Source organism: Burkholderia territorii, from assembly GCF_902833055.1.
Lineage (GTDB): Bacteria > Pseudomonadota > Gammaproteobacteria > Burkholderiales > Burkholderiaceae > Burkholderia > Burkholderia territorii.
On record NZ_CADFEJ010000019.1, the window covers coordinates 57672 to 107548 of the forward strand.

Consider the following 49877-nt stretch of genomic DNA (forward strand, 5'->3'; position numbering starts at 1 on the left):
TTTCGACGAGAGCGGCGACGGCGCTCGCCGAGGACGCAGCGCGAACGCTGGCCAATCTCAAGGCAGTAACGGGATATCTCAGTGGAGTGTCTTCGTTGATCGGTGCGGTGTTGGATGTGCGATCGGGCAACAAAGAGGCGGATAACTGCCTTTAGATCGTTGGCTTTGTCAGGTAATTTTGACGGATGGTACAAGGGCTTGATGAGTGCTTGGATCACGATGTTCCTCATGGCCACATTTTGTTAGCGGCAACGTCCGTTGCTTACGACACTCAACTAGGTAAGCACGATCATCCTTTATATGCTTCCCGAGGCTGGGGCGCTTACTATACCGACGAGGTTTAAAGTGAAGTGGTATGTTTCGTATCTATTATGTGCACTCTGCGCATCCGTAATGTTAAGCGCGCATGAATCTGAGGGAAAGGAAGTGTATCCACCAACCAGGCCTCGTATTATTTCGCCTGAAACCGAATCGATCGATATAGCTAGGCATCTCCCTCTAGTTAGTCAGTCGAACGCATTAAAAGAGAGCCTTCTTGGACTTCAACAAGGATCAATTCAAGAACGAATTGAGAAACTGAAGCGCAAAGTATTAGAGGATCTTGTGTTTGTTCGTGGTGGAACCTATATGATGGGAGACTTCGGATCCTTGATGACAAAGGAACAGCTCCCGTTTACCCCATGGGAGAACAACAAGCCGCTTCACAAGGTAACGCTATCATCTTTTAGTATCGGTAGATTTAAAACAACATTTTCAGAATTTGATGTGTTCCTCGACGCGAACGGTCAACCCCATCTTGATGATGACGCGTTGCCATATCGAAATGCGCTCGTTCCTGCAGGCGCATTGTGGAAACAGGCAAGAGATTATTGCCAATGGCTTGGAGAATTCACTGGGGTTCCGTTTGATCTCCCTACCGAGGCTCAGTGGGAGTATGCAGCACGAAGTCGTGGGCAAAATTTTCTTTTTTCAACAAATGACGGCAATTTGGACTTTGGCCGAAATATTGACGATTCCAATCAAAGGGCGCTGATTACGCCACTTTCGGAAAATCGAAACAAGGGAGGGGTGCGAAAAATGGTCGAAAATTATCCGGTTGGCCTATTCCCCTCCAATCCGTTGGGGCTATATGACATGAGTTCTGACGGGTACGAGTGGGTGGGTGACTGGTATCAAAGCAATTATTATGAAGCTAGTCCAGAGAAAAATCCCAGGGGACCGGGAAGTGGAAAATGGAAGGTTGCACGCAGCGCCTCAAATGACGAGCCCAAGGGTCATTTTAATAACAGTGTGACTCGACGTGCGTGGGATCCAAGCCTTGCAATAGATCCTGCGGACGGAGAGCCATATACAGATTTGTTGATGGGAAAGCCTCGACCGCTCCCTAGAGGAGGTTTTTCGTGGCGGTGTGTTGTTAATTCTGAAGAGCCGGTTAATCTAGTCAAGTAAATTATTCTCGGACCACCCTCTTTCCTAAGATTCCAAAGGAGTGGTTAATTGCATAGTCTAAATCTGGAATGGGGTCGTGCTGTAATTGGTAAATCGATCTGCGTGAAGGATAGCGAACTGGTTTATGGCGGTCTTCTAGTCTATCGGCTCAACGTCGTGCGGATCGAGATACCGCCGCTGCGGGAGCGGTCGGAGCGCATCGCGTCGATCGTCGATCACTTCATCGCCGAACACAACCAGCGGCGTGCGATGCATGTAGGCCGGCCCGATTCGGCGCTCCTCGAACGCCTGGTGCTGCTCGCCCAGCAGGTGCTGGCCCGCACCAGCAGTTGCTCGCGACGATGGTACAGATGGGCCTGCAGCGCATTATCATCGAGAGCGGGCGGCTCAACGCCGTGATAAATTTTCATATCGGTGCGAGCAGTGCTGCCGCCAACGACCGTAGTGCGGGGGCGCCCGCTTCGGGCCCCGGGGAGCGGAGGCCAATGTGCAGAGCACGATCGGTTACGTGTCGAGCAACCGAACGCAGACCACCGGGGGCTCACAAGCGGACGTCAACCTGAGCAGCGGCGTCGAACTGGCATTTCGTACGAACTACGTGCCGTTGAACCGGCTCGCGGGCGTGGGCGGCATCGAACGCATCCGCGTCAACACGATCAATCCGGATCCCGAAGCGACGCGCCTGTCCTCCGAGCGCACTGCCCAGCGCAGCGCAGAGCAGGCCGACTTGGCCGCTCGCCGAGCTTCGCGGGACGACAGGCCGCGCGCGAGCCAGCCGGGCTCGTCGGCACCTTCATCTTCTTCAGCTTCGTCGCCGAATCCGGCGCCAGGTCGCGCAGCCTCGCCGGCGCCCGCGCACCCCGCGGCGACAGCACCTCGTTCCCCTGCTGTTGCAACGGCGCCGGGACTCCGCGCCGCGACATGAACGTGCGCACCGTATCCGTTGGCGAAACCCCGTACCGCACCGCATCTCGCCAATGACGACGTTCAGCCGCGCGAGCGCGGGGGCGCCTCCAGGATGGCGTGGCGTTTCCGACTGGCAGCACCGACCGGGCGCGACCGCATCGTAAGGATGGCTGACGCTTGCGCCGATCACGCACACGGCGCGACCGACGCGCCGACGATTCCATGCCGCCGCAGCGAATCCGCGACGAAACCCGACGCCTTCATCTCCTCGACGAACGCGCCGAGCAACGCGGCGGCCGCTTCGCCGCGGCTCTTCGGCACACCCATTGCCTGGCGGATCACCATGAAGCGCTCGTCGAGCAGGCGCAGGCCCGTCGTCTTCGCCGCATCGGCCTCGAGTTGCTGCTTCACGCCCGCCGCGACTTCGAGCTGCTGCTCGACGAACGTCTGCACGACGGCCTGCGATGTCGGTGCGCGCACGATCTGCGCGGCCTTCAGTTCGCGCGTGAGGAACAGGTCGTATGCGCTGCCCTTGCCGACGGTCACGCGGTTGTGCGGCTGGTCGACGTCCGCGTTGTCGCGGATCGGCGAATCGTCGCGCACGAGATAGAAGCCTTCGATCAGCACGTAAGGTTCGGTGAACGCGACCGTTTCGCCGCGCAGCGGATCGATCGCGAAGAAACCGAAATCGGCGCGCTCGTCGGTCAGCGCCTGCACCGACTTGCCGGCCGTGTCGAACACGACGAGTTCGAGTTCGGCCGACAGCCGCTCGGCAAACGCGCGCGCGAGGTCGATCGATACGCCGAACGGCTCGCCGGTGGCCGGGTCGCGGTTCGCGAGGATCGGATTGCCGAGATTGATCGATGCGCGCAGCTTGCCGGCCGGCGTGAATGCGGAGAGAACGGAAGGATCGATGGTCATGAGAGGGCTCGTATGGAATCGGATGGGCCGGAACGGCGAACGGTCAGCGCGCCGAGGCAGCGTCGTGTGCGACGGATCGGTTTGCGCGTTGCGGCGATCGCTTCGCTTCGATTACTTCGCCGCGACTTCCGTATGCACGACTTGCGGCGGGCTCTTGAAGAACGGCCCGGCCAGTTGCCGCCACGCCTGGAAGTCGTCCGATTGCCGGAAATGCACCATGTGATCGTCGACGGTGTCCCATTTGACGACGAGCAGGTAGCCGCCGTCGCGCTCGATCACGCGGTGCAGCTCGGCGCCGCCACAGCCGCGCGCGCGGGCGAACAGCGGGAGTGCCTGGCGAACCGCCGATTCGAATTGCTCGGCCTGCGACGGATCGATTTCGAGCGATGCCATTTCCAGAATCATGAATGAATGCTCCATGCGGGGTGAATGATGCGACGGGGCGCGCCATGCTCGACGCGTTCCGCAACGATACCGGAAGTCCGCATCGCGCGTTCCGGATGCCGTCTCGCGCGCGATCCACCGTGCGCCCGATGCCGCCGATCGGCTCATACGAATCAGCGTTTTCCCCAATATGGAATGCGCGTCAGGCGCCGATGTCACAGAGGTAGTGAAGATAAATACTCCGAGGCCAGCCATGACGACATCCGCGATGAACGGAACGAATGATGCACCACCCGAAACGATCGCCGAAGCCGCGTCCGGCAACGCCGTGGCCCCTGCGTCGATCCTGCTGGTCGACGACGAACCGAGCGTGCTGTCCGCGCTCAAGCGCGTGTTGCGGCCCGCGCGCTACGAGATCCTGACCGCCGAAAGCGGGGAGGCCGCGCTGGACATCCTGGCGTCGACCGAGGTCGACCTGATCGTGTCGGACATGCGCATGCCGAACCTGAGCGGCGCGGCATTTCTGGCCCGTGCCCGCTCGCTGTACCCGGACACGATGCGTATCCTGCTCACCGGCTATTCCGACATCGCGTCGATTGTGGAGGCCGTCAACGAAGGCGGCGTGTATCGCTACCTGAACAAGCCGTGGGACGACCACGACCTGCTGATGACCATCGAGCAGGCGCTCGAACAGCGGCGCCTGCGCGGCGAGGCCGCGCGGCTGGCGGCGCTGACCGAAGCGCAGAACGAAACGCTGCGCCGCTTCAACACGGAACTCGAAACGCAGGTTCGCGCGCGCACCGAGGAGCTCGGGCAGACCGTGATGTTTCTCGAAGCGGCGCAGCACGACCTGAAAAGCAGTTTCACCGCGATGGTGCAGGTCTGCGCGAGCATGATCGAGATGCGCTGCGGGTCGGCGAGCGGGCATGCGATGCGCGTCGGCGAAATCGCGCGCCGTCTCGCGCTGTCGGCGGGGATGAGCAGCCTGCACGCGCAGGACGTGTATTTCGCGGGGCTGCTGCACGGCATCGGCAAGCTGTCGCTGCCCGACGAGCTGTTGCACAAGCCGATCGTGAAGATGACGACGGACGAACACAGCCTGTTCCAGCAGCATCCGCTGCGCGCGCAGATGGTCCTCACACCGGTCGCGCAATTGCACAAGGTCGCGTTGATCGTGCTGCACCAGTACGAGCGATTCAATGGACGCGGCACGCCGGACGGACTCGTGGGCGACGCGATTCCGCTCGGCTCGCGGATCGTCGCGATCGCGCGCGATTTCGAAGGGCTGCGCAACGGCGAGATCGGTTCGCCGCATTCGATCGAGCAGGCGATCGACGTGCTGCACTCTCAGGCCGGCGTGCGTTACGACCCGTTGCTGGTCGCGCGCTTCATCGAACTGGTGCGGGATCCGGCGAGCCTGCGCATCGCGGCGTCCGTCGCGGAAATCCGGTCCGAGCAGCTGCGCGAGGGCATGCAGCTCGCCGATGATCTGCGCACCCATCGCGGCGTGCTGCTGATGACGAAGGGCAGCGTGATGTCGGCGCACCAGATCGAGCTCGTGCGCCGTTTCGAGGCGCGCGAAGGCACGGCGTTCGACATCCTCGTGCTGACCGGCACCGCAGCATCGGAGTCGGCGCCAGCGCCGGCCGGCACGCCGCCTGCGTGACGTTGCGCGGACTGCTCGGCCGCTGCGCGCGAGCGGTCGCACGTCGCGGCAACGCGTTCATTTCGACGGGGGCGCTCGATCATGCATGGCACCTACAACCTGCTGCTAGTCCTGCTGTCGCTCGTCATCGCGACGCTGGCCTCCTATACGGCGCTCGATCTGGCCGCATTCATTTCGCTGCTTGAGAATCCGGCGCTCAAGCGCGCGTGGCTGGCGGGCGGCGCGGCCGCGATGGGCACCGGAATCTGGTCGATGCATTTCGTCGGCATGCTGGCGCTGTCGCTGCCGATTCCGCTGGGCTACGCGTTACCGGATACCGGCGCGTCGCTGGCGATCGCCGTGCTCGTGTCGTATTTCGCGCTGAACGTCGTCACGCGCGCGCGGTTGAGCCGCCGGCGCTTGCTGGCGGGCGGTGTGCTGATGGGCGCCGGAATCGTCGGAATGCACTACACGGGTATGGCCGCGATGCACATGGCCCCCGGCATTCGCTACGATCCCGCGTTGTTCGCGGCGTCGATCGGCGTCGCGGTGATCGCATCGACCGTCGCGCTCTGGATGGCGCAGACGTTGCGCGCGCAACAGGCGCGCCATGCGACGGCGCAGCGCATCGGCGCCGCGCTGATCATGGGCATCGCGATCACGGGCATGCACTACACGGCGATGGCGGCCGCGCATTTCGCGCCGGACGCGCGCTGCGGCGCCGCGAACGGCATCGACGCGCCGTGGCTCGCGACGACCATCGCGCTGTTCACGATGGCGACGCTGATCGTCACGCTGCTCGTCTGCCGCTTCGATGCGCGCACGACCTTCCTGCGCGGGATGACGGACACGCTCGAACGGCTGGTTCGACTGCGCACCGCGGAGCTCGAAACGGCGTTGCGGCGCTACGAACAGACGACGGCGATGCTGCAGCGCACGCGCGAGAACATGGCGACCGAGATCGACGAACGGCGGGCGGCCCAGAGTCGGCTCGAACAGGAGAAGGACGAACAGCGGCGCCTGCTGCGCGCACTCGAGGAAACCCACGTGCAGTTGCTGCAATCGGAAAAACTCGCGTCGATCGGCCAGCTCGCGGCCGGCGTTGCGCACGAGATCAACAATCCGATCGGCTTCATCAGCGCGAACCTCAATACGCTGAGAACGTGGGTGCGAAGCCTGCTGGACGTGATCGCCGCGCATGACGCCGCGCTGACGCAGCTGGAACCGGCGACGCGCGATGCGCTGACGGCGATGCGCGGCGCGGCCGATCTGGACTACGTGCGCGACGAGATCGTGACGCTGATCGACGAATCGATCGACGGCGCGTTGCGGGTTCGCCGTATCGTGCAGGACCTGCGCGATTTCTCGCGACCGGGTAGCGGCGAGTGGAGCGTGGTGGACATTCACGCGGGCTTGGAGAGCACGCTCAACGTCGTCCACAACGAGCTCAAGTACAAGGCCGACATCGTCCGCGAATACGGCGACGTGCCGCAGGTCGAATGCCTTCCGTCGCAGTTGAACCAGGTATTCATGAACCTGCTGGTCAACGCGGCGCACGCGATTCCGGTGCGCGGCGTGATCACGATTCGCACGTCGAGCGACGGCGAACAGGTGTCGATCGCGATCAGCGATACCGGAACCGGCATGACGCCTGACGTCGTTCGGCGGATCTTCGATCCGTTCTTCACGACGAAGCCGGTCGGGCAGGGTACGGGGCTGGGGCTGTCGGTGTCGCACGGCATCGTCGAGCGTCATCGCGGCGTAATCGATGTGACGAGCGAGCCGGGGCGCGGCACGACGTTCTGTGTCCGTCTGCCGATCCGACGCGCGGCCGGCAGCGCGGATGCGGCAGCGGAGATCGGGCAGCAGGCATGACCGCGCAATGACGCGCCGTCATCGCGCCCGCCTGCGCCGCCTGCGAAAGAAATTCCAGAACATCGCGGTCGCGTCCGGCCCTGTCGCGGAGTGGAACGCCTCGCGCGGATCGCCGCCGCTCCACGCATGCGCCAGGCGGCGGACGATGCAGACCCGCACGATCAGCCGGCCGCCGCGCAGATAGTCGGTGTAATCGACATCGTCTTGCGTGTAGGTATGTTGCTCGCCGACGCGCAGTTCGCGCTGTTCGTCGACGAGCCGATTGATGCGCGCGAACGCGATGCCGAGCTGCCGCGCGTTTTGCTCGGCGACGACCGAGTCGAGTCCGCCATGCACGACGAGCGCGGGCATGCCCGGATAAGCGCGCACGTCGACGCAGGTGTCGACGACGCCGATCGGATCGTCGCGCAGGCCGCGGCGCATCAGGCTCATCGCCGCCATCGTCGACAACGGCGGTGCGATGGCCGGACCCGAGTGCAGGCCGACGGCCGCGAACAGGCCCGGGGATTCGATCGCGAGCCGTGCCGCGAGCCCCGCGCCGGCCGACATGCCGGCCAGATAGATCCGGTCGCGGTCGAATCCGCGCGCCTGCACGAGCTCGTCGATCAGCGACGCAACGGCCGGCGCCTCCGACTGCGACGCATCGCCATGCCAGTTCCAGCAACGATGCGAGTGGGCGGTTTTAGCCTGTTCGGGAAACAGCACGGCAAACCCCGCGCGTTCGGCGATGCGGCAGATGCGCGTGCCCGCGGCGAACGATTCGGCCGTCTGCTTGCAACCGTGCAGCATCACGACGACGGGCATGCCCTGGCTCGACGCGGAAGCGGCGGGCAGGTATAGCGCGTAGGCGAGATGGTTGACGAGGCGGCCTGCGGCGGGGCGCGCGGAATGAAACGACCGCAGCCACGTGCCGGGTGCGTGGTGCGGCGAGGTTCGCGCGGCCGGCACCGACTCCGTGCGGCGCGGTGGCCGCATGTTGGCGGAGCGCTTGGCCGCTACCGCCGGTTTGGTCGTCTTCCTTTTGGGTCGCGTACTTGCCGCGGCGGAAAACAGATCGAACGGTCGTAGCCAGAGGCTGGATTTTTTCCTGGGCATGGACGAATCTCGTGGCGGCGGCTCGCGCGACTGCATGTGGCGAAGCCCGCCGCTGGATGGAGGACGGAGGGGGTGGCAGCGCACGATGCGTGCCTCGGGCAGCGTTCGCGTCGAAGTGCGGCGGCAACGCCGACACGGGACGCGGATGACCGGCAGAACTCCGCGTCACGTGACGGCGATCCAATAGCGTCCCGATTCGGCCCGGTCACGCACCATGCTAGCAGGCGTTGCGCGTGCCGGGTGCGATGGTTCCGTGACCGATGGATGAGTAATCCGACCCCGGCGCCGACGGAAAACGATTACATGCGATCGGATGCCGACGCTTCAGCGATACGTCCACAACCGGTGCACCACGAACATCGTCGGCGGGATCAGCAGCGCGATCGCGACGATTGCCCAGCCGCGCGGCACGTCGAGCAGCTCGGCGGTGTGCGCGAGCAGCATCGTTTCGGCGAAGCCGGCCAGCGCGGCGGTCAGATAGCGGAGCAGGTTGCGCGAATGCACGGTCGACGAGAAGCTCCACAGCGTATTCGCGAGATACGAGAACGCGGTGGCGCAGACGAACGCGACGGCGTTGGCGATCACCTGAGTCGCGTCGAACAGCGCGTACATCGCGGATGCGACCAGCATGTGCAGCGCGGTCGAGCCGAGCCCGGACAGGCCGAAGCGCGCGAGCCGCACGCGCTCGGCATAAAGCAGTTCGAACATTGCCGGCTCCGCTGCTCAGCGTGCGCCCACGCGCACGCGCGCCGGCTGTGCGCGGCGGCGGGCGTTCGGGCGCCGCGCATCGCGCGCGATCGGCAGCTCGATCACCTTGGCGTGCGTCTGGTAGCGGCGGCGAATCAGATAGACGGGGCGTTGCTTCGACTCGTCGTAGATGCGTCCGATGTACTCGCCGACCACGCCGATGCCGATCAGCTCGATCCCGCCGATGAACAGCGTCACCGACAGCAGCGACGGATAACCGAGCACCGGGTTGCCGAACAGCAGCGTGCGGCCCACGATGAACGCGCCATACAGGAATGCGAGCGCGGCGATGCCGAGGCCGATGTAGGTCCAGCTGCGCAGCGGCACGGTGCTGAAGCTCGTGATCCCCTCGAGCGCGAAGTTCCACAGCTTCCAGCCGGAGAATTTCGAGTGCCCGGCGCTGCGCGCGTCGCGTTGATACTCGATGATCACGGTCTGGTAGCCGACCCACGCGAACAGGCCCTTCATGAAGCGATGGCGCTCGGGCAGGCTGCGCAGCGCGTTGACGACCTTGCGGTCCATCAGCCGGAAGTCGCCGACGTTCTCCGGCAGCTTCACGTCGGACAGCATGTTGTGCACGCGGTAGTAGATCGCGGCGGCGGTGCGCTTCGCGAACGAATCGCACGCGCGGTTGCTGCGCTTCGCGGCGACGACTTCGGCGCCGTCGCGCCAGTGCTCGAGCATGACCGGAATCAGGCTCGGCGGGTCCTGCAGGTCGGCGTCGAGCGGAATCACCGCGTCGCCGGCCGCTTCGTCGAGGCCGGCCGTCAGCGCCGCTTCCTTGCCGAAGTTGCGGGTGAGATCGATGACGCGCACGCGGCGATCGGTCATGCTGACGCGGATCAGGCGCTCGAGTGTGTCGTCGCGGCTGCCGTCGTTCACGCAGACGATCTCGAAGCGTATTGCATCGAGACCGGCCATCAGCGGAATCACGACGTCGAAGAAGCGTTCGACGGCCTCGCCTTCGTTGTAGAACGGTACGACCAGCGAGACGAGCGGTGTGTAGAGTGGTTCGCGCATGATGGGTTCCCCTGTAATGACGTGCGTGTCAGCGGCCGGTGCCGAAGGTCGGGCGGCCGGTGCGGCGCAGTCCGTGCGCCGGGCGGTGGTGTGAGCGGACCGGATGCGGGAATCCGGTCTCGGTCGAGTTGTCGCGTGCGTCGGGCATCGACGGCACGTCGTGCCTTTCTCGTGCGATCCGGCTGACGAGTATCGCCAGCGACGCCAGCGTGACGAGCGGCATGAACTGGAACGGCAGGTGCGTGACGATTGCGAGGCCGGCCAGCGGCGTTACCCACATCAGCAGCAGCCATTCGCGATCCAGGCGTCGCCAGCCGTGCGTCCACGCATAGCGCGCATACCAAGCGATCACGAGCCCGTACCAGGTCAGGTCGTAGTCGTACAGGTACGGGCTGACCATCAGGCATGCGCACGCGAGCGTGGCGGCACGCAGCGCGTACGAACACGCGCCACGCCATGCGTACACGACGGCGATCGCGGCGGCGGCGGCCGACAGCAGCTGCAGGCCGCGCGCGACATGAGCTGGCCACCCCGCGAGGGTGGCCAGCGCGAACGCGGTCGGCATGCGCGCGAGCTTGACGTGCCCCGCGTTGACCGTCTGATACGCATCGTTGATGCCGTGCACGAAGGCGATCCACGATCCGATGCCGAACGAGAGCGTCGTCAGTAGAACGCCCACGGCGATCGTCGCGGCCCACGCGGCCAGTGCGCGCCATTGCCCGGCGCACAGCAGCGCGAGCGGGAACAGCACTGCCATCTGCGGCTTCATCGTCAGCAAACCGAAGCAGATACCGGCGATGACGGGCCGGCGATTGAGCGTCAGCAGCCCGAAGCCGGCGAGCGTCGCGGTAAGCAGGCTCGTCTGCCCGACGATCACCGTGAGGAACGCACCGGGGAACGCAAGCGCGCAGAGCAGTGCGGTATCGCGCTGCACGATCGAGCGGATCGTCATCGCGAACAGCACGCAGGTAACGCCGAGCCACAACACCAGCGCGAGCAGGTACGGCATCCAGCCGAGCGGCAGCACCAGCAGCAACATGGTCGGCGGATAAAGCCAGGGCAGCGAGCCGTCCGCCGCATTCATCGTCGGGATCGCGAGTTTCTCGATTGCGAACAGCGACGAGAAGTGCCACGCGTCCACCGCATGCCCGAGCGCGGCGAGTCGTGCCGCGCTCCAGATCGGGGCGAGATCCTGCGCGAGCGGTTCGGGCACGCCCGTGTGCGACGCATGCACGCGCGCGAGATAGACGCAGATGAACAGCAACTCGGTGAACAGTACCGCCGCCGCGTACAGACGCACACGATCACGATTGAGCCAGTGCGGGAATCGCCGCGGCCCGGCGATCGGCAGCTCCGGATGGGCATCGATGGCCGAATCGACGCGCAGAAGGGAGAGCGGCGATTTCATGGCGCATTCCGCGACCCGAGGGTCGAGCGACGCACGACGACGAACAGAACGGCAAGCAGCACGACCGGCCCGATCTGCGGCAGCTTCGTGATGCGGTTGAACACCTCGAATACCGGCAGCAGCCACGCGAGCACGATTACGATCTGATCTCCCGGCAGCCAGCCTTCGTCCAGCCCGTGGGCGACCAGGCAGAACACCGCGATGCCGAGCCACGCCAGTTCGTAATGCCAAAGATAGGGCGTGGTCAGCAGTGTGGCGACGACGAGCGCCGCGGCGCGCAGCCGCATGTCGTCCGTGCGGCGCCAGACCTGAACGGCGGCGGAGATGGCGAGCAGCCCGACGGCGATTTGCGCGGCAAGCGCGACGGGAATCGATGCACCCGCGAGGCGCAGCGCCGCGAACGGCGTGGGCGAGACGAACCAGTAGGCGGGAAGGGTGAAATGCATGCCGCGCACGATCGACATCGCATGAGCTAGCCCGTTCAGGGAGCCCGTGCCGGTCAGCGCGACGCCGGCCACCGCGAACAGCACGGTCGTGATCGCCGCCGACATGAAGGTTCGCCACGACCGCGTCGCGATCAGCACGAACGGAAACACCATCGCCATCTGCGGCTTGATCGCGAGCAACCCGATCAGCATGCCGGCGACGAGCGGGCGTCGGCCAAGGAAATGCAGTGCGAGTGCGGCGATGCCGGCGGTGAGGATGCTGTTCTGCCCGTACAGCACGGACGCGAACACGCCGGAGTAGGCGAGCACGACGAGCGCGGCGGCGCGCGGAACGGGCAGGTGCGCACGCAGGCCCGACAGTCGCAGCACGGCGTACGCATAGCATAAAAGACTGCCCGCAAAAAAGAGGAAATACGCGGGCAGGAAAGGCACGAGGGCAACCGGCGCGATGAACAGCAGCATCGTCGGCGGATAGAGCCAGGGCAGCGATTGGTGACCGATATAGGCACCGAACTGCGCGACCTCGGCATGAGAGAAGAAGACCGGGTCATAGGTCGACGCGGCATGACCTTGCAGCACGAGCTGCGACGCGGTCCAGAAGACGGAGAAGTCGACACCCGGGCGGGCAGTCGTCTGCGACGTGAAGGTATCCGTCACGACACCCCAGATGACCAGAAAGGTCACGCACAGAAGCAGCATGACGCAACTGTACGGAACGATCCGGTCAGCCGTCAGCCATTGAGCACAGCGTTTGGCGCGATAGCGTACTCCACGATTGGCTGTGTACATGATGCCCCGTTTGCGGTGAAGGCTGCCTGATCTGCCGCAACCTTTTTGTGTTGTCGTTTATCCGGATCGAATCGCGCTCGATGGCGCTGTCCGGTGAATGCATTGTTGGAGAAAAAATCGTGAGACGCAAACCGCGGGCCGAATCGCGAAATGGCGATTCGACCGCGATGCGGCTGAAAAGCGGGTTTTCTGGTCTGAGAAAACCGTACCGGCGCAAATGATGTTTCTCGCTTGAAACATTCCGGGTTTTTGGCCGGTCCGGCGGTATGCCGAAGGCACGTCGGCGGACGGGCGACATGGATTCGGGAAAATCCCGAGAAAATTTTTTTGAGCCCTTGCACAGCGCGACCGGGCGCAGCCGGCACGCGGCGCCGGGCGGCAGGCGTATATCAAATCTGAAACATTTTGTGCAGCGCGCCGAAACCCGATTGTCGGGTGATTCGACGGAACCCTTGCTGCGCCTGGTTTTCCTTCCCGCTGGCCTGCTCTTTGCGTCAAGGTCCGCACGACAGTCGACGACGTGATGAACGACCGGTTGAAGCAACGGACAGACAAGACCGGATTCAATCACCTGCGGAAAGCAATGGATCGAGGGCGCGTCGGGGAATACGCCGCCCAGGCCTTGAAAACCGCCGAAACGTCGACCGGGCGAAACAGGCGACGGCATCGTCCGCGCAAAAAGAATCACATGACAGCATTTGGGGAATAAAAATGAAAGACCAGAGCACGCCGCGGCTCGCATGCCGCGAAGAAAACCCGCAGTCGCAACGACGCGTTTGCGTCATTCGCTCAATCCGTATTCATGCCCGGAACGGTCGCCTCGCCGTTCTGCTCGATCGCGTCATTCGCCGGATCGCAGCACGCATGCATAGCGCACGCATCAGCTCACCGGCAATCGTTCGCCAGGCCAGGCTCGTACCCTGCCGTGTGCGTCGCTGAGCGCGGCATCCGAATCCGTTTGTTGTGCCGGTAGTACCCGCTCCCCGCGTCGATCCGCGACAACGGGGTTTTCATAGTAGTGCGAAAGGAGAGTAGCCATGTCCACGTTCATCCAGAAGATCCGCGGTTTCGTTCAAGACGAACAAGGCGTGACGGCCATCGAATACGGCCTGATTGCCGCATTGATCGCAGTCGGCCTCGTTGCAGCACTGACGCTGGTCGGGAACGATCTCAAGACCGTCTTCAACACGATTGCAGACGATCTCAACGCGGCGATCTGAATGGCGGGGCGACGAATGGCTGGTCCGGCCCGTTCGTCGCCATCCCGTCGCTCGTGCAGGGCCGGACATTCAACCCAACAGATGTCGAATGGACCGAACGGCGGATGACTCGGCCGGTGCAGTGCTCGAGTCTCCCCCGCTCTCCTGGTCAACCGATTCGGAGGCTGTCATGCGGACCAGCGGACGTGCGGTAGCGGTAGCGGTAGCGCGATGGATCGACGACGAGCAGGGCGTGACATCGATCGAATACGCGCTGATCGCGGCAGTCTTCGCCACCATCGTGCTGGGAAGCGTGGTCGTCCTGAAAGGATCGGTTCAAGACGCGTACGACACGATCGCGTCGATCGTGACCACGGCCGTCAATACCGCATTGGGTCAGTGATCCAGACCATTACAGCCAATCGAGGTTCGTCATGTTGCCTGCCGCGCTGCCTTACCCGGTTCCGTTGTGCGTGACCGTGCTCGTCGTCGTCGCGGCCAGCACGGACATCACGAGCCGACGCATCCCGAACCGGCTCGTTGCGATCGGGCTGGCCGGCGCGCTGATCGCCCAGTGCGCACTGCACGGGCTCCAGGCGGGCGCGCTCGCGTGGCTCGCCGGCGCGGCGACCGGCTTCGGCATGCTGCTGCCGTTCCATCTGCTGCGCGGGATGGCCGCGGGCGACGTGAAGCTGATGCTGGCCATCGGCGCATGGGTCGGCGCACAGATGACGTTCTACATCGTGCTGGCCACCTTTCTGGCCGGCGGAATCGGCGCGATCGGCGTTGTATTGCTGCGCGGGCGCCTGCGCCAGATGTGCGCGAACGTCCGGGCGCTGATCGCGCATCGCTCGACGCGCGCGTATGCAGGGGCAACCGACGGCCCCGTGGAAGTCGCGTCGGTCGGCGCGTTGCCGTATGGCGTGGCGATTGCCGCCGGCACGCTGGGCATGCTGTTCGTTTCGTGCGTCTAGCGCGACGAACCCGCAACGAGGATGACACGCACATGAACACGATCTCCACCGAACCGAAGCGCGACGCGCAGGTGACACACCTGCCGCATCCGTCGCCGTCGCGGGAGGCGCACACGAAGCCGGGCACGCCGTTGCCTGCCGCACCGCGCTCGCTCGAGGAAACCGGACTGAGTCAGGCGTTCGTCGCGGGGCTCGTGCTGAAGTCGACACTGGTGCTCGGTCGCCCGTCATACGGCGAGCTGATCGAGCGCCACTGCCTGCCGCTCGCGGTGCTCGACGACGTCTTCGCGTTCCTGGTGCGCGAGCATCTGGTCGAACTGACCCATCGCGGCAAGACGGACCTCGACGTGACGTTTCGCCTGACGGACGCGGGCCGCGTGGCCGCGCTCGAGGAGTCCGCGCGCAGCAGCTACAGCGGGCCCGCGCCGGTGACGCTCGATGCGTATCTCGCGTGCGTGTCCGCCCATTCGGTGCGCAAGCTGCGCGTGGCGCAGAACGACGTGTGGGCCGTATTCGAAGGCGTCGTGATGGACACGCAGATTCTCGACTCGGCGGCCGCCGCGCTCAATTCCGGACGTCCGTTGCTGATCTACGGCCCTGCCGGCAGCGGCAAGACGTTCCTCGCCGAGCGGCTCGGCGCGTTGATGGGCGGCCACGTACCCGTGCCGTATGCGATCCATGCCGCCGGGGAAGTGATCCAGATCCACGATCCGCTCGTGCATGTCGATGCGCCGTCGCAACCGGCGGGCCAGTCGGTCGATCGCCGCTGGCGCCTGTGCGAGCGGCCGGTCGTGATGTCGGGCGGCGAACTGACGCTCGACGAGCTCGACCTGCGCCGCGATGAAGCGGCGGGCTTCTACCAGGCGCCGCCGCACATGAAGGCGAACATGGGCATGTACATCATCGACGATCTCGGCCGCCAGCGTGTCGAGCCGCGCGACCTGCTCAACCGCTGGCTGCGCCCGCTCGATCGCGGTGTCGATTTCCTGACGCTCGAGTCCGGCAATCGATTCGTGCTGCCGTTCGACGTGTGGCCGGTGTTCTCGAGCAACCTGGCGCCGGAACAGTTCGCCGACGACGCATTCCTGCGCCGGCTCGGCTCCAAGCTTCACGTCGGCCCGCTGTCGATCGACCACTACCGCGCGGTGTTCGACAGCGCATGCGAGTCGCTCGGACTGGTGGCGACGCAGGACGCCTTCGACTATCTGCTGCACCGGCTGCACCTGCCGACCGGCAAGGCATATCTCGCATGCTTCCCGATGGATCTGCTGCGCCTCGTCGCCGCCGGCGCGCGGTATCGCGGCGATCCGCCCGAGGTGACGCACGACGCGCTGCACGACGCATGGGCCAGTTATTTCGGCACGGCGCCCGAACGCGACGGCGGATATCTGCCGCCTGCCGAGCGCGGCGGTCACACGTACATAACCGGTTGAGCCGTTTCTTTCACGATTCGTTGAGGAGCATTGCCATGAAGAACAGTCGAGCGCTCATGATGCTGATCGTCGCGATGGTCGCGGGGCTCGCCGCGGTCGTGTTCGCGTCCCGCTGGTTGATGAATACATCCAGCAGCTCGGTCACGTCGGTCGCGGTGGCGACCACCGACCTCAACCTGGGCGAGCCGCTCGGGCCGAATCAGATCCGGCTGGTGAGCTGGCCGTCGGGCAGCGTGCCGACCGGCGCGTTCACCGACACGAAGGAACTCGAAGGGCGCGTCGTGCGCACGAGCCTCGCGCGCGGCGAGCCGGTGATCGAGTCGAAGCTCGCGCCGGTCGGCACGAAGGGCGGGCTGTCCGCCGTGATCGCCGACGGCAGCCGCGCGATCACCGTGCGCGTGAACGACGTGGTCGGCGTCGCGGGCTTCGCGCTGCCGGGCAACTACGTCGACGTGATCGTCAACACGCAGGAACAGCAGGGCAAGACCGACGGGCAGAGCATCTCCAAGATCGTGCTCGAGCACATCCTGGTGCTGGCCGTCGCGCAGCAGGTGAGCCGCGACGACACTGCACCGAAGGTCGTCAATGCGGTCACGCTCGAAGTCACGCCCGAGCAAGCCGAGCGCCTCGACCTCGCGCGCAGCGTCGGCACGCTGTCGCTCGTGCTGCGCAACCAGGTCGACCAGAAGACGCTGACGACCGACGGCGCGACGAAGCTGACACTGCTCGGCAAGGCGCCGGTACCCGACGCGCCGCCCGCGCCGGCTCACGAACACGTCCGGACCGTGCGCGTGCACGTTGCATCGCACGCGGCACCGGAAGCGCGGCGCGATTGTGTCGGTGTACTGACCGGCGTGCGGGGCAGCGTCGAATGCTTCTGAAGCCATAGACCAAACATCCAGATAAACAGATTAACCAGATCGGCCGCCGTCAGGGCACGGCGACCTTGGAAGTCGACAACCGGCGGCTCGCCGGTCACTCGGGGGATCAGACGAAATGAAGATCAATCCGCAACATTCAGGTACCGGCCCGGTGCGCACGCGCATTGCACGGGGCACGATGATGGCCGCGATCCTGTGCACGGGGTGGCTGACGGTCTATAGCGCGCTCGCCCAGGAAGGCGCGGAATCGGCCGCGCTGATGAAGGGCGGTGCGAGCGCGCCGGCTGCCGTCGCCAAGGGGCCGATGCAGATGACGATCAGCATGGCGCCGGCGCCTGCCGCCGCGCCCGCCGCATCGGCGGGCCCGCTGCGCGGACCGAATTGCGTGGGCGCGGTGCGCGACTCGACCAGCGTCAGCGTGCCGCTCGGCAAGTCTCTGCTGGTGCCGATGCCGGAGCCGGTCCGCAACCGGACGATCGGCAATCCGGCCGTCGCGCAGGCGACGATGGTGTCGCCGCAGACGCTCTACATCCTCGGGCTGTCGGTCGGCACGACCAACATGATCGTGCAGGGCCGCAGCGGCGCATGCCGCGTGATCGACGTGGCGGTCGGCGCGGACGCCGGCGGGCTGCAGGCGTCGCTGCTGCAGCTGATGCCGAACGAGCGCGACATTCACGTATCGACCGCCGCCGGCACGATCGTGCTGGCCGGCACCGTGTCGAACTCGCAGGCCGCGCAGCAGGCCGTGCAGATCGCCCACGCATACGGCGACAGCGCGGCTGAAGGCGGCAGCAAGGGCGCCGGCGTGCTGAACATGCTGGCCGTCACGTCGCCGCAGCAGGTGATGCTCGAGGTGAAGGTCGCCGAAGTGTCGAAGACGCTGATCAATCAGATGGGCAGCGCATTCAACATCCAGGGCGGCTTCGGCTCGTGGAGCGGCGCGCTCGTCAGCAATCTGCTCGCGGGTGTCGCAAGCGGCGCGGTGTTCAACAAGGCGAACAACAAGCCGTTCAGCATCGCCGCCGATGCGCAGAACACCGACAACCTCGTCAAGATCCTCGCGGAGCCGAACCTCGTGACGATCAGCGGCCAGGAGGCGACGTTCCTTGCCGGCGGCAAGATCTTCATTCCCGTACCGCAGAGCAGCGGGACGCTCACGTCGTCGATCACGCTGCAGGAAGAGGAGTTCGGCGTCGCGCTGAAGTTCACGCCGACGGTGCTCGGCAACGGCCGGATCAGCCTGAAGGTCGCGCCGGAAGTGTCGGAGCTGTCGCAGACGGGCGTCACGCTGAGCGCGACCAACATCGGCGGCACGTCGATCCTGCCGCTGATCACGACGCGGCGTGCGTCGACGACGGTCCAGATGGGCGACGGCGAATCGTTCGCGATCGGCGGGTTGATCAAGGACAACGCGAGCGGCGCGCTCAAGGCGATTCCCGGTGTGGGCGAAGTGCCGGTGCTCGGCGCGCTGTTTCGCAGCACGTCGTTCCAGCAGGACCGCACCGAGCTGATCTTCGTGATCACGCCGCATCTGGTGAGGCCGCTTCAGACCGCCGACGTGCCGTTGCCGACCGACAGCTTCTCGAAGCCCAACGAAGCAGACGTGTATGCGACCGGCAACATGGAAGGCCGCAAGGGTGTGCGCAAGCCGGACGCGCAACCGGCGAACGGCGCGGCGAATGCACCGCAGACGCCGGCACCGGCTCCCGCGCAGCAGTCGGCCGCTCCCGCTGCCGCGCTGCCCGCACCGCGCGCACCGCAGCCCGCCGAAGCACCGGCAGCGGTGCCGGCGCAGCCCGAGAAGCCGGCGGCTGCAGCGGCCGCCGCGGCAGGGGCGGTGAACGCCGAATCGGCGCCTGCCGCGCAGCCGCCGTCGCAGCCGCAATCGCAGGCCGACGCGGCCAGTGCGGCACGGATCGCGCGCATCGAAGCCGCAGCCGCGCGTCTCGCGGCGGCCGGCTCCGACACGCCGGCCAAATCCGCGCCGCGTTCGAAGCACAGCCTGCCGGCCGCCGCCCACGCGCAGATCGCGCGGGCGAATGCGGAACCTGCGTCCACCGATCGTTGAAGCCATTCAAGGGGAAGCTCATGAAATCCGCCTACCTCGTATTCGCGCGCCGCGCTGCACTGGCCGTCCCGCTCGCATTCGCGCTCGCCGGCTGCATGTCGTCGACGCCGGTGTGGGACAGCCGCTTCGGCGATTCGGTCCGCGCCGTCACGCAAGCCCAGATCATCGATCCGCACGCCGCCGAACACGCGGCATCGCGACCGGGGGTCGACGGCAGCGCCGCCGCGTCCGCGCTCGACAACTACGACAAGTCGTTCAAGCAGCCCGAGCCGAAAGCCAATGCCTTCGTGATCGGGATCGGCAAGTCGACGGCGCAATAACACAGGCACGCTCAGGGAGATCGCCATGTCCAGCGCAGCTCGTCATCCGAAACTTACGCGTCGCGGCATGCATCGCCAGCAAGGCGCCGTCGCGATCATCGTCGGTCTCGCACTGGCGGTGATGATCGGGTTCGTCGGTCTCGCGCTGGACCTCGGCAAGCTGTACGTCACGCGCAGCGAACTTCAGAACAGCGCCGACTCATGCGCGCTGTCCGCTGCGCGCGACCTCACGACGGCCATCAGCCTGCAGGTCGCGGAAGCGGACGGCATTGCGGCCGGCCACTCGAATTTCGCGTTCTTTCAGCAGAACGCGGTGCAGATGCAGACGGATTCGAACGTCACGTTCAGCGATTCGCTGACCAATCCGTTCCTGACGAAGACAGCGGTGACTACGCCGGCAAACATCAAGTACGTGAAGTGCACGGCGCAGTTGAGCAACATCGCGCACTGGTTCATCGAGATACTCAACACGATCCCGGGCGTGCGGGTCGCGAACGCGGCCCAGGTCTCGGCGAGCGCGATCGCGACGGTGGGCGCCGGGCAGACGACCTGTGCGATCCCGGTGTTCGTGTGCAAGGCAGCCACCGCCGCGCCGTACAAGGTCGGCGACTGGATCTCGTCGCCTTCCGGCTCGTCCTCGACGTACGGGCCCGGCAACTTCGGCTGGGCCGCGCTCGACGGGTCGACGAACGAGCCGACCATCGCCAGCGAATTGTCCGGCAACACCTGCAACATCACGTCGCCGCCCGACCTCGGGTCGACGGGCCTGAAGGCCGCGTCGCTGCGTGCCTGGAACACGCGCTTCGGGATCTACACGAATGGCGCGAACGGCTCGAGCGGCCAGCCGGACTTCACCGGCTACGCGTACGTCGGCCCCAAATACGGGCCGCCGGGAACCGCGGGCATCGTCGGCGATGCGTACACGCAGTTCGTGCTCGATCGCGCAAGCTTCAAGGCCTATCAGGGCGACGGTGCGCCGCCTGCCGGCAGCGGCATCTCAACCAACGGGACCGCCACGGCCAGCAACTACCAGACATACGGCGGCGACCGTCGGGTCGCGCTTGCGCCCGAGGGCGATTGTTCGACGCTGTCGGGAAACAGCAGCAAGCTGCACGTCACGCAGTGGGACTGCGTGCTGATGCTCGATCCGCTGCCGTTCAGCCCGGGCTCGGGCGGGGTCGTCGCACACCTCGAATACCTCGGTTCGACGGCGTCCGGCACCACGCCCTGCGCGACGCACGGCCTGCCCGGCAGCGGCAGCTCGGTCGGCATCAAGGTCCCGATGCTCGTTCAATAGAGGAGACGCGATCATGAAAAAGCGCCCGATTCGCCGGTCACGCATGCGTGGAGTCGCCGCGGTCGAATTCGCGCTCGTGCTGATGCCGATGATCGTGCTCGCAACCGGCGTGGCCGAGTTCGGCCGCGCGATCTACCAGTACGAGACGCTCACCAAGGCGACGCGCAACGCGGCGCGCTACCTGTCGGTCTTCTTGCCGACCGACAGCGCGTATCCGCTCGCCCAGGCGCAGTGCCTCGTCGTGTATGGCAGCACCACGTGCGGCTCCGCCGGCACCGAGCTGGTGCCGGGGCTCACGACGTCGATGGTGATCGTCTGCGACGCCGCGCACACGCCCGACTGCGCCGATGCGTCCGATCCGCCGCAGTTCGCCAACCTGCCGACCTACGACTCGACCAACAACGCGGCAAGCGGCACGGCGACCGGCAGCATCAACGTCGTCGAGGTGAAGGTGAAGGGCTACCAGTACCAGCCGATTCCGGCCTACCCGGGATTGTCGTCGATCACCTTCGGCAACATCGTCACCGTGATGAGGCAAGTGTCATGAACGCGCGCCCCTTCCCGCCGTCGCGCCGTCGCGGCCAACGCGGCGCGACGATCGTCGAATTCGCGCTGATCGCATCGATCCTGATCACGTTACTGATCGGCATCTTCGAATTCGGGCGCGTGCTGTTTTACTGGAACACCGCGACCGAGGCCATCCGGCTCGGCGCGCGCACGGCGATCGTCTGCGACGTGAACGCGGCCGGCGTCGTGAAGCGCGTGAAGTCGCTGATGCCGATGCTGTCGAACGCGAACGTGTCGGTGAGCTACATCCCGTCAGGCTGCGACGTGAGCTCCTGCTCGTTCGTGACTGTCAGCATCACCAACGTCACGGTCAGAACGATGATTCCGATTGCCAACGTGACCCTCACGATGCCGCCGTTCACGACGACGCTGTCGCGGGAAAGCCTGAATTCATCGACGGGCGGCGCCGCCTGCCAATAATCGAACCGACGAGGCACAGTCATGATCAATATCCTCGTAGCTGCCGACGATACCGCCCGGCTCACGGAGATCGCGCGCCTGGTCAGCGGCAGCGGGCACTACCGTGTGACACGCGCACATGGACGGCCGTCCCAGATCGAGCATCGAACGGACGGACTCGATTCATTCGACATCCTGCTGATCGACGGTGCGACCAGCGATGCCGTCGAGCTGTCGGCGCTCGAGCGGCTCTGCCGGCTGCATCCGGGCCTGACCTGCATCCTGGTGACGGCCGATGCGGCGCCCAACATCCTGCTGGACGCGATGCGCGCCGGTGCGCGCGACGTGCTGCAGTGGCCGATCGACCCCGCGGCGCTCGCCCGTGCGCTCGAGCGGGCCGCCGCGCAAAGCACGCGGCGCGACGGCGACGATACGCGTTTCGTATCCTTCATGTCGTGCAAGGGCGGCGCGGGCACGAGCTTCGCCGCGAGCAACGTCGCGTACGAAATCGCTGAAACCCACAAGCGCCGCGTGCTGCTGGTCGATCTGAACCAGCAGTTCGCGGATGCCGCGTTCCTCGTCAGCGACGAGACGCCGCCGTCGACGCTGCCGCAGCTGTGTGCGCAGCTCGAACGGCTCGACGGCGCGTTTCTCGACGCGAGCGTCGCGCACGTGACTCCGACCTTCCACGTGCTGGCTGGCGCGGGCGACCCGGTCAAGGCTGCCGAGATGCGCGAGGATGCGCTCGAATGGATCCTCGGCGTCGCGGCGCCGCGCTACGACTTCGTGATCGTCGACATCGGCGTGAGCATCAATCCGTTGTCGATGATCGCGCTGGATCGCAGCGACCAGATCCAGCTCGTGCTTCAGCCGTCGATGCCGCACGTGCGTGCCGGGCGCCGGCTGCTGGAGATCCTCGTGTCGCTCGGCTACCCGATCGACCAGATGCGCCTGGTCGTGAATCGGATGACGCGCGCGACCGAACGTACGCGCACCGCGCTCGAGGAAGTGCTCGGCCTGCACGCGAGCAGCACGATACCCGACGACGCCGATACCGTGCGCGAGGCGCTCGACCAGGGGCATCCGGTCTCGCGCGTTGCACGCGGCGCCGCCGTCACGCGCGCGTTGCAGGCCTGCGCGAAGCAGATCGTCGAAGGGGACGTGCGCACCCGCCACGATGCGTCCAGCAGCGAACCGTTGATGTCACGGCTGTTCGGCCGCAAGGCCACGCCTAAGCTCAAGTCCATGTGAATCTTTCGGGGAAACCATCATGTCATTGCGCGAACAGATGTCCTTGTACCGGACGCAGCCGGCGGCGACGGGCACCGAACCGGCAGGCGCGACGCATTCGTCGGTGCGCGACGCGTACCAGAAGCTGCGCCGTGAAATTCACCTGGCGGTGCTCGAACGCGTCGAGCTGGAGCGCCTGTCGCGCCTGCCGCAGGAACAGGTGCGGCAGGAAATCGCGGCGCTGATCACGCGCATCCTCGACGAGGAGCGCCTGCCCGCGAACGACATCGAGCGGCGCCAGCTCGTGATCGACGTGTACGACGAAATGTTCGGTTTCGGCCCGCTCGAGGCACTGCTGCGCGACCCCGGCATCTCCGACATACTCGTGAACACGTACCGGCAGGTCTACGTCGAGCGTGCCGGCCAGCTCGAACTGACCGACGTGACGTTCTACGACGACGCGCACCTGATGAAGGTGATCGAGAAGATCGTGTCGCGCGTCGGGCGCCGCATCGACGAATCGACCCCGATGGTCGACGCGCGGCTGCCCGACGGCTCGCGTGTGAACGCGATCATTCCGCCGTCGGCGATCGACGGCCCGCTGATGTCGATCCGGCGTTTCGCGGTCAATCCGCTCAAGATGGACGACCTCGTGAATTTTCAGAGTCTCACGCCGCCGATGGCGGAGTTGCTCGACGCGCTGGCCAGGGCGAAAGTGAACGTGCTCGTGTCGGGCGGGACGGGCAGCGGGAAGACCACGTTGCTCAACATCCTGTCGGGTTTCATCCCGCGATCGGAGCGGATCGTGACGATCGAGGATGCGGCGGAGCTGCAACTGCAGCAGCCGCACGTGCTGCGGCTCGAAACACGGCCGCCGAACATCGAGGGCAAGGGGGAGATCACGCAGCGCACGCTCGTGCGCAACGCGCTGCGGATGCGCCCGGACCGGATCATCCTCGGCGAAGTGCGCGGCGCGGAAGCGCTCGACATGTTGAACGCGATGAACACCGGCCACGAAGGCTCGCTCGCGACGATCCACGCGAACACGCCGCGCGACGCGCTCACGCGCCTCGAGAACATGATCAGCGTGGGCGGGCTGACGCTGCCGCCGAAGACGATGCGCCAGCAGATCGCGTCGGCGATCTCGGTGGTGGTCCAGGCGACGCGGCTCACCGACGGCAAGCGCAAGATCGTCAGCATCCAGGAGCTGACCGGGATGGAAGGCGACATCATCAACATGCAGGAGATCTTCACGTTCAAGCGCACCGGCATGGATCGCGACGGCACGGTGCGCGGACACTTCTGCGCGACCGGCGTGCGGCCGAAGTTCGCCGAGCGGCTGCAGGCATTCGGCATCGACCTGCCGGATTCGCTGTACGACCCGGCGCAGCGTTACGAGACGAAGTGACGACGCGCGCGTCTGACTCCGGGGAGGCCTCATGGACTCGATATTCTATGGTTTTGTGATTCTCACCTTCGTGGCAGTCGTGCTCGCGATCGAAGGCGTCTATCAATGGTGGAACACGCGCCACGGCGCCGCGGCACGGCGGATCGAGTCGCGGCTGCGCGCGATGTCGGCCGGCGGCAACGTGCAGCAGGAGCGGCTGTCGATTCTCAAGAAGCGGATGCTCGACGAGTCGAAACCGTTCGACCGGCTGCTGCTGCGCGTGCCGCGCGTGCAGTCGGTGGATCTCATGCTGCAGCAATCGGGGCTCGACTGGACGGTGGCGAAGCTCGTCGTGTACAGCGCGGTGTTGCCGGTGACGGCGATGCTCATCCTGTTGCTCACGCCGTTGCCGCTGATCGTCGCGGTGCCGATCGCGCTGCTGAGCGCATGCCTGCCGATGATGTACGTGATGCGCCATCGCAACCGGCGGATGCTCAAGCTCGAGCGCCAACTGCCGGATGTCTGCGACATGATTGCGCGCGCGCTGCGCTCCGGCCACTCCTTCACGAGCGCGCTCGGGATGGTCGGCGAGGAGTTTCCCGATCCGATGGGCGGTGAATTCCGGATCACGTTCGACGAGATCAACTACGGCGTATCGCTGCACGATGCGCTGGTGAACCTCGCGACGCGCGTGCCGGCCCACGACCTGCGCTACTTCGTGATCGCGGTGCTGATCCAGCGCGAGACCGGCGGCAACCTGGCGGAGCTGCTCGACAGCATCGCATCGCTGGTTCGCGAGCGCTTCAAGCTGTTCGACAAGGTCCGCGTGCTGTCGGCGGAAGGGCGGCTGTCGGCCTGGATCCTCGGGCTGCTGCCGTTCGGTACCGCGGGCATGATGGCGGTGCTGAACCGGGAGTTTCTGTCGGTGCTCTGGCAGGATCCTGCCGGCGTCAAGATGGTCGGCGTGATGCTGGCGTCGATGGTGTCCGGCATGCTGTGGATTCGCCGCATCATCCGGATTCGCGTCTGACGCGTGTCTCAGGCTTCACGAACCGATTCGAGGCTGTCATGCAAAACCTGAGCGTAGTACATACCGTGATGCTGGCCGGCTTGTTCGTCTTCGTCGCCGGCGGCGTGCTGGCCGCGATGCTGCTGTTTGCGCCGCGCAACATGGAGCGCCGGATTCAGCAGGCGAGCGGCGCAAGCATGGGCATCGCCGCCGGTGCGGACGAAGGCGGCGAGCAGACATCGCGATGGGTCGCGAAGCTCGTCGAACTGTCGCAACCGATTTCCCGATTGTCGGTGCCGCAGGAGGGCTGGGAGAATTCACCGCTGCGGATCCGGATGATGAATGCCGGCTGGCGCGATCCGAGCGCAGGCGCGCTGTACTTCGCGGCGAAGACGGTACTCGCGCTGGCGTTGCCCGGCGCCGCGCTGCTGGCGCTCGCCACGACCCGGCTCGCGGATCAACGCATGCTGCTGTCGTTCATTCTCGTCGCGCTCGCCGGGATCGGCTACTACGTGCCGAACGTGGTCCTGAGGCGGCGGATCGCGACTCGTCAGCGGGTGATCTTCGAGGACTTTCCCGATGCACTCGACTTGCTGACCGTATGCGTGGAAGCCGGGCTCGGGCTCGATGCGGCGCTGATGCGGGTGAGCGAGGAATTGCGCTTTCGCAGTGAAGTGGTCGCGAGCGAGCTCGACCTGCTGCTGCTCGAGATGCGCTCCGGGTTCACGAAGGAAACCGCGCTGCGCAATCTGGCACTTCGGACCGGTGTAGAGGATATCGAATCGTTCTGCGCGATGCTGATCCAGGCCGATCGCTTCGGTACGAGCATCGCGGAATCGTTGCGCGTGCTGTCCGACATGCTGCGCACGCGGCGGCGGATGCGCGCCGAGGAACGTGCCGCGAAGATCGCGCTGAAGCTGCTGTTCCCGCTGATCTTCTGCATTTTCCCGGCGCTGATGTGCGTGTTGCTCGGGCCGGCGATGATTCACGTGTATCGCGTGCTGCTGCCGACCTTCACCGGTATCGGGCAGTAAGCCGCCGCGAGGAATGACCGCGCGAACCGGATGTACGTGCCGACCGGCCATCGCGGGCCGATACGGTCACCGTCTTCATGGGAGGCTCCTTCTCCCCCCGGGCGGCGTCGCGAGACAGATCGATCATAGCGGCGTCAGTGCAACCCGGACCCATGGTCGATCATGGAGACAGCCGTAGTCCACCGCCCGCGCGGGTGGCCCCCTACGGCTAACTTCGAATGCAGTCGGGGCGGCGCGTCGGCGCGTCCGCGCATGTGCCTCCGCCGAAGGGAAGCGACGCGCTGGCGAGCCCGTGTCCGCTGACGCACCGGATGCCGATCGACAGCCACAAGAGCCTGTATGAATGGAATGCGGCGAGTGCGAAGTCGGTGAGTGACCGGCTCGAATGCAGTTCACCGCGCGGCAACGACGATCCGACGTGCAGCTTCACTCCAGCGGCGCGGGCGGCCAAACACGTCGCGCGCCGGTTCTTCGTCTACTGAAAGTGGTGTACGTACCGCAGCACCATCCGCGAACCCTGCGGCCGGTTGCGCGCATGCACCTCGAAATACGCGTTGAACATCAGGTGATCCTGCGGCGAGAAGCTGACCATGGCACCGGGCCCGATTCCGAGTACGGCTTCCCGCGTACCGGATACCGCCTGCCCGTTGACCTTCATGTCGGTGGTCTGGCGTAGCCAGTAGCCGTTGATACCGAGCCGCAGCCCGGGCCGCACTTCGTACTCGGTCGCGAAGTTCGCATGAACGGCCTGGCCGGCCTGCGTCGACGTCACGTCCGGTCCGAGCGCGGTCGCCGGTTCGTGATTGGCCGCATTCCACAAATAGTGCAGGCGCCACGATACGGTCCACTTCGGCGTGATCCAGAACGTCGCTGCCCAGTACGGATCGAACGACCAGAAATGGCTGCCTGGATTGATCGCGCGTGCCGGATCGTATGCGCCGGTCGGCGCGATGAACTGGAATTCCACTCGCTGCGCGAAGCGCGGCCCTTGCGCGCCCATCACCGGATCGAACTGAATGAACGGGCCGACCAGCAGGTCGCCGAACCCGGCTCGCGAATTCAGCGCGACATTCCCGATGCCGTCGTTCGTATGCACCGAGGCCACCCACGGCAGGATCACGTCGAGCCCGGGATGCATGCCGCCGAACGTCAGCGGCGACTGATAGACGAGCTGGCTCAGCCCTGCGAACAGATCGATGTCCTGCTTCGGCAGCCCGACCTTGTTGCCGGCATTGTCGTCGATGCGCCCGGCCGTGTAGTACTCGAGATACTGCGTGCCGTACCAGCCGGAGCCGGCCGGCGGCAGCCCGTCGAGGAAGCTGGTCATCCCCAGGTTGATAGACGGCAGGTCGGTCGCATGCGCGGGCGCGTGCGCGGCCAGGCCGATGAACACGAGACCTGCGATCGCAAGCATGCGAGAGCCGAATTTCATCATCACCACCTCCTGTATATTTATTTGTATAACTAATCAAACAGCTCGAAAAAGATCGGGATGATCGGAGATTGCGCGATACTGGCCCGCATGGAATACGAGCGGGGCCTTTCCGAACGTGGCGAACTGCTCGATCTGCCCGATGAACAGCAGATGGTCGCCGCCTTCGTAATGGCCGATGTTGCGGCACACGAACCGCGCGCTCGCGCCGTCGAGACAGGGCACGCCGCCCGCATCGGCGTCCGCGTGCGGAACACCGTCGAACTTGTCGGCGCGCGGTGTCGCGAAGCGGCGCGACAGCTCGATCTGGTCGTGCGCGAGGACATTGATCGCAAAGTGCGTGGCCGCGACGAAGTCCGGACGGCTCGGCGCGACCTTGCGCAGGCTCCACAGCACGAGTGGCGGGTCCAGCGACAGCGACGAAAACGAATTGGCGGTGAGGCCGACCTTGCGACCGTCCGGCGAACGCGTCGTGATCACGGTAACGCCGGTCGGAAACTGGCCGAACGCTGCACGCAGTTGCTGCGGGTCGTGCGCCGGATTGCAGGTAGCAGCGGTATCCATGTCGGTTACTCCGAGCGTGCGGCGTGTTCGCGGATCAGCGCCGCGCAGGCCGACGGCTCGAACCACCACGGCGCGAACTGGCGCGGATCGTCGAAGCCGTTGACGAGCGTCGCGGCGAGCGACGGCAGCTGGCCGGCGGCACCGAGCAGCTCGAGAATGTGCGGCGGCGGCGGGGTGAGCAGCGAGTTGGTCCAGCGCACGACGTGCTGCGCGTAAGCCCAGTAGCGTTCGAACGTGTCGTGCATCCAGCCTTCGTCGAACGGTTCGGCTTCGCGTGCGAGGATTGCGTCGCCGTATACCTTCGCGCATTTGGCCGCATTGTTCGAACCCTGGCCGGTGATCGGATCGTTGACGACCACCGCATCGGCCATGCCGAACACGGTGCGTCCCGACGGCAGGCGGAAGAACGGCTTGCGCACGGTTGGGGTGAAGCGCCCGGACAGCGTGCCGTTCGGATCGGTGAGCTCGACGTCGCGGCAGCGCTCGAATTCCCACGGCACGTACTGCTGCAGGAACGACAGGCTGCGGTCGAGGTGCTGCTCGGGTGTCGTCACGTCGGCCCAGCAATCGAGCGGGCCGCCGGGGATCCCTTCGAACACCATGATTTCGCACGGCCCCGTCGTCGTCAGTGCCGGAAACACGAAGTATTCGCCGACGCCGGGCAGAAGGTTGAAGCGTACGCGCGAATATGGCTGGCTCGGCGCCATGCCTTTCACGTAGGTGAGGGCAAGCGCGCGCTGCGGGCGCTCGAATGCGCTGCGTGCGTCGTCGCGGCCCAGCAGGTTCACGATTTCGCCCTTGCCGGCCGCGAGCAGCACGAGATCGTGGCTGCGCGCGAGGTCTTCGAGCTCCGGCACGCCGACGTCGCAGATACGCACGTCCGCGCCGCGGCGCCCGATCGCGTCGAGCCAGTCGGCCATCTTCACGCGCTGATCGACCGATTGCGCGTAGCGCGTCAGCCGCGACGACCAGTCGATCGCCTTGCGGCCGTTGCCGGCCGGATGCGGCACCGCGATGCCGATGCCCTCCACGGACGGGCAAGCCTCTTCCCAGGTGTTCAGGCCGAGATCGCGTTCGATCTGAAGTGCGGTATGGAACATGCACTGGCTCGACATGACCTTGCCGGTGCGAATCTGTTGCGCGTCGCGGTTGGTCGCGAGTGTGACGTGATAGCCCTGGTCGAGCAGCGTGAAGGCGAGTTGCAGGCCGGACTGGCCGGCGCCGACGATGGCGATGCGTTTCATGGTCGAATCCTTGGTAGAACGAATTACGTGAGTCGGACTATGGGGCGAACGAGTCGGATGACGATTATTCGGCGAGTCGCGGAATTGCCGGCACCGCCTGCTCCGGGCCCATTGCGGAGTAGCCGCCGTCCACCGCGTAGTCGGCGCCCGTCACGAAGCTCGCCGCGTCGCTGCACAGGAACGTGACGACCTGCGCGACTTCCGACGGGTCGCCCACGCGGCCGAGCAGATGAAACGGCGCGGCCACGCGATCGGTCTTCGCGCGGTCGCCGTGCGTGAGCTCGTCCATCACGCGCGACCACGTCCATCCCGGCGACACCGAGTTGACGCGAATCCGGTCGGCGGCGAGATCCATCGCCATGCTGCGCGTGAGCTGGCGCATCGCAGCCTTCGAGGTCGGATAGAGCCAGCGGCCGGTCTGCGCGCATTGCGCGGAGATCGAACTGAAGTTGACGATCGCACCGCCGCCGCGCCGAGTCAGGTGCGGATGAACGGCCTTTGCCAGCATCGCGGCCGACACGACGTTGACGTCCATCGCCGCGAGCCAGTCGTTGCGCGTGGCGTGGATCCCGTTGTCGACGTAACTGCAGGCCAGATTGATCAGCAAGTCGATCGCGCCGAAGCGTTCGGCGACTGCGGACACCGCGCGGTCGATCGCGCGATCGTCGGTGATGTCGATCGCGATGAACATCCCGCGTTCGCCGAGCGAATCGGCGACGCGCGCGCCGTTTTCCGCATCGAGATCGAGGATCGCGACGCACGCGCCGGCACGGCTCAGGTCCTGCGCGACGGCGGCGCCGATCAGCGTGGCGCCGCCAGTGACGATCGCGACTTTGCCAGCAAGGGCAGTCATGGGGAGTCTCCTGGAATGATTGAGTGGCGGCGGCGCGCGTTGCGCGCACCGCCTGCGTATCGGTCGATCACGCGCTTTCGTGCCAGCGCTTCATCAGCCGGTTCGACGGCACGGTTTCGTCGAGCAGCTTGCGCGCCGTTTCCACGCCGGCGACGGGCAAGCCGGTCGCGTCGAGCAGGCCGATCTGCACGAGCACGCTCGCCTGATCCCAGTAGATGTGTTCGTGATACAGCTTGTCGCCGCGGAACTTGACGATCGCGACGAGCGGAATCTCGACGCGCTTGCCGGTCGGCGCGATGCCGGGCAGCATCCAGTCGATCTCGGTCGTGTGCGTGAAGCAGAAGAGCAGCTCGTCGACGATCTGGCTCGCGCCGACCGTGCGCGAGATCGGCGTGATCGTCGTGTCCGGCGGGTTCGCATGCACGAAGTGATGCGTATAGAAGCGCTTGAGCTCGTCGTAGCCGACGCCGCCCGTGAGCGTCGGAATATGGTTCACATAAGGCTGCGCGACCATCGTGGCCATCGTCGCGTCGACGTTGCGCGTGTCGAACTCGTGGCGGATGTGTTCTTCCCACAGCGCGGACAGATCGTAGTGCGGCCCGAGCGCCGCGCGGAACGCGGCGATCGCGCGCTGGTGCGCCATGACCGCGGCCGCCTTGTCGAAATGGTCGCCGCCCACGCGCGCGAACGCGTGGTCGACACCCGGGTAGACGTACACTTCGACGCCGTCGCGGCCGGCCAATGCCGCGGCGATGCGCTGCTGCGCATCGGGCGGGCAGAAGCGGTCCTGCGCGGCGATCTGCAGCACGAGCCGGCCGCGCAGATGCGCGGCTTCGTCGAGCGCGTGCTCGATCCCCACGCCGTAGTAACTGACCGCGGCGGCCACGTCCGGCAACCGGCACGCGGCGAGATAGGCGAGCTTGCCGCCCAGGCAGTAGCCGAGCACGCCGGCCCGCCCCGTGCATTCCGGCCGTTGCGTCAGCACGGCCAGCGCGGCGGCGATATCGTCGACGCCCTTGTTTTCGTCGTATTCGCGGTACAGCGCCATTGCCCGTTCGAAGTCGGCCGCGGTGTAACCGAGTTCGATGCCGGGGGCTTGGCGCCAGAACAGGTCGGGCACGAGCACCGTGTAGCCTTCCTCGGCGTAGTAATCGGCCACGTCGCGCATCGTTGCATTCGCGCCGAAGATCTCGTGACACAGCACGATGCCCGGCCCCGTGCCGCCGGCCGGCGTGCTCAGGTAGGCGCGAAACGTCCGGCCGTCCGCCGACGGGATCTCGATGTGTCGTCCTTGCATGTGTCCCTCCATTCTGTTCGTGACTGGCATGGGCCCAGTATTGGCGGACGAAACGCGCGCTTCTATCCGCTTTCTTCGGCCGGTATCCGCGAATTCCGGAAACCTGCGGGTCGGCCCGCCGCGTCGGGGCTGGAGCGCGGCGCACTGCGGGTATGTGCGGATGCGGAAGCTCCGCACAGTTTTCTACGATGCGCAAACGGTCCGCTTCTTGCGTGATGTGCGCAGGGCTTGCGTAGTGTAACGAGGCGGACTGTCCGGATACTCCGGATGCTATCCGGATCGTGCGACGGGATTCCCCGGAATCGGGAACGCGTGCACGGCGCAGGTGCGATCGAGCACGACGGGAGAACTTCGATGGGGCAACTTTCGGAAGCGGGCTGGCTGGATCACGCGGCCTGTTTCAACCATGACACATTGCTGCTGCAGTCCGATGACGTCGACGAGGTACGCGCGCGCGTGGCGGACGTGTTCAAACCGCATCGGCTTACGCCGACCGGTGACTCGCGCGCGCTGCACGGCCGCATGCATCATGCGCGCTGGGGCAACCTGTCGCTGAATCTGCTCGACTACGGCGGTGAGGTGTCGATCGAGCCGGGGCCGCTCGAGCACTTCTATCTGTTGCAGATTCCGCTGCGCGGCGACGCCGAGATCGAGTGCGGCGCGACGCGCTTCGTGTCGTCGCCCGACATTGCATCGCTGCTGTCGCCGACGCTGCCGCTGCGGATGCGGTGGGGCGACGCGTGCCCGCAAGTCATCCTGCGCATCGAGCGCGAGGTGATGGAGCGGCATGCGCAGCGGCATTTCGGCGGCGACCGGCGCGTGCCGGTGGAGTTCGAGCCGGAATTCAGCCTGTCGTCGCAGCAGGGCGCGTGCCTCGCGCAAATGCTGCCGATGCTGGCCGACGCGATCGCGACGGACGGACATCCGCTGCGCCATCCGCTCGCGTTCGAGCAACTCGAATCGACGCTGCTCAACCTGTTGCTGTATGGCCACCCGAACAGCGCCCGCAACGGCATACGCGTCGCACCGGCGCCGCTCGCGCCGTTCTATGTGCGTCGCGTCGAGGAATACATCCGTGCGCATCTCGACGAGCCGCTGACGATCGAGCGGCTCGCGGAACTGGCGGGCGTCAGCCCGAGCACGCTGTTCGCCGGATTCCGCAATCGCCACGGCATCACGCCGATGGGATTCGTGCGCCAGTTGCGGCTGCAACGTGTGCGCGACGAACTGCTCGACGACGCGACACCGGGGCTCGCGTCGGTGACGGACGTCGCGCTGAAATGGGGCTTCGCGCACCTCGGGCGGTTCGCGATCGACTACAAGCGTGCGTTCGGGGAATCGCCGTCGGCCACGCTCCGGATGCGGCGCGCGCGGTGCTGAGGGGAGGGGCGGCGACCACGCAGGCTCGTTGTTGAAAGTCTGGCACAGGGGCGCGGCGCTGCCTTGACGGATGTCATGAACGCAGACGATGCCACTGCATCGCGTGACGCGCACTGTCGGTTCCCGCGTTGCGGTGCCAGCATGAATGACGTGACGTCGACCGTTGCCGGTTCGACGAAGGAGAGGGCGAAGAATGTGTCGCGCCGGCAAGCGTTGCTGCTTGCCGGCGGCATCGCGCAGCGAGACCGGCTGCCGCAGCCGGTCTCGTGACGCGTGTTTCAGAAATGCACGACGGTCCGGATGGACTTGCCTTCGTGCATCAGGTCGAACGCTTCGTTGATCTCGGTGAGCGGCTTCGTGTGCGTGACGAACGGTGCCAGCTGGATCTTGCCGGCCATCGCGTCCTCGACCATGCCCGGCAGTTCGGAGCGGCCCTTCACGCCGCCGAACGCCGTACCCAGCCAGCGGCGACCGGTGACGAGCTGGAACGGTCGCGTGGAGATTTCCTGGCCGGCGCCCGCGACGCCGATGATGACGGACTGGCCCCAGCCGCGGTGCGCGCATTCGAGCGCCGCGCGCATCACGTTGACGTTGCCGATGCACTCGAAGCTGTGGTCGACGCCCCAGCCGGTCATCTCGACGATCACCTGCTGGATGGGCTTTTCGTGGTCCTTCGGATTGACGCAGTCGGTTGCGCCGAACACGCGCGCGAGGTCGAACTTGCCCGGGTTGGTGTCGATCGCGATGATGCGGCCGGCCTTCGCGAGCTTGGCGCCCTGAATCACCGCGAGGCCGATGCCGCCGAGACCGAACACGGCCACCGTGTCGCCTTCCTGTACCTTCGCGGTGTTCTTCACCGCGCCGAGGCCGGTCGTGACGCCGCAACCCAGCAGGCAGACCTGCTCCGGATTCGCGTCCGGGTTGATCTTCGCAAGGGAGACTTCGGCGACGACCGTGTATTCGCTGAACGTCGAGCAGCCCATGTAATGATGGATCGGCTGGCCGTTGTAGCTGAAACGCGTGGTGCCGTCGGGCATCACGCCCTTGCCCTGGGTGGCGCGCACCGACACGCACAGATTGGTCTTGCCGCTCTTGCAGAACAGGCACTCGCCGCATTCGGCGGTGTACAGCGGAATGACGTGGTCGCCGGGCTTCACGCTGGTCACGCCTTCGCCGACTTCCACGACGATGCCGGCGCCTTCATGACCCAGCACGGCCGGAAAGAGGCCTTCCGGATCGTCGCCCGACAACGTGAAGGCATCCGTGTGACAGACGCCGGTGTGGGTGATCTTGACGAGCACTTCGCCCTTGCGGGGCGGTTCGACGTCGATTTCGACGATCTGGAGCGGCTTACCCGCCTCGAACGCAACTGCGGCACGTGATTTCATGGCAATCCTGTCAAAAAAGAATCATCGAATGGATCGGACGTCGACGAACCTGGACCGGTCAGCGCAAGTAGGACCGGACGAGCGTCACGATATCGTCGATCGATCCGGACGAGGGCCGCGGGGCGTCCGCGAGCTGGGTGAATTCCTCGCGCAAATGGCTTTCGAGCACGCCGGCCATCACGCCGTTGATCGCGCCGCGGATGGCAGCCAGTTGCTGAAGTATCGGGCCACAATCCGCCCCCTCCTCGAGCGCCTGCTCGAGCGCATTCAGCTGCCCGCGAACACGGCGCACGCGGGTCAGCACGCGTTTCTTTTCTTCGGGGGAATGCGGCATGGGATCTGTGGGTTCCGGATACTGGGGGGCAGTATAGAGCAATGTGGCGCGGAGGTATACGGGAGGGCTGCCCGTCACGCGTCAGATCAGCAGCGTGAGCGTGCGGAACAGTGCGAGATCCTCGTTGCGCGCCGACCGCGCATGCCGCCGGATCACCTGCAGCAGGCAGTCGATGAAGCAGCGCGCGGCGTCGCTCAGCGTGCTGCTGCGGCGCGTGACGATGCCGAGCTCGCTCGGGTCGAAGGTTTCGGTGAGCGACAGCACGCGCATCCGCTCGCCGAACGACGGCACCGCCGCGAGGATCGTCGGGCACCACGTGCACATGCCGGCCTGTTCGAGCATCGTCTGCAGCATCGCGACCGACTGCGCGCGTACGATGCGCCGTTCATCGATCTGCGCGCCGTGCCGCGTAAACAGATAATCGACGAGCGCGGCCTGGCCGTCGGCCGACGAATTCAGTACCCAGTCGCATTCGAGCAGATCGTGCACCGACTTCGCGCGTTCGCGCGGATGCCCGGCGCGCACCATCACCGACGTCTCGTAGCGCAGCAGCGGCTCGAATGCGAATTCCTGCGCACCGCTGCCGGCCTGCACGTGGCCGAGCGCGAAGTCCATGCTGCCGTCGCGCAGCAGAGGCTGTGCGACGGCCATCAGTGCTTCGTACAGTTCGAGGCGCACGTCGGGCATCCGCTCGCGAAACCGCAGCACGGTTTCCGCGAGGAACGTCATCGTGAGCCACGGCGTGACGCCGACGCTCAGCCGCCCTTCGATGCGCCCGCGCATCCGTTCGAGATCGCTTTGCGCATGCTCGAGCTGCTTGAGCACGAGCTTCGCGTGCGTGAGCAAGGTTTTCCCGTATTCCGTGAAGCCGATGCCTTCCGGCGCGCGCACCAGCAACGGCAGGCGCTCGCTGGCCTCCAGCTCGCGCAGCGCGCGGGTGACCGCCGCCTGCGACAGCCCGAGCGTGCGCGCCGCGCCGCGGATGCTCCCGGCCTCCGCGCTCGCGACGAGGGCCTGCAACTGATGCAGCTTGATCGTGCTCATGGTGCGATACCCGACAACGAAAGGTTGTCATCATAACGAAACTGAGGCTGTTCGCCGGTTTTTTCGCTGCCTACGATCACGCCATGATCTGCCATTCCGGCGATCGGCAACCGGCACGCATCGAGGAGCAACGGAGTTGGATCGAGCACGTATTCCGCCAGAAATGGCGGCCATCGAGACGGAGATGATCGCGTTGCGCCACCGGCTGCACGCGCATCCGGAGCTCGGTTTCGAGGAGCATGCGACGAGCGAGCTCGTCGCCGATTGCCTGACAACATGGGGTTATCGGGTCACGCGCGGCCTCGGCGGCACCGGGGTGGTCGGCACGCTCACGCGCGGCACCGGCAAACGGCTCGGGCTGCGCGCGGACATGGATGCGTTGCCGATCCGCGAGACGACCGGGCTGCCGCACGCGAGCCGGCACGACGGGGTGATGCACGCGTGCGGCCACGACGGCCATACGGCGATGCTGCTCGCGGCGGCCCGCTGTCTCGCCGAGCGCGCTCGCTTCGCCGGCACGCTGAACCTGATTTTCCAGCCGGCGGAGGAAGGGCTCGGCGGCGCGAAGCGGATGCTCGACGACGGGCTGTTCGCGCAGTTCCCGTGCGACGCCGTATTCGCGATGCACAACGTGCCCGGGTTGCCGGCAGGCGTGCTCGGCTTCTGCGACGGCCCGGCGATGGCGTCGGCCGACGAGGTGCGCGTGCGCGTGACCGGGCGCGGCGGCCATGGCGCGGCGCCGCACACGACGATCGATCCGGTGGTCGTCTGCGCGTCGATCGTGATGGCGTTGCAAACCGTCGTGTCGCGCAACGTGAATCCGCAGGAGCTGGCGATCGTCACGACCGGCTCGATTCATGCGGGCACGGCTTCGAACGTGATTCCCGCGCATGCCGATCTCGAACTGAGCGTGCGCGCGTTGTCGCCGGAGGTGCGCGCGCTGCTCGAACGGCGCATCCGCGCGATCGTGCACGGGCAGGCCGACAGCTACGGCGCGACGGCCGAGATCGACTATCGCTACGGCTATCCGGTGCTCGTCAATCATGCAGCGCAAACCGCGTTTGCCCGCGACGTCGCGCGCGAATGGGGCGGCGACGACGCGCTGATTCCGCACCTGCGGCCGATCGCGGCGAGCGAGGATTTCGCGTTCATGCTCGAGGCCTGCCCGGGCAGCTACCTGTCGATCGGCAACGGCGACGGCGCGACGAGCTGCGGGCTGCACAACCCCGGCTACGATTTCAACGATGCGTGTCTCGCGACGGGCGCGAGTTACTGGATCGCGCTCGCGGAGCGCTATCTCGCATGAGCAGGGCAGACGGATACACGGATTCGGTTCACCTTCAACGACGGAAACAAGGAGACAGGCAATGAAACAGTGGATGGCGGCGCTCGCGGCGGCGCTGACGGCAACGACGATGGCAGGGGCCGCCCACGCGGGCGACTGGACGGGCAAGGAGATTCGTCTCGCGGTCGATCCCACGTATCCGCCGCTCGAATACAAGCAGCCAGACGGCACGCTGACCGGATTCGGAATCGACATCACCAATGCGCTGTGCGCGGAGCTGCATGCGCGCTGCGTGTGGGTCGAGTCGAGTTTCGACGGGATGATTCCCGGGCTGCTCGCGCGCAAGTTCGACGTGATCGCATCGTCGATGACCATCACGCCGAAGCGGATGCAGCAGATCGCGTTCACCAACCGGATCTCGAATGCGCCCGCGCGGCTGATCGCGCGCAAGGGTTCGCCGCTGCTGCCGACGGCTGCGTCGCTGAAGGGCAAGCGGGTCGGCGTCGAGCAGGGTTCCGCGCAGGCCGACTATGCGATCGCGAACTGGCAGCCGGCCGGCGTGCAGATCGAGTCGTACCAGAACCAGGATCAGGTATACGCCGATCTCGTGACCGGGCGGCTCGATGCGGCGTTCCAGGCATCGATCGCGGCGAGCGACGGCTTCCTGAAGAAGCCGCAGGGCAAGGACTTCATGTTCGTCGGCGCGGCGATCGACGATGCGAAGTATTTCGGGCAGGGCGACGGCCTCGGTTTGCGCAAGCAGGACACCGAGCTGCGCGACGCGTTCAACCGCGCGCTGGCGACGATCCTCGCGAACGGCACGTATCAGCGAATCAACCGCAAGTACTTCGACTTCGACATCTACGGCGCGAAGTAAGCAGCGCTGCAACGCACCGCTTCGAGCGGGTTGCGATCATCATAACGATAAGGAAAACGAATGAACTGGAGATTGTTTTTCGTCGCGATGCCGGCACTCTGTGCTGCACCGGTCTTCGCGCAAAGCAGCGTCACGCTGTACGGGCTGATCGACGCGGGTATCGACTACACGAACAACGTCGGTGGCCATGGCGCATGGCAGATGGCGAGCGGCTTTGCGCAGGGCAGCCGCTGGGGGCTGAAGGGCACCGAGGATCTCGGCGGCGGCTACAGCGCGCTGTTCCAGATCGAGAGCGGCTTCAACGTGAACAGCGGTACGCTGGCGCAGGGCGGCCGCATGTTCGGGCGGCAGGCTTACGTCGGGCTCGGCAGCACGCGCTTCGGCACGCTCACGCTCGGCCGGCAATACGACTCCGTCGTCGACTATCTCGCGCCGACCACCGCGAACGGCAGTTGGGGCACCTATCCGTTCTCGCATCCGCTCGACAACGACAACACGGGCAACACGTTCCGCGTGAACAACACGGTCAAGTATGCGAGCCCGGATTTCGCCGGCTTCTCGTTCGGCGGCACGTACAGCTTCAGCAACGACACCGGGTTCGCGAACAACCGGCAGTGGAGCGTCGGCGCGCAGTACGAGCAGGGCGGCCTGCTCGTCGGCGCGGCGTTCCTGAATGCGGACAACCCGGGGGCGACAGCCGGCGGCGCGGTCGCGGGCCCGGGGTCGGTCGGTGCGGATGCGAACTTCGCGTCCGCGCGGCTGCGGATCTTTGGCGCGGGCGTCAACTACACGGCAGGGCCCGCGACGATCGGGTTCGCATATACGAACAGCAACGTCACGCGGCCGACCGCGAACGTCGGCTACCTGTTCGGCGACGAGACGATCGAACCCGTCACGGGGCCGCTCGCGGGCGGCACTCTCACGGCGATCAAATATCAGAACTTCGAAGTGAACGGCAAATACCAGTTCACGCCGGCGTTATTCGTGGGCGCGCAGTATGTGTATACGACCGTTCGCTATGAAGCGAGCACGGGCAGCGCGAAGCCGAAGATCCATTCGATCGGGCTGATGGCCGACTACAACCTGTCGAAGCGCACGGACGTCTACCTGATGGGCGCATACCAGCGGGTCGCGGGCGACGCGACCGGTTCGTCGCTCGACCAGGCGCTTGTCCCGGGCGCGGCCGATCTGTCGTCGACGTCGAAGCAGTTGCTGGTGCATGCGGGGATCCGGCACAAGTTCTGACCGGAAGGCACTCGGGAGGCAGGCGCGCCGCCGCCGCCAGCCTTTCCCGTCCTTGCAACCGGCGAAGGTCGCGACGGACCTGTCGCGCCCGGCTTGCGCAAGCGCCGGCAGGTCCGTTCCGTCGCTTGCGCGTTACGTCATCGTCCCTTTCTTCAATGCATCGATGCACGGAATTCCGGCGCGGCGTTTCGGCCGCAGGAATTTCGGCACCGCGCTCGGCTGGCCGACGCCGGCCTGGCTGTGTTCGACCTTCGGCTTGAACGCGGCCGTCTTCGCCTTGCGCGGGATCCGGCAACCGCCTGCCGGGAGATCGGCGTACGGATCGTCGTCCGCGGCGGTGGCGGCTGGCAGTGCGGGCGCCGTCGATGCGACCAGCATCGGCGCGAACGGCAACGCGCGCATCCGTTCGCCGGTCAGCACGAATGCGCCGTTCGCGACCGCCGGCGCGATCGGCGGCACGCCGGCTTCGCTCAGGCCGGTCGGATGCGCGTCCGACGGCACGAAGAACACGTCCACCGGCGCCGCCTCCTGCATCCGTATCGGCGGATAGTCGGCGAAGCCGGCGTTGCGGACCGCGCCGTGGTCGACGTCGATCGCGAAACCCGGCTTCGTCGTCGCGAGGCCGAACAGCGCACCGCCCTGGATCTGCGCTTCGGCGCCGGTCGGGTTCACGATGCGCCCGGCATGCACGCCGGCCGTCACGCGGTGCACACGCGGCCTTTGCGCTTCCACCGACACCTCGGTCACATACGCGACGACCGTGCCGGCCGTTTCGTGCATCGCGACACCCCATGCGTGTCCGGCCGGCAGCGTGCGCGTGCCGTAACCCGACTTGTCGACGGCGAGCGCGAGCGCGTCGCGATGGCGCGCATGCTCCGGGCCGGACAGCCGCGCCATCCTGTACGCGACCGGGTCTTGGCGCGCCGCGCGGGCGAGCTCGTCGACGAGCGTCTCCATCACGAACGCCGTATGCGTATGGCCGGCCGAGCGCCATGACTGGACCGGCACGTCGACATCCGGCTGATGGACCGACACCTGCATCGGGAATCCGTACGGACTGTTCGCGACGCCGTCTGTCAGGTCGGGATCGGTGCCGGCTTTGCGGATCGTCGTGCGTTCGAGCGGCGAGCCTTTCAGTATCGACTGGCCGACGACGACGTGCTGCCAGTCCGTCACCGCGCCGCTGCCGTCGACGCCGATGTCGACGCGATGCAGCACCATCGGGCGGTAGTAGCCGCCGCGCAGGTCGTCTTCGCGCGACCAGATCGTCTTGACCGGGCCCAGATGGCCGGCTGCGAGATACGCGGCCGATACGCGGGCCGCTTCGACCACGTAGTCCGACGTTGGCGTCGAGCGCCGCCCGTAGTCGCCGCCCGACGTCATCGTGAAGATCTGCACCTTCTCCGGTGCGACGCCGAGCGCCTTCGCCACCGCCGCGCGATCGGTCGTCTGCATCGACGAGCCGCCCCAGATCTTGATGCCGCACGCGCAGCTCGGCGGCCCGACGTCGACCGTGCAACTGAGCGGCTCCATCGGCGCGTGTGCGAGATACGGGAATTCGTAGTCCTTCCGGATGCGTGTCGCCGCCGTCGGCGCGTTGCCGGTATCGGCCGTGCGCACGACGGTGCCCGGCGTGCCGGCGAGCTGCCTGTACGCCTGCATCTGCTCGGCGGACGACACGGTCGAGCCGGTGTCCTTCCACGTGACCTGCAGCGCGTCGCGGCCGAGCTTGGCCGGCCAGTAGCCGGTTGCGATTACCGCAACGCCGGTGCCGCCGCGATCGGTCGGGATCTCGACGACCTCGACGACACCCTTGACGGCTCGCGCGGCCGCCGCGTTGTAGCTCGCGACCTGTCCGCCGAAGCGCGGCGGACGCGCGACCACGGCCACCATCATGTCGGGCAGCCGCCAGTCCATCCCGTACTTCAGCGTGCCGTCGAGCATCGCACGCGCGTCCACGCGTGGCGTCGGCTTGCCGATGAGGCGGAACTGGTCGGGCGACTTCAGCGGCACGTGCTGCGGCACCGGCATCGCCATCGCGTCCGGCGCAAGCTCGCCGTAGGTCGCGCGATGACTGCCCGACGTCACGATCCCGTCCTGCGTCCTGCAGGTGGCCGGGTCGACGTTCCAGCGCCGGGCGGCTGCCGCGACGAGCATCGCGCGCGCGGATGCGCCGAGTTCGCGGTATTGCATGAACGAATGGTTGATCGACGTCGAACCACCCGTCATCTGGATACCGGTCACCGGATCCTTGTACGGCTCGCCGGCCGGCGCGAGCACGGTGCGCACGTTGCGCCAGTCGGCGTCGAGTTCGTCGGCCAGCGCCATCGGTAGTGCCGTGCTCACGCCCTGGCCGGCTTCGCTCCGGTTGACGGCGACGGTGACGGTATTGTCCGGTGCAATGATCAGGAATGCTTGAGGCGGCGAAGTGCGAAGCGCGGTGCCGGCTTCGGCACGGGCACGCAGCGGCGGGACGCCGAGTGCGAGACAGCCGCTCGCAGCGATCGTGAGCTTCAGGAAGCCGCGCCGGCCGGGCCTCGGAGCAGCGGCTCCGGTGACGGACGTGACGTCGGCGTGGCGGGCGTCGGTGCGTGCCGGGCGCCCGGCGGTGCGAATGCGCATGTTCGTAGTCTCCCGGCTGGCTCAGGCAAGCGCCCTGGCCGCATCGTGAATCGCGGCACGGATGCGTTGGTAAGTGGCGCAACGGCACAGATTGCCGGCCATCGCGCTGTCGATGTCGGCATCGGTCGGCGCCTTGTTGCCGCGCAGCAGCCCGGCCGCGCTCATCATCTGGCCGCTCTGGCAGTAGCCGCATTGCGCGACGTCGTGCCGGACCCACGCGTCGAGGACGGCCTTGCCGACTGCATCGTCGGCGAGGTGTTCGGACGTCGTGATGCGCGCGTTTCCGACCGACGACAGCGCCAGCGTGCAGCTGCGCACCGGTCGTCCATCGACGTGCACGGTGCACGCGCCGCAGTCTCCTGTCCCGCAACCGAACTTGGTGCCGGTCAACCCCAGGTTGTCGCGCAGCACCCAGAGCACCGGCGTCGACGGATCGGCGTCGACTTCCGCCGGCCGGTTGTTGATGTTCAACGTCACCATCGTGAAGTTCTCCCGTGGACACCTCGTTATTACCGGCAACGACTAAACCGCAATGCGGCGGATCTGAATCAATTAAAGCAGATTCACGAAATGCCGAGCTGATTAAAACCGGAATGTTTTGCGTTTTTTAACGATCCGGGTCAATTAGTTAAAATATGAAATTTACATCTCGCATACGAATCATGAAATATTGGCGAAAGATTGTTGAGTTTTGACAAGATCTTTGCCGGTCCGTGGAAAACGTTTGCGAGTCGGGCCTATATTTGACTCGCGATCATTCGGGGAAGGCGCATGGATCGAATGACGGCTATTGATGCATCACGCAGCGGAACAATCGAAACGAGATTGTTCCGTTAGTGAACTGGATGTTCGTATACAGGAGGATCGCCCTGACGGGCGGGCGACTGAGGCCGGAATGCCGTTCGATGCAGATAAACAGACGCGTGGCAAGCGAAAGCACCAGCGGCGATTCCGATTGGAGCGGGACAGCGAATTCCAATTAGAGAAAAAATTACCGAACGAGGGCGGAAAAGTAAAAAATGCCGATTAAATAATTCTCATTGATTGATTCTCGCCGGTTTTTAATCCAGCAATTCGTTCGGGATTGGCGGCGGGGATATTTTTCAAAAAAATCGAATAACGCATTCAGGTATTTTCCTTTGCATTCGAGTGTGCAAAAGGAATGGCTCGGTGTCGTCGATTCTCTTTATGGGAAGGTGTGATTATGCGTATGCGCATCGGTTCGAACAAAAAGCGCGCGGAAGCACGTCCGAAATTCCTCGTCCCGACCGGCATGCTGGTTGCGCTGGTCGGCGCGGGCGTCATTCCCGCCGACGCGCTGGCGGCGTGCAGCGGTACCTCCACCGTCACCTGTACCGGTGCGACCACGAACTATGCGAACGGCACGAACAGCCTGAACGTGACGGTTGCCCAGGGCGCGACCGTTTCCGTGTTCCCATTGGTGGGCGGCACGGCCATGTCGCTGACGGGTAGCGGCGTGACGTTGACGAACAACGGCACGATCGATCCGTCGCTCGGCGGGCTGAGCGTCGTGTCCAACGGCACGGTGGTCGGCAATGTCGCATCCGCGAGTACCGTCAACGTCACGAACGCGAGCACCGGCGTGATGATGGGCTCGACGAGTTCGCTGCTCAACGGCCCCGCATTGACCGTATACAACGGCATCGGCGGGACGACGAACGTCACGAACGCCGGCACCATCGGCACGACGGGCATTCTCGGCTTCGGCGCTGGCCCCACCGCGCAGGTGGTCACCACGTCGGGCGGCGCGCAGGTCAACTTCACCAACGCGAGCGGCGGCACGATCAACGGTTCGGTGGCGCTCGCGCCCAGCGGTACGCCGGGCGCAGGCAATACGTTCACGAACGCCGGCACCGTCACGGGCAATGTGTCGCTGGGTGCGGCCCTCGGCACGTCGAACACGTTCAATGCGCTGACCGGGTCGTCGGTCGGGCTTGGCGTCGACGCCGGGCTGGGCGGCAACAACACGCTGAACCTGCAGCTGAACACGGCCGCCGGCGGCGCGACGAACGGCGCCATCGCGGTCGATACCTACGGCAATTTCAACAACCTCGCCGTGCAGGGCGGCACGTGGGACATCACCGGCGCATCGACCGCGACGAACGCGTCGCTGACCGGCGGCACCGCGATCGTCCATGGCGCCGGTGCGCTGGGCATCGGCACGATCGTGGGCGGTGGCGGCACGCTCGAGGCCGGCACGGCCGGCGTGAACCTGCTCAACAACGTGACGGTGACCGGCGGCCTGACGGTGGACGGTGCCAACGGGTTCGCATTGTCGGGTGCCATCGGCGGCAGCGGCCCGCTGAACGTGAGCGGCACCGGCGCGCTGACGCTGAACGGCGCCAATTCGTTCACGGGCGGAACGAATCTGACGGGCGGCGGCGGAATCGTCGCCGGTACCGCCACGGCGCTCGGCACGGGCGCGCTGAACGTGAGCGGCGCGGGCGGCACGCTCGGCACCAGCGTCGGCGGCACGCTGCTCGGCAACGCGGTGAACATCGACACCGGCGTCACCCTAGGCCTGAACGGTTCGGCCAACCTCGGTCTGGGCGGTGCGATCGCAGGCAATGGCGGCCTCGCGCAAACCGGCACGGGGACGACGACGCTGTTCGGCGCGAACACGTTCTCGGGCGGCACGACGCTGAGCGGCGGCGGACTGATCGCCGGGAGCGGCGCGGCGCTCGGCACGGGCGCGCTGCATGTGACCGGTGCGGGCGGCTCGCTGGCGACGAACGTGGGCGGCACGCTGCTCGGCAATGCGGTGAATCTCGATGCAGGGGCCACGCTCGGCCTGAACGGCGCGGCCGCCCTGAGCCTGGGCGGTGCGATCGGCGGGAGCGGCGGCCTCGCGCAATCCGGTGCCGGCACGACGACGCTGCTCGGCGCGAACACGTTCTCGGGCGGCACCGCGCTGAGCGGCGGCGGGCTGATCGCCGGCAACGGCGCGGCGCTCGGCACGGGGGCATTGAACGTATCCGGTACCGGCGGCACGCTCGCGACGAGCGCGAGCGGCACGGTGCTCGGCAATGCGGTCAATCTTGGCGCGGGCGCAACGCTGGGCCTGAACGGCTCGGCCGACCTGAGCCTCGGCGGCGCGATCGGCGGCAATGGCAGTCTCGCGCAAATCGGCGCGGGCACGACCACGTTGCTCGGCGCGAACACGTTTACGGGCGGCACGACCCTCGGCAGCGGCGGGCTCGTCGCCGGCAATGCCGCGGCATTGGGCACGGGGGCGCTGAACGTGATCGGCACGGGCGGCACGCTCGCGACGAACGCGAGCGGCACGGTGCTCGGCAATGCGGTGAACCTTGGCGCCGGCGCGACCCTCGGGTTGAACGGCGCGGCCGATCTCGGCCTGTCCGGCACGATTGCCGGCGCGGGCGCGCTCGCCCTTGGCGGCACCGGCGCGACGACGCTGTCCGGCGCGAACACGTTTACCGGCGGCGCGAGCCTGACGGGCGGCGGCAGCCTGATCGTCGAAGGCGGCAGCGCGCTCGGTGTCGGCGGCGCGTTGAACGTGAGCGGCCTCGGCGGTTCGCTGAGCACGGATTTGGCCGCCGGCGCGTCACTGGCGAACACGATCGGCCTGAACGGCGCGTCGCTGACGCTGAACGGCGCGAACGCTCTCGATCTGAGCGGCGCAATCGGCGGCACCGGCGGCCTCGTGTTGAGCGGCACGGGCACGACGACGCTGTCGGGCGCGAACACCTTCGGCGGCGGTACGACGCTGAGCGCCGGCACGCTGCTGGCCGGCAGCAATACGGCACTCGGCACCGGTGCGCTGAACGTCGCGGGCGCAGGCGGCGCACTCGGCGCGGCCGTGAGCGGCACGACGTTGAGCAACGCGGTGAACCTGGGCGCGGGCGCGACGCTCTCGTTGAGCGGCGCGAACGATCTCGGGCTGGGCGGCGTGATCAGCGGCGACGGCGGCCTCGCGCAGACGGGGGCGGGCATCACGACGCTGCTCGGTGCGAATACGTACACCGGCGGCACGACGTTGAGCGGCGGCGGGCTCCTTGCCGGCACCGGCAGTGCGCTCGGCACGGGCGCGCTGAACGTGACCGGCGCAGGCGGCTCGCTTGGCACGACTGTCGCCGGCACGGTGCTCGGCAATGCGATCCAGCTCGACGCAGGCGCGGCGCTGACGGTCGGGAATGCGAACGACATCGGGCTGGGCGGGATCATCTCGGGTGCCGGCGGGCTGTCGGTGACGGGCCCGGGCACGACGACGCTCACCGCGGCCGAGACGTTTACCGGCGGCACGACGATCGGTAGCGGTACGCTGGCGATCGGCGCGGGCGGCAGCCTTGCCGCGTCGAGCCCGGTGAACCTGACCGGCGCCGGCGCGCAGTTCAATATCGCCGGCGCGACCACGCCGCAGTCGATCGGCACGCTGTCGGGCGTCGCGGGTTCGACGATCGATCTCGGTGCGAACAACCTGACGCTGGCCGGCAGCGGCAACGGCGTCTTCGCGGGCAACATCGGCGGCGCGGGCGGGCTGACGCTCGCCGGAACCGGCACGGAGGCGCTGACCGGCAACAACACGTATGCCGGCGGCACGGCGCTGACGGGCGGCAGCCTGCTCGTCGGCAGCGCCGCGGCGCTCGGCACCGGCGCACTCGACGTGAATGGCTCGGCATCGCTCGGCGCGAGCGTGCCCGGCGTGACACTCGGCAATGCCGTGAACCTCGGTACCGGCGTCACGCTCGGATTGAACGGTGCGACCGATCTCGGCCTGAGCGGCACGATCGCCGGAGACGGCAGCCTCGCGCAGACGGGCACCGGCACGACGACGCTGCTCGGCGCGAACACGTACACGGGCGGCACGACGCTGAGCGCCGGCGGCCTGATCGTCGGCAGCGGCTCGGCGCTGGGTACGGGCGCGCTGAACGTGACGGGGGCAGGCGGCACGTTCGCGACGAACGTGGGCGGCACGCTCGTCGGCAATGCCGTGAACCTCGGCGCAGGCGCAACGCTCGGCCTGAACGGCGCAGCCGACCTGAGCCTGGGCGGCGTGATCTCCGGCGACGGCGGCGTTGCGCAGACCGGCACCGGCACGACGACGCTGCTCGGCGCGAACACGTACACGGGCGGTACGACGCTGAGCGGCGGCGGGCTGATCGCCGGCAACGGTTCGGCGCTCGGCACGGGCGTGCTGAACGTCGCGGGCGCGGGCGGCTCGCTCGGCACGAGCGTCGGCGGCACGGTGCTCGGCAACGCGGTGAATCTCGGCACGGGCGCGACGCTGACGGTTGGCGGTGCGAACGATCTGGGTCTGGCCGGGGCGATTTCCGGCGGCGGCAATCTGTCGGTGAACGGCCCGTCGACGACGACGCTGACCGGCGTGAGCACGTACACGGGCGGCACGACGATCGGCAATGGCAGTACGCTCGCGGTCGGGGCGGGCGGCAGCCTGTCGGGCGGCAGCCTCGTCGATCTCGCCGGCGCGGGCGCGACGCTCGACCTGAGCGCGGCCACGTCGCCGCAGTCGACGGGCGGCCTGGTCGGCGCAGCCGGCTCGGCGGTGAACCTGGGCGGCAACACGCTGACGCTTGGAGGCTCGGTCAGCGGCACGTTCGGCGGCACGATTGGCGGCGCGGGCGGCCTGACGATGTCGGGAACCGGCACGGAGACGCTGACCGGCGCGAACACGTATACCGGCGGCACGACGATCAACAGCGGCACGCTGGCGATCGGCGGCGGCGGCAGCCTGTCGGCGAACGGTGCGGTCAACCTTGCCGGTGCGGGCGCGACGTTCGACCTGAGCGGCGCGACATTGCCGCAGACGACGGGCGCGCTGTCGGGCGTCGCCGGTTCGACGGTGAACCTCGGCGGCAACAGCCTCACACTGGGCGGCACGGGCAGCGGCACGTACGACGGCACCATCGCCGGCGCAGGCGGCAGCCTGACGTTGTCCGGTACGGGCACCGAAACGCTGAACGGCGCGAACACGTACACGGGTGGCACGAGCCTGACGGGTGGCGGCACGCTGATCGCGGGCAATGGATCGGCGCTCGGCACGGGCGCGCTGACCACGAGCGGCGCGGGCGGCTCGCTGGCCGCGAGCATCGCCGGCACGACGCTCGGCAACGCAGTGAATCTCGGCGCGGGCTCGACGCTCATGCTTGGCGGCACGAACGACCTCGGCCTGAGTGGAATCGTCTCGGGCGGCGGCAGTCTCGCGCAAACCGGCAGCGGTACGACGGCACTGACCGGTGCGAACACGTACACGGGCGGCACGACGCTGAATGCCGGCGGCCTGTCGGTCGGCAACAACGCGGCGCTCGGCACGGGCGCGCTCAGCGTAACCGGCGCGGGCGGCACGCTCAGCGCGAGTACGGCGAACCTGCTGCTCGCGAATGCGGTCGACCTCGGCCCCGGTTCGGCGCTGAATCTCGGCGGCGCGTTCGACTTCGGCCTGAACGGCATCATTTCCGGTGCAGGCGGCATCGTGCAATCGGGCACCGGCACGACCACGCTCGGCGGCGCGAACACGTACGGCGGCGGAACGACGCTGAACAGCGGCGGACTGAGCGTCGGCAGCAACACCGCCCTCGGTACCGGCGCGCTGAACGTGACCGGCAACGGCACGCTGAGCGCCAGCGTGAACGGCACGACGCTCGGCAACGCGGTCACGCTCGGCGGGGGCGCGACGCTCGGGTTGAACGGCGCGAACGATCTCGGCCTGAGCGGCACGATTTCCGGCAGCGGCAGCCTCGCGCAGACTGGCACCGGCACGACGACGCTCACCGGCACGAACACGTACGACGGCGGCACAACGCTCAGCGGCGGCGGGCTCATCGCCGGCAACGGCGGCGCACTGGGTACCGGCGCGCTGAACGTCACCGGCACCGGCGGCTCGCTCGGCACGAACGTCGCGGGCACGACGCTCGGCAATGCCGTGAATCTCGGCGCGGGATCGACGCTGATGGTGGGTGGCGCGAACGATATTGGCCTGGGCGGCGGGATCTCCGGCAGCGGCGGCCTGTCGGTCAGCGGCCCGTCGACGACCACGCTCACCGGCACGAACACCTACACCGGCAATACGACGATCGGCGGCGGCAGCACGCTGGCGGTCGGCGCGGGCGGCAGCCTGTCGTCGGGCAGCGCGCTCGATCTCGCGGGTACCGGCGCAACGCTCGACATCAGTGCAGCGACTTCGCCGCAAACGAGCGGCATGCTGTCCGGCGTATCGGGCACGACCGTGAATCTCGGCGGCAACACGCTGACGCTGGCCGGCTCCGGCAACGGCAGTTATGCCGGCACGATCGGCGGCACGGGCGGGCTGACGATGTCGGGCACGGGGACGGAAACGCTGACCGGGACCAATACGTACACCGGCGCGACGACGATCAACAGCGGCACGCTGGCGATCGGCGCAGGCGGCAGCCTGTCGGCGAGCAGCCCGGTGAATCTGGCCGGTGCCGGTGCGACCTTCGACGTGAGCGGCGCGACCACGCCGCAGACGACCGGCACGCTGTCGGGTGTCGCGGGTTCTACGGTGAACCTTGGGGGCAACAACCTGACGCTGGGCGGGTCGGGCAGCGGCACATACGGCGGCACGATTGCCGGCGCGGGCGGCAGCCTGACGCTGTCGGGTACCGGCACGGAAACGTTGACGGGCAACAACACGTACACGGGCGGCACGAGCCTGACGGGCGGCGGCACGCTGCTGGCCGGCAACGGCTCCGCACTCGGCACCGGTGCGCTGACCACGAGCGGCGCGGGCGGCACGCTCGGTACGAGCGTGGCCGGCACGACGCTGACCAACGCGATCGATCTCGGCGCGGGTTCGACGCTGACGGTCG

The 49877-nt window shown here is 66.6% G+C and carries 45 protein-coding genes (1 of these 45 only partly in view); 27 read left to right on the forward strand and 18 right to left on the reverse strand.

Going from position 1 to position 49877, the window contains the following annotated elements:
• The 4 genes from HW466_RS25480 to HW466_RS25495 all read left to right on the forward strand — a co-directional run.
• A protein-coding gene (locus HW466_RS25480; protein ID WP_151003891.1) for a hypothetical protein crosses the window boundary here: on the forward strand, positions 1 to 155 show its final stretch. The gene continues 241 nt to the left of window position 1, outside the view; only the last 155 of its 396 coding nucleotides appear in the window; its start codon lies off the left edge, out of view; its stop codon occupies positions 153 to 155.
• Positions 156 to 426: 271 nt separating this feature from the next.
• The gene (locus tag HW466_RS25485) at positions 427 to 1449 is read left to right on the forward strand and encodes a formylglycine-generating enzyme family protein (RefSeq protein ID WP_170296638.1); all 1023 of its coding nucleotides are present in this window, start codon (positions 427 to 429) and stop codon (positions 1447 to 1449) included.
• 48 nt (positions 1450 to 1497) lie between these two features.
• Positions 1498 to 1848 carry a hypothetical protein gene (locus HW466_RS31955; protein WP_239006102.1) on the forward strand — a complete coding sequence of 117 codons (351 nt, stop codon included), beginning with the start codon at positions 1498 to 1500 and terminating at the stop codon, positions 1846 to 1848.
• An 88-nt stretch (positions 1849 to 1936) separates the two neighbouring features.
• Positions 1937 to 2374, forward strand: coding sequence for a hypothetical protein (locus tag HW466_RS25495; RefSeq protein WP_151003887.1), 438 nt, complete (start codon positions 1937 to 1939; stop codon positions 2372 to 2374).
• Positions 2375 to 2541: 167 nt separating this feature from the next.
• Here HW466_RS25495 and HW466_RS25500 read toward each other — a convergent pair whose 3' ends face one another.
• The gene (locus tag HW466_RS25500) at positions 2542 to 3276 is read right to left on the reverse strand and encodes an ABC transporter substrate-binding protein (RefSeq protein WP_059451864.1); all 735 of its coding nucleotides are present in this window, start codon (positions 3274 to 3276) and stop codon (positions 2542 to 2544) included.
• A gap of 111 nt (positions 3277 to 3387) precedes the next feature.
• Complete coding sequence (locus tag HW466_RS25505) at positions 3388 to 3681, reverse strand: antibiotic biosynthesis monooxygenase family protein (RefSeq protein ID WP_151003885.1); 294 nt, start codon at positions 3679 to 3681, stop codon at positions 3388 to 3390.
• A 232-nt stretch (positions 3682 to 3913) separates the two neighbouring features.
• Between HW466_RS25505 and nosR the strand changes: the two genes are divergently transcribed.
• Both nosR and HW466_RS25515 read left to right on the forward strand, forming a co-directional pair.
• On the forward strand, positions 3914 to 5326 hold the full coding sequence (gene nosR, locus HW466_RS25510) for a response regulator c-di-GMP phosphodiesterase, NosR family (RefSeq protein WP_151003883.1): 1413 nt from the start codon (positions 3914 to 3916) through the stop codon (positions 5324 to 5326).
• An 81-nt stretch (positions 5327 to 5407) separates the two neighbouring features.
• Positions 5408 to 7180, forward strand: coding sequence for a histidine kinase (locus HW466_RS25515; protein WP_151003882.1), 1773 nt, complete (start codon positions 5408 to 5410; stop codon positions 7178 to 7180).
• A gap of 18 nt (positions 7181 to 7198) precedes the next feature.
• Here the strand turns inward: HW466_RS25515 and HW466_RS25520 are convergent, their stop codons facing one another.
• The 6 genes from HW466_RS25520 to HW466_RS25545 all read right to left on the reverse strand — a co-directional run bounded on the left by HW466_RS25520 (position 7199) and on the right by HW466_RS25545 (position 13352).
• Positions 7199 to 8275 (reverse strand): extracellular catalytic domain type 1 short-chain-length polyhydroxyalkanoate depolymerase, encoded by a 1077-nt coding sequence (locus HW466_RS25520; protein ID WP_151003880.1) that lies wholly within the window; start codon positions 8273 to 8275, stop codon positions 7199 to 7201.
• Positions 8276 to 8599: 324 nt separating this feature from the next.
• Positions 8600 to 8983, reverse strand: a complete 384-nt coding sequence (locus tag HW466_RS25525; RefSeq protein WP_059770039.1) for a GtrA family protein — start codon at positions 8981 to 8983, stop codon at positions 8600 to 8602.
• Between the two features lie 15 nt (positions 8984 to 8998).
• Complete coding sequence (locus HW466_RS25530) at positions 8999 to 10042, reverse strand: glycosyltransferase family 2 protein (RefSeq protein ID WP_174905599.1); 1044 nt, start codon at positions 10040 to 10042, stop codon at positions 8999 to 9001.
• Positions 10043 to 10070: 28 nt separating this feature from the next.
• Entirely contained in the window at positions 10071 to 11450 is a 1380-nt protein-coding gene (locus HW466_RS25535; protein ID WP_151005161.1) for a glycosyltransferase family 87 protein, read from the reverse strand.
• Positions 11447 to 12685, reverse strand: coding sequence for a glycosyltransferase family 87 protein (locus tag HW466_RS25540; protein ID WP_151005159.1), 1239 nt, complete (start codon positions 12683 to 12685; stop codon positions 11447 to 11449). The genes HW466_RS25535 and HW466_RS25540 overlap by 4 nt, the downstream gene beginning before the upstream one ends.
• The gene (locus HW466_RS25545) at positions 12621 to 13352 is read right to left on the reverse strand and encodes a hypothetical protein (RefSeq protein ID WP_151005157.1); all 732 of its coding nucleotides are present in this window, start codon (positions 13350 to 13352) and stop codon (positions 12621 to 12623) included. Before HW466_RS25545 ends, HW466_RS25540 begins: the two co-directional genes overlap by 65 nt.
• Before the next feature lie 370 nt (positions 13353 to 13722).
• Here HW466_RS25545 and HW466_RS25550 point away from each other — a divergent pair, with 370 nt between their 5' ends.
• The 15 genes from HW466_RS25550 (at position 13723) to HW466_RS25620 (ending at position 26965) form a co-directional block, all read left to right on the forward strand.
• Positions 13723 to 13905: a Flp family type IVb pilin gene (locus HW466_RS25550; RefSeq protein ID WP_059451855.1), complete on the forward strand. Its 183-nt coding sequence runs from the start codon at positions 13723 to 13725 to the stop codon at positions 13903 to 13905.
• Between the two features lie 169 nt (positions 13906 to 14074).
• Positions 14075 to 14287 (forward strand): Flp family type IVb pilin, encoded by a 213-nt coding sequence (locus HW466_RS25555; RefSeq protein ID WP_059502455.1) that lies wholly within the window; start codon positions 14075 to 14077, stop codon positions 14285 to 14287.
• 31 nt (positions 14288 to 14318) lie between these two features.
• On the forward strand, positions 14319 to 14858 hold the full coding sequence (locus HW466_RS25560) for an A24 family peptidase (RefSeq protein WP_151005155.1): 540 nt from the start codon (positions 14319 to 14321) through the stop codon (positions 14856 to 14858).
• A 32-nt stretch (positions 14859 to 14890) separates the two neighbouring features.
• Complete coding sequence (locus HW466_RS25565; RefSeq protein WP_151005154.1) at positions 14891 to 16291, forward strand: ATP-binding protein; 1401 nt, start codon at positions 14891 to 14893, stop codon at positions 16289 to 16291.
• A gap of 35 nt (positions 16292 to 16326) precedes the next feature.
• Complete coding sequence (cpaB, locus tag HW466_RS25570; protein WP_059451851.1) at positions 16327 to 17172, forward strand: Flp pilus assembly protein CpaB; 846 nt, start codon at positions 16327 to 16329, stop codon at positions 17170 to 17172.
• 115 nt (positions 17173 to 17287) lie between these two features.
• The gene (locus HW466_RS25575) at positions 17288 to 19240 is read left to right on the forward strand and encodes a type II and III secretion system protein family protein (RefSeq protein WP_176316109.1); all 1953 of its coding nucleotides are present in this window, start codon (positions 17288 to 17290) and stop codon (positions 19238 to 19240) included.
• A 20-nt stretch (positions 19241 to 19260) separates the two neighbouring features.
• Complete coding sequence (locus tag HW466_RS25580; protein WP_059451849.1) at positions 19261 to 19560, forward strand: hypothetical protein; 300 nt, start codon at positions 19261 to 19263, stop codon at positions 19558 to 19560.
• A gap of 25 nt (positions 19561 to 19585) precedes the next feature.
• On the forward strand, positions 19586 to 20857 hold the full coding sequence (locus tag HW466_RS25585) for a pilus assembly protein TadG-related protein (RefSeq protein WP_151004383.1): 1272 nt from the start codon (positions 19586 to 19588) through the stop codon (positions 20855 to 20857).
• A gap of 13 nt (positions 20858 to 20870) precedes the next feature.
• The gene (locus HW466_RS25590) at positions 20871 to 21404 is read left to right on the forward strand and encodes a TadE/TadG family type IV pilus assembly protein (protein ID WP_059451847.1); all 534 of its coding nucleotides are present in this window, start codon (positions 20871 to 20873) and stop codon (positions 21402 to 21404) included.
• Positions 21401 to 21844 carry a TadE/TadG family type IV pilus assembly protein gene (locus HW466_RS25595; protein WP_059451846.1) on the forward strand — a complete coding sequence of 148 codons (444 nt, stop codon included), beginning with the start codon at positions 21401 to 21403 and terminating at the stop codon, positions 21842 to 21844. The genes HW466_RS25590 and HW466_RS25595 overlap by 4 nt, the downstream gene beginning before the upstream one ends.
• Before the next feature lie 21 nt (positions 21845 to 21865).
• Positions 21866 to 23074, forward strand: a complete 1209-nt coding sequence (locus HW466_RS25600; RefSeq protein WP_151004381.1) for a CpaE/TadZ family protein — start codon at positions 21866 to 21868, stop codon at positions 23072 to 23074.
• A 19-nt stretch (positions 23075 to 23093) separates the two neighbouring features.
• Positions 23094 to 24461, forward strand: coding sequence for a TadA family conjugal transfer-associated ATPase (locus HW466_RS25605; protein WP_151004379.1), 1368 nt, complete (start codon positions 23094 to 23096; stop codon positions 24459 to 24461).
• 31 nt (positions 24462 to 24492) lie between these two features.
• Positions 24493 to 25470 carry a type II secretion system F family protein gene (locus tag HW466_RS25610; protein ID WP_151004377.1) on the forward strand — a complete coding sequence of 326 codons (978 nt, stop codon included), beginning with the start codon at positions 24493 to 24495 and terminating at the stop codon, positions 25468 to 25470.
• Positions 25471 to 25508: 38 nt separating this feature from the next.
• A complete protein-coding gene (locus tag HW466_RS25615; protein ID WP_059451842.1) occupies positions 25509 to 26483 on the forward strand; it encodes a type II secretion system F family protein in 975 nt (324 codons plus the stop codon).
• Positions 26484 to 26794: 311 nt separating this feature from the next.
• Positions 26795 to 26965 (forward strand): hypothetical protein, encoded by a 171-nt coding sequence (locus HW466_RS25620; RefSeq protein ID WP_174905896.1) that lies wholly within the window; start codon positions 26795 to 26797, stop codon positions 26963 to 26965.
• On the opposite strand, the gene HW466_RS25625 is transcribed toward HW466_RS25620, so the two are convergent.
• From HW466_RS25625 to HW466_RS25645, 5 genes are all read right to left on the reverse strand, one after another.
• The gene (locus tag HW466_RS25625) at positions 26959 to 27918 is read right to left on the reverse strand and encodes a SphA family protein (protein ID WP_151004375.1); all 960 of its coding nucleotides are present in this window, start codon (positions 27916 to 27918) and stop codon (positions 26959 to 26961) included. The two genes, HW466_RS25620 and HW466_RS25625, sit on opposite strands and share 7 nt — an antisense overlap.
• Positions 27919 to 27951: 33 nt before the next feature.
• Positions 27952 to 28479: a flavin reductase family protein gene (locus HW466_RS25630; RefSeq protein WP_059451840.1), complete on the reverse strand. Its 528-nt coding sequence runs from the start codon at positions 28477 to 28479 to the stop codon at positions 27952 to 27954.
• Positions 28480 to 28484: 5 nt separating this feature from the next.
• Positions 28485 to 29723, reverse strand: a complete 1239-nt coding sequence (locus tag HW466_RS25635; RefSeq protein ID WP_059848962.1) for a styrene monooxygenase/indole monooxygenase family protein — start codon at positions 29721 to 29723, stop codon at positions 28485 to 28487.
• A 64-nt stretch (positions 29724 to 29787) separates the two neighbouring features.
• Positions 29788 to 30576 (reverse strand): SDR family oxidoreductase, encoded by a 789-nt coding sequence (locus HW466_RS25640; protein WP_151004373.1) that lies wholly within the window; start codon positions 30574 to 30576, stop codon positions 29788 to 29790.
• Positions 30577 to 30643: 67 nt separating this feature from the next.
• Entirely contained in the window at positions 30644 to 31873 is a 1230-nt protein-coding gene (locus tag HW466_RS25645) for a dienelactone hydrolase family protein (protein WP_151004371.1), read from the reverse strand.
• A 354-nt stretch (positions 31874 to 32227) separates the two neighbouring features.
• On the opposite strand from HW466_RS25645, the gene HW466_RS25650 reads away from it, so the two are divergent.
• Complete coding sequence (locus HW466_RS25650) at positions 32228 to 33253, forward strand: AraC family transcriptional regulator (RefSeq protein WP_151004369.1); 1026 nt, start codon at positions 32228 to 32230, stop codon at positions 33251 to 33253.
• 141 nt (positions 33254 to 33394) lie between these two features.
• Positions 33395 to 33523, forward strand: coding sequence for a hypothetical protein (locus HW466_RS32125; protein WP_269142737.1), 129 nt, complete (start codon positions 33395 to 33397; stop codon positions 33521 to 33523).
• Between the two features lie 8 nt (positions 33524 to 33531).
• On the opposite strand, the gene HW466_RS25655 is transcribed toward HW466_RS32125, so the two are convergent.
• From HW466_RS25655 to HW466_RS25665, 3 genes are all read right to left on the reverse strand, one after another.
• Positions 33532 to 34641 carry an S-(hydroxymethyl)glutathione dehydrogenase/class III alcohol dehydrogenase gene (locus tag HW466_RS25655; protein WP_059502431.1) on the reverse strand — a complete coding sequence of 370 codons (1110 nt, stop codon included), beginning with the start codon at positions 34639 to 34641 and terminating at the stop codon, positions 33532 to 33534.
• A gap of 58 nt (positions 34642 to 34699) precedes the next feature.
• The gene (gene frmR / locus HW466_RS25660; RefSeq protein WP_006753040.1) at positions 34700 to 34975 is read right to left on the reverse strand and encodes a formaldehyde-responsive transcriptional repressor FrmR; all 276 of its coding nucleotides are present in this window, start codon (positions 34973 to 34975) and stop codon (positions 34700 to 34702) included.
• A gap of 81 nt (positions 34976 to 35056) precedes the next feature.
• Positions 35057 to 36019, reverse strand: coding sequence for a LysR substrate-binding domain-containing protein (locus tag HW466_RS25665; protein WP_060023566.1), 963 nt, complete (start codon positions 36017 to 36019; stop codon positions 35057 to 35059).
• A 136-nt stretch (positions 36020 to 36155) separates the two neighbouring features.
• Between HW466_RS25665 and HW466_RS25670 the strand changes: the two genes are divergently transcribed.
• The 3 genes from HW466_RS25670 (at position 36156) to HW466_RS25680 (ending at position 39426) form a co-directional block, all read left to right on the forward strand.
• Positions 36156 to 37325 (forward strand): M20 aminoacylase family protein, encoded by a 1170-nt coding sequence (locus tag HW466_RS25670; protein WP_060023567.1) that lies wholly within the window; start codon positions 36156 to 36158, stop codon positions 37323 to 37325.
• 61 nt (positions 37326 to 37386) lie between these two features.
• Positions 37387 to 38181: an ABC transporter substrate-binding protein gene (locus HW466_RS25675; RefSeq protein ID WP_059502428.1), complete on the forward strand. Its 795-nt coding sequence runs from the start codon at positions 37387 to 37389 to the stop codon at positions 38179 to 38181.
• 60 nt (positions 38182 to 38241) lie between these two features.
• Positions 38242 to 39426 (forward strand): porin, encoded by a 1185-nt coding sequence (locus tag HW466_RS25680; RefSeq protein ID WP_151005303.1) that lies wholly within the window; start codon positions 38242 to 38244, stop codon positions 39424 to 39426.
• A gap of 132 nt (positions 39427 to 39558) precedes the next feature.
• On the opposite strand, the gene HW466_RS25685 is transcribed toward HW466_RS25680, so the two are convergent.
• Both HW466_RS25685 and HW466_RS25690 read right to left on the reverse strand, forming a co-directional pair.
• Positions 39559 to 42048 carry a xanthine dehydrogenase family protein molybdopterin-binding subunit gene (locus HW466_RS25685; protein WP_151005305.1) on the reverse strand — a complete coding sequence of 830 codons (2490 nt, stop codon included), beginning with the start codon at positions 42046 to 42048 and terminating at the stop codon, positions 39559 to 39561.
• A gap of 21 nt (positions 42049 to 42069) precedes the next feature.
• On the reverse strand, positions 42070 to 42528 hold the full coding sequence (locus tag HW466_RS25690; RefSeq protein ID WP_059451827.1) for a (2Fe-2S)-binding protein: 459 nt from the start codon (positions 42526 to 42528) through the stop codon (positions 42070 to 42072).
• A gap of 724 nt (positions 42529 to 43252) precedes the next feature.
• Between HW466_RS25690 and HW466_RS25695 the strand changes: the two genes are divergently transcribed.
• Positions 43253 to 49877 (forward strand): autotransporter-associated beta strand repeat-containing protein (locus HW466_RS25695; protein ID WP_176316110.1); only part of this gene is annotated, 6625 nt, incomplete at its 3' end.

Bases quoted from the DNA above. Each gene is read 5' to 3' on its own strand.
- HW466_RS25655 (WP_059502431.1), bottom strand. From the start codon at position 34,641: ATGAAATCACGTGCCGCAGTTGCGTTCGAGGCGGGTAAGCCGCTCCAG.
- HW466_RS25540 (WP_151005159.1), bottom strand. From the start codon at position 12,685: ATGTACACAGCCAATCGTGGAGTACGCTATCGCGCCAAACGCTGTGCT.
- cpaB (WP_059451851.1), top strand. From the start codon at position 16,327: ATGAAGAACAGTCGAGCGCTCATGATGCTGATCGTCGCGATGGTCGCG.
- HW466_RS25550 (WP_059451855.1), top strand. From the start codon at position 13,723: ATGTCCACGTTCATCCAGAAGATCCGCGGTTTCGTTCAAGACGAACAA.
- HW466_RS25675 (WP_059502428.1), top strand. From the start codon at position 37,387: ATGAAACAGTGGATGGCGGCGCTCGCGGCGGCGCTGACGGCAACGACG.
- HW466_RS32125 (WP_269142737.1), top strand. From the start codon at position 33,395: ATGAATGACGTGACGTCGACCGTTGCCGGTTCGACGAAGGAGAGGGCG.
- HW466_RS25525 (WP_059770039.1), bottom strand. From the start codon at position 8,983: ATGTTCGAACTGCTTTATGCCGAGCGCGTGCGGCTCGCGCGCTTCGGC.
- HW466_RS25610 (WP_151004377.1), top strand. From the start codon at position 24,493: ATGGACTCGATATTCTATGGTTTTGTGATTCTCACCTTCGTGGCAGTC.
- HW466_RS25580 (WP_059451849.1), top strand. From the start codon at position 19,261: ATGAAATCCGCCTACCTCGTATTCGCGCGCCGCGCTGCACTGGCCGTC.
- HW466_RS25500 (WP_059451864.1), bottom strand. From the start codon at position 3,276: ATGACCATCGATCCTTCCGTTCTCTCCGCATTCACGCCGGCCGGCAAG.
- HW466_RS25665 (WP_060023566.1), bottom strand. From the start codon at position 36,019: ATGAGCACGATCAAGCTGCATCAGTTGCAGGCCCTCGTCGCGAGCGCG.
- HW466_RS25545 (WP_151005157.1), bottom strand. From the start codon at position 13,352: ATGCCGTCGCCTGTTTCGCCCGGTCGACGTTTCGGCGGTTTTCAAGGC.
- HW466_RS25595 (WP_059451846.1), top strand. From the start codon at position 21,401: ATGAACGCGCGCCCCTTCCCGCCGTCGCGCCGTCGCGGCCAACGCGGC.
- frmR (WP_006753040.1), bottom strand. From the start codon at position 34,975: ATGCCGCATTCCCCCGAAGAAAAGAAACGCGTGCTGACCCGCGTGCGC.
- HW466_RS25505 (WP_151003885.1), bottom strand. From the start codon at position 3,681: ATGATTCTGGAAATGGCATCGCTCGAAATCGATCCGTCGCAGGCCGAG.
- HW466_RS25640 (WP_151004373.1), bottom strand. From the start codon at position 30,576: ATGACTGCCCTTGCTGGCAAAGTCGCGATCGTCACTGGCGGCGCCACG.
- HW466_RS25555 (WP_059502455.1), top strand. From the start codon at position 14,075: ATGCGGACCAGCGGACGTGCGGTAGCGGTAGCGGTAGCGCGATGGATC.
- HW466_RS25575 (WP_176316109.1), top strand. From the start codon at position 17,288: ATGAAGATCAATCCGCAACATTCAGGTACCGGCCCGGTGCGCACGCGC.
- HW466_RS25585 (WP_151004383.1), top strand. From the start codon at position 19,586: ATGTCCAGCGCAGCTCGTCATCCGAAACTTACGCGTCGCGGCATGCAT.
- HW466_RS25605 (WP_151004379.1), top strand. From the start codon at position 23,094: ATGTCATTGCGCGAACAGATGTCCTTGTACCGGACGCAGCCGGCGGCG.
- HW466_RS25565 (WP_151005154.1), top strand. From the start codon at position 14,891: ATGAACACGATCTCCACCGAACCGAAGCGCGACGCGCAGGTGACACAC.
- HW466_RS25535 (WP_151005161.1), bottom strand. From the start codon at position 11,450: ATGAAATCGCCGCTCTCCCTTCTGCGCGTCGATTCGGCCATCGATGCC.
- HW466_RS25620 (WP_174905896.1), top strand. From the start codon at position 26,795: ATGCCGATCGACAGCCACAAGAGCCTGTATGAATGGAATGCGGCGAGT.
- HW466_RS25530 (WP_174905599.1), bottom strand. From the start codon at position 10,042: ATGCGCGAACCACTCTACACACCGCTCGTCTCGCTGGTCGTACCGTTC.
- HW466_RS25520 (WP_151003880.1), bottom strand. From the start codon at position 8,275: ATGCCCAGGAAAAAATCCAGCCTCTGGCTACGACCGTTCGATCTGTTT.
- HW466_RS25615 (WP_059451842.1), top strand. From the start codon at position 25,509: ATGCAAAACCTGAGCGTAGTACATACCGTGATGCTGGCCGGCTTGTTC.
- HW466_RS25685 (WP_151005305.1), bottom strand. From the start codon at position 42,048: ATGCGCATTCGCACCGCCGGGCGCCCGGCACGCACCGACGCCCGCCAC.
- HW466_RS25630 (WP_059451840.1), bottom strand. From the start codon at position 28,479: ATGGATACCGCTGCTACCTGCAATCCGGCGCACGACCCGCAGCAACTG.
- HW466_RS25515 (WP_151003882.1), top strand. From the start codon at position 5,408: ATGCATGGCACCTACAACCTGCTGCTAGTCCTGCTGTCGCTCGTCATC.
- HW466_RS25590 (WP_059451847.1), top strand. From the start codon at position 20,871: ATGAAAAAGCGCCCGATTCGCCGGTCACGCATGCGTGGAGTCGCCGCG.
- HW466_RS25680 (WP_151005303.1), top strand. From the start codon at position 38,242: ATGAACTGGAGATTGTTTTTCGTCGCGATGCCGGCACTCTGTGCTGCA.
- HW466_RS25635 (WP_059848962.1), bottom strand. From the start codon at position 29,723: ATGAAACGCATCGCCATCGTCGGCGCCGGCCAGTCCGGCCTGCAACTC.
- HW466_RS25600 (WP_151004381.1), top strand. From the start codon at position 21,866: ATGATCAATATCCTCGTAGCTGCCGACGATACCGCCCGGCTCACGGAG.
- HW466_RS25625 (WP_151004375.1), bottom strand. From the start codon at position 27,918: ATGATGAAATTCGGCTCTCGCATGCTTGCGATCGCAGGTCTCGTGTTC.
- HW466_RS25560 (WP_151005155.1), top strand. From the start codon at position 14,319: ATGTTGCCTGCCGCGCTGCCTTACCCGGTTCCGTTGTGCGTGACCGTG.
- HW466_RS25650 (WP_151004369.1), top strand. From the start codon at position 32,228: ATGGGGCAACTTTCGGAAGCGGGCTGGCTGGATCACGCGGCCTGTTTC.
- HW466_RS25690 (WP_059451827.1), bottom strand. From the start codon at position 42,528: ATGGTGACGTTGAACATCAACAACCGGCCGGCGGAAGTCGACGCCGAT.
- HW466_RS25645 (WP_151004371.1), bottom strand. From the start codon at position 31,873: ATGCAAGGACGACACATCGAGATCCCGTCGGCGGACGGCCGGACGTTT.
- nosR (WP_151003883.1), top strand. From the start codon at position 3,914: ATGACGACATCCGCGATGAACGGAACGAATGATGCACCACCCGAAACG.